Raw genomic sequence first — 57,671 nt, 5'->3', positions numbered from 1 at the left:
GCAACAGTTCTTCATTATACAACCTGGATTATACGATCTGGTCCGCTCCTACTACCGGAACGCAGACATTAAAAGCATTCTCCCCGAATACGCTGGATGAGCGTTTCTATGTGTACAATACAGCTCAGAATGCCTATAGCAATTACACCAGTACTACCGGAATATTCGGCAGTAATCCGAATGCGGTTACATTTACAGCCGCAAAAGGCTATCTTATCCGCATGCCGGACGGACTTCCAGCCGGACAAACAACCACTTTTAACGGATTGTTTACCGGAACACCAAACAACGGGGCTGTTACCCTTCCTCTAAGCACTGGCGGAAACCGTTATAACGCTGTAGGAAACCCGTATCCGTCACCAATTAACATCTGGGATTTTATCGATGCCAATGCCGGAAACCTGGACAACGGTACGCTTTACTTCTGGAGAAAAACGAACAATCCTGCCGAAACTACTTATGCTACGATAACAAAACTGGCTTATAATGCCAATACCGCAGCGGGCGGAGATACCGGATCGGCTGTTTTTGCCGGCAATACTGCCCAGTGGACAATCAATACCGGACAGGGATTCTTTGTCAAAGCAGCACCGGCAGCTACCAGTCTTGTTTTTAACAATACGATGCGCCGGGCAGCAAACAACAACCAGTTCTTTAAAACTGCTGCGACTGCCTCTCCGGTTGAGCCGGAAATCTCCCGGTTTTCGTTAAACCTTTCGGACAATGCCAATGCTTTCGGCCAAACGGTTATCGGTTATACAAACGTTACGACCAATAATCTTGATTACGGCTGGGACGGATTGCTGTTAAACGATGGTGACCTTGCCATCTATACGAAAGCGGACAATACCAAATTAGCCATTCAGGCAAGAGCCGGATTCAGCGTACAGGATGTTGTTCCGGTAAGCTATAAGGCTGTCAATGGCGGAAACATAACATTGTCGTTAAACAATTTTGAAGGACTGTTCAGCAATCAGAATATTTACCTGAAAGATAAAACCCTAAATACAATCCACGATTTGAAGTCCGGCAGCTACGCGTTTACAACCGAAGCCGGAACTTTTGAAAACCGTTTTGAAATCGTTTATGAGAACAGCGTTTTAAGCACTCCCGATTTTGATGCAAACCAGGTGGTGGTGTACAAACAAAATCATGCTTTACACATCAATAGCGGTAACACGATATTGTCCGGTATTAAAATATTCGACATCAGCGGCCGACTGGTTTACGAGCAAAACAACGTAGATGCCACAGAAGCCGTTATCAGCAATCTTAACGTTAGTCAGCAGGTATTGATCGTACAGCTGGTTACAGCGGCAAATACTACCGTTAGCAAGAAAATAATTTATTAATTTTTGAATCCACTTATCATGACATCCAAACTAATAAAAATATACTTTTTTACGGTACTATTGCTAAGCGATTTTGTACTGTTTGCTCAGGACGACGAAGATCCCGGAAACGGATTTGACGACGGCGGTACCGTTGAAGATCCCATAGTCCCTATCAACACCCAAATGATCTGGCTGCTGTTAATGGGTATTGCCTTTGCTTTCTACTATTTCCGAAAGCTACAGCTTAAAAAATAATTGCTAAGATTATCATAATCCAAAACCCGGCTGTTTAGTCGGGTTTTGCTATATAAAAAAAGAATTAGGAATTACGATATATCAAATATTAGATTTATGAAGGTTGATATACGAAAGTCAAGAATTCAACTATTTGGTTGTTAGAAGACTTACATCGTACCTCATATATCTTATATCAAATATTACTATTATTATTAACATCTTGCTCTTTGCTAATTGCATATTTAAAGTTTAGTTTTTTCTTATACCTCATACATATTCTTCATTTTTATCTTATCCTGTTTACTTGCATACGGAATTCTCTTTTCTTTGTATTAATATCTACTTTAAGAGATTCTATTATGACAGACTACAGCGACCAGATACAGCGAATACAAACAAAACTTATTACGGCTCAAAAAACTGATACAAAATTACAAGTATTTGGTGCAGACAGTCATAAATACAAAATAAAAAAACCTGTAACGGAAGCAACAGTTTTAAAGTTTGAGCAACAGTTTACAATACAACTGCCGGAATGTTACCGTACATTCATAACTGAGGTCGGTAACTCCGGAGTCGGATATGCTAATGCGGCACCAGGACCTTATTATGGGATTTATCCGTTTGGAGAAAATGTGGATGAGCTAATCGAGGAAAAGCCCGAAAAGTATTTAAAGAACAACTGTCTTATTTATCCCAAAATAACTGACAATGACTGGTACGCACTTACCAAAAATATAGACGAAAATGACAGTATTAGTGATATAGATTATGAAATTGAACTCGGGAAAATATTCGGCGGTATCCTACCAATCGGTTCACAGGGCTGTACCTATATTCATGGTTTGGTACTTAATGGACAACATAAAGGTAGAATTATTAATCTCGATGCAAACAGGCAAAAGCCGTATTTTAGCTTTGAAGACAATTTTTTAGACTGGTATGAACGATGGCTTGACGAAGTCATTTCTGGTGAACTCATAGCCAATAGTCACTATTCTTTTGGTTTTTATAAAGGTGGCTCCGAGGAAGTACTCTGGAATGCTTACTTAAGTTCAGCTGACACAGAAGAAAAAAAAGATTGCTTACAGGGACTGCTTCAAAAAAATAGACTTCAGGATCAGACCCTAATGCAAATCGAAAATCATATAACGAGTAATCCCGAGCAAAAGACGGCATTCGTTCAACTGATTTGCAAATCGGATTATGAAAAAGCCAAACCACATCTGGAAACTCTTGTGACAACAGATCAACTATCAGTTTTTCAGTTTATCTTCTGGTATGCGAAAGATAAAAGTGAGGAATGGTTAAACGTTATTACAGCAACTATCGACACAATTCAGGATGAAGAAACTTTTCGCTTTTGTACCTATATCTTAACAGCCACAAATAACGATTACGGAAATCTTATTGTGCCTTTTACAAAAAATGAAAATGTAGCCATACGGATTCAGGCATATTATACCTTGGGACAACTAAAAAACAAAAAAGACTTTTTAAGTACTTTTACAGTAGGCTTATACGACAGTTCAAATCATGTTATTCGTACAACTTTACAGGCGTTATCGGGCGTTAAGGACGATAGCTTATTAGAGCATTTTCAAAATCTTGTTCAAAGATTTCCAAAAGAACAAGATTCTATTTTAGTAAACCTCAATCACCGACTTACAGAATATAACCATCCTAAACAACTTGTAATGCAAAACAATACGGTTTCCCTAACTGTTCCAGCAAAAAAGAAATGGTATGTATTTTGGAAAAAAGACCAGAGTTAATTGCTTTTTTAAAATTACGAATAAATAATTTATTAAAATAAAAATACTTTTTCTATCAATTATCACTAAAAATAAATTGAGCTTAAAATCTACAAGATTTATTAAGCACCTTTTTTCATTTTATATTAATTATTTGCTTTAGGCTGCATATACTAATCATTCTTTAATAATTGGATATTATCGAAAAATAGAAGACAAGCCTATTTTTAAGTTTTTTAAATATATCTATTAATTTATTCCGTTTTTACACTTAAAAAAATACGTATTTACACTTAAAAGGCACAATTTTAATAAATTTACTTCTAAAAAAATATCAAAATTTAGTTTATTTACATCTCAATAATATTTTCAAGCAAAAGTAAACTTAAGTATTACTGGTACCCCATAAAATTAAATATCTTCTTAAAAAGAATCGAATTTATGAAAAAAGCAAACTATAAACCTTTAATTTTCAGCGGTGTTTTTCTTTATTTAAACAATAAAAAGTTAGAAATTGAAAGTTTTAAAAAACATTTAGCTACTGGTTCATATTCCAATAATGATGATAATAAAGTTCAAATTTTCAATATTGAGTATGAAGATAATTATTTAAAAATGAATTTTGGTGAGGGAGCTGTTGGTCCTAGAAATCCAAATGTTTTTAATTTTAACACTAAAGAAGAAGAGCCAAATCCAAGACAGAAAAATCAAGTTGAACCAAAGCAAACTTTTGCAATTATAGATTTCAATACAAGTTTTTTATGGATTAGTAATTCAAAAAAGAGATCTGCTTTAATTGATTTATTTCGCATATATTTTAAAACAGCAGCAATCGTGATTAAAGAAATTTATGATGAAAAACAATTTTTAAAAATGTTAAAAAGACTTGATAATATAAAAATTTCTGCTGTCCCTAATTTGTTTAGTGATTCGGGGACTTTGAGTCAAAGTCTATCTGAAGAAATTAATGGATATGAAGCTAGTGTAGCTGCATTAAATTTATCGTATAATAATCGTATAACAACAGATTATTTAATCGAAAAGGTAAAATCAATTTTTGAACAACGAAATTCATTAAAAAGTATTGTAATTTCAGGAAAAGACGAAAACAATTTAGGAATGCTTTTTAATACTGAAGGCTTTTCAAGAAAAATTGATATTGAAGCAGAAGTAAATGATGATGAAATGTTTACAGATGAAGACGTTTACAAAAAACTAATAAAAAAAATAAATAGTGAGAACTCTTAAATATATTTTTAGTATTATAATATCATTTATAATCATACTCTATTTATCTATTAAGATTAGTTTTAATAAGCAAGCCTTTGAAGTAATTGCTACATTTTTATCTATTACTACGGGCTTCACCATTACCTCTTTATCAATTATTGCAACATCTCCATTTTCAAAAAAACTATACGACCAAGAAAACAAAAAAGACAATTCAAAAACATTACTTCACGAATTAGTCAATAAATTTAAAGCTTCAATGATTTTATTTGTCATTACAATTGGATTAATTATATTTTTTAACCTATTCTCAAACGATTATGATAAAAAATCAATTGAATTATTTCAAAACTCTTTTATATTAATCGACTTTTTAAAAACCTCAATTTTATATTTCACAATTTTATCATTCAGATCTTTTATATTGCTATTTTCTACATTTTCAAAATTTGTTATTAAATCTGGTCAATCAATAAAATGATCGAATTATCTCTTTTTATTACGATTCATACCTCCCAAAAACATCTTTGGAATACAACTACTCTACAAGATAATCAAAAGAAATGGTATCGGATAAAACAGTTTCTCTTTTATCTTTAAACTTATATTGAATGTAGGCCCGAATTGTATTCTTCCCTTTTTTGACTGCCTGTTCTTCAACATCAAGGGTTACCGGTTCTATTTTGGTAACAGTGCGCTTTATCTTTGAATTGTCATAATCTAACAGCTCAAAATGGAACTTTCTTTCGGTATTGGGTATATTCGGAAACATAAACTGATATTTAACCGTATCACCAATTTTATACCTTTTTGGTTTTTTTTGTGCCCTGATTTTAAATTGATAAATCTCAAATAAAATCAAACCTTCACAATCATCCAATACGCCATCTTTGTCATATTTTGCAATGAAAATTGGTCTTTCAAAATCATCATAGAAAGCGTATTTTCTAATTTTACCATTCGGGTAATTCCAGGTTATTTCGCCTATATCTTTATCATTTTTAACAAAGTGAATCGACTCCACATTACCATTTTCAAAATAAAATTTGGTGGTACCGTAAATCTCATTATCAACGTATGTTCCGGTCTTTCTTATTCTGTTTTGATTATCATAAAATGTACATTTTCCATCAATAATAGTGTCTCCATTATCAAGCAGATATTCAGCTATTACATAACCGCTATTATCCGGGTAATAATGTTTCATTGTTTTCCTTGTCTGGTTATCCTGACAGGAAAATAGTAGTAATAAAATAAAAAAATTACCTGGTATATAGTTTTTAGCTTTTATCATTTTTTATCCGTTTTACTACTTTACCAATCAATCGGATTTCTATTAAAAAGGATGGACAATAATCCATCCTTTTTTATCATTGATCAGGAAAGTTAGTTAACCCTAATTTAAAAAAATGTTATTCTACATGATAATCAAAAGAGAGGGTATCGGATAAAACAGTTTCTCTTTTATCTTTAAACTTATATTGAATATAGGCACGAATTGTATTCTTTCCTTTTTTGACAGCCTGCTCTTCAACATCAAGGGTTACCGGTTCTATTTTGGTAACATCCCGTTTTATTTTTGAATTGTCATAATCTAACAGCTCAAAATGGAACTTTCTTTCGGTATTGGGTATATTCGGAAACATAAACTGGTATTTAACCGTATCACCAATTTTATACCTTTTTGGTTTTTTTTGCTTCCTAAGCATAAATTGATAAATTTCAAATAAAATCAGACCTTTGCAAGTCTCCATAGTACCTTCTTTATCATAATTTGCAATGAAGTTCAAATTTCCTAAAACATCGTAGAAGGAATATTTTCTAATTTTTCCATCAGGGTAATTCCAGGTTACTTCGCCTATATCTTTATTGTCCTTAATAAAATGAATAGACTCTACATTACCATTTTCATAATAAAATTTAGTGGTTCCATAAATCTCATTATCAACAAATGTCCCTGTCTTTCTTAACCTGTTCTGATTATCATAATATGAGTATTTTCCATCAGCAATGGTATCTCCGTTTTCAATCCTGTATTCAACTATCGAATAACCAGTATTATCTGAAAATTGGTATTTCATTGTTTTTTTCTGTTGATTATCATTACAGGAAAATAGTAGCAATAAAATAAAAAAATTACTGACGACTATATATATATTAGTTTTTATCATTTTATTTGTTTATTTCTATTTTTACAACTTTACCATTTAATGATTTTTCAGCTCTTAGCTCAGTATCATCCTTCCCACCAAAAAAATGAACGGTTGTAGTATCTGAATCATTTGATTGCGTATAAATTTCTTTTGCATTCTTTATATTATTCCCCAAAGTAAATCCATCCTTAGTTTTTCCTGCTACATCACCAAATGTTTTTATTTTACTATTTGTCATACTGCTGCTTAAACCCGAAGCAATATCAAACCCGGTAACATCAACCACTTCTGTTTCCCGATCACCCTTTCGTTTTTGTTCCTTATCGGAGTCAGCTCCGTTTTTCAAACTGCTTCTAAAATCATAACCGCCAAGATTCTTTTCCAGCTTTTCAAAACCGCTGACAATAGAACGCTTCATCGCTTTTAAATCACTTACTACTGTTTCTTTAATCGCTTTCCCCAAGCCTTTAAAGGGATTATGTTCATTCTCAACAGGCTGATTATCCTGCTGCACATATTTCTCATTCTCCACCGCCGTTGTCATCTGTATACGGTCATCATAAATATTAGAAGTACTAATCGCCTGCATCCCATCCGGATCAATAAAAAATACCGGATTGTTATATGCATAATTATACGGTGTCCATCGTTTGGATTGCTCCGCAAGCGGATCAATATTCAGCCACCTGCCCAATGCCGGATCATAATGCCGTGCACCATAATCATACAAATTCAATCCCAGTTCGTCCTGTAATTCCTTACCGTTAAACTTATATTTATACCAATTCGGTGCGGTGTTCCGGTTCTCTTCCACCAGTTCCGGTTGTGCTGCAGCTGACTTTCCAAACACAAATGCCGTGGTATTATAGGCTTTGTGTTCCAGTCCAAACGGATAATAATGGCTTTCCCTTAAAATCTGTAAGCCTTCCCTTTTGTGGTTATAGGCCCAGCTCAGCCGGATGTTACCTAAATGGTCCGTATAATTAAAAACATAGTTAAACGCTACCCCTTCGCTCACATTCACATAGCCTTCGGCATGCGGGAAAAACTTCAGTTCATTATCTTCATAATGAAAACCGCTGCGGTAATCCCTCACACGGGTATGACCGCCCTCCGTGATCCGTTTCTGTACCTTTTCGCCCAAAGCATTGTAAATATAGGCAATTTTGTTTCCGTTGGAAAACCGGATCTCTAACGGCAGGTTCAGATGGTTGTAGCTGATGTTTGTGATCTGTTTGTTCCGGTCCTGTATCAGGTTACCATTGGCATCATAAGCATAGTCGTTTGCCGTACTGCCGGAAGCATTATCCTTAAAACCTTCGGGGTTATTAGTGGCATCGTCCACCCGCTGCAGCTGGTTACCGGTATAGCTATAATTCAGATCGTCTATATCCATTGTAAAAACAGGGTCATCTAAGTTACCGCTACGTTTCAGGCTGGTAATATTGCCGTTTTTATCATACTCTACCGTTTCGTTATAAGCATTGGTAACCGGGCTGAGCGTTTCCGGTTTCTGGTAACAAGCCTTGTTCAGCCGGTTTAGCGGATCGTAGGTATAACCGTATTTCCGGAGTGTGTTGTCGCTTTGGCTTTTCCAGAAAGTTTCCGATATATTGCCGTTATATAACGGCTGTACCGCTGCATTCGGGTTGTTTTCGGCATATTCGACCTGACCGTTACGGCTTTCGGTAACCTGATTGTAATTGATCTTAAAGCCAAACAGGTCGCCTTCTCCCAATTGAAAACCGGGACTATCCTGCGGAGCATGGTTGTTTATGTCCGTCAGCCAGCCGCGAATGTTATAGCGGTAATCAATTGTCTGCAGTCCGACAGTACCGGTAAGATCGGCGCCTCCTACTTTTTTGGTTATGACTTTGCCTAATTCCTCATAGGTATTATGGGCAATCAGCTGTGGCGGTTCATTATTGATCTGGTGTGTATGGGTCAGCGGACGGTCCTGATCGGTATAGGTATAGGTGTCAGTGAGGTGCAGTACATTTGTATTACTATTCTTCCGGTGGCTGGTTTTGGTGTACAATATCCTGCCCATAAAGTCGATTTTACTGTCCTGCCGGGTGTAGCCTCCTAAAGGATAGGCCGTCCGGGTACGCACCGGACGGTATTTTTGATCGTATGCGATATCGGACTGTTCATGATCCGTTTCCTGGAGCTGTGTCAGGATACGGATCCAGCTGCCGGTTTTCATGCCTACAACCGAGGCAGCGACTGTTTGCCCTTCAAGCTGAGCTGGTGGTGCGGATGCTTCCGGATAATCATAATCGTCATAGTAGTGAACGGTAAGCAGTTTGAGACCGTTAGCAGGAACTGCTGTATTGGTATAGGCGATCGCAATACCGTCAATCGCGGTGGTTGTGCCGCTCCGGGTACGTTGTTCGGATTGGTTAGTTGTAGCGGCAGTATATTGTGCCTGCAGCTGACTTCGGCTCAGGCTGTTGCCAAGCCAGCCGGTATAAACTTCCCGGTGTTGACCGTCATATTTGGTGATCAGCCAGCCGGATTGCTGCCCGTCAAAAGGTGAAAATGCCGGTCCGGTAGCGGTTAATCGGTCCAGTTGGTCATATACGAGATATTCCCATTGTTTGCCAGGCAGTTTCTTTTCTACTAAGCGGTTCCGGGAGTCGTAACGGTACTGATAACACAGAGCATCTAACTGACTGAGCGGGGTAGCGGCAAGTGGCGGAAGGACATAGCTCAGGTTATCGTACAGGTCATAAACATAATAAATATCGTGTGCTCCGTTGTTATAGGTGCGTTTCAGGATCAGTTTCCCCTGTTTGTCTGTAAAGGTTTCAGTAGTGTGGTTAGTTCCGGATGTCCAGTTTTCGTCTTTGATGACGGTTTTATAAAGTTGGTTCGGGCTGTAATATCCTTTATCCTGTAATTGAGCCGTGTAGATGTTCTGGCTTTCATTCCGGTGGGTTGCAGCAAAGTAGTTTTTAACTTCACCGGCTACATTGGTATCATATTGCCATTTCAGGCTGTGGTCGGTATCAGCGGTAGAATCAGGCTGCCAGTCGGTACCCGGAGCACCTTGTTTGAGCAGCCGTCCGAGGGGTGAGGCTTCCCGTAGTTTTTCAGAAAAAGGCGACTGATGCTGGTAAGGAGCGTAGAGCAGGGTCGCGTCTCGGGCATTGGGCTGGTAGCTTTTGTTGGCGGTTGCTGCCGGATAGGATAAATAATCTTTGATCTGCCGGCCATTTTCATATTCATAATGGGTAATAATGTCTTTACCCGAGGCCGATTGTTTGTTTAGAACCCGTTGGATGGGTCGTCCCAGTCCGTCATAGTAAATAACGATGGTTTGCGGACGACCGCTATTCGTTTCCCTGTAGGTCGTTTTGGAAGTGTAGTTTTCCGTGGTGGTCTGCGCGTGTAGATTGACACAAAACAAACCGATAAACAGTAGTTTCCGATTCATAATTACGTGGTTTTTGATTTATAGTTAACATGGCGGGGAGATTTTAATGAATACTAAAATAGAAAATTGTTTTTAAAACACAAACTTTTTTCTAAAAAAATAATAAAAGTTAGGAATTATGATAATCTGCTGCTACAATACAAAACTTGCCTTTTGCTCTTTGACTAATTATCAATTTACGAGGTGTGAAGTTTGATTTACGAAAATCTAAAATTCAACAATTTAGTTGTTTGGAAGTCCTACCTCATACTTCAACTATCTCATATCAAATATTAGATATATGAGGTTTGATTTACGATGCCGCACCTCACTTCATACTTCAAGTATCATCCTTCCTACCTCACATATCTAACTTCTTGCCTTTTATTTCTTGCCCTTTGCCCTTTGCCTTTTGCCCTTTACCTCCTTCATTCCCCAAAAACAATTACACCAAAACCGACTATTCTTTCAATTTCCTGATTATTTTAGTAAAAAAAGTAGTAACGGTCAAAATTTAGGATTTGGTTCTGCTGTTGTTTCTAATATTGTCTTCGATTTGGATATCACTGAATCAGATTTTATTAATAACTTAAACCTTATACTATGAAAACAAAGTATTTAAATCAGGCGGAACTGGACAATCATGCGAATCAGTTAAATCCGGACCATTGGGAATATTGGCATTCCAGAGAAGAAAATTAATTCCGGCAGCATAGCAATGAACCTGGTTTCATTGCTATGTGCTTAAAAACACTAAAAATGAGAGCCTTTTTTAAAATAGCAGAGCAAGAACTTATGCATCAGGACGGCGCACTTGCCACGGAATTATTTGAAGCCTTTTACAGTCACCACTACGGGAGTCTGGAGAAAGCGCAGGAAGTATTTTCAGCATTACAGGCATCGGCCGGTTCGGAAGCTGAATTTCAGGAAAAACTGAATGAAAAAATTGCCGGGGATTTACCGGTTAAAGAGATGCAGGCTCTAAATGAGTTGATGCTGCAGGTAACAGGTTTTAATTCGTTAGTAAATCTGGATATTGAAAACTGGGTTATCAGCAATAATATCACTCAGGAAAAATTTGACCGGATCGTAGCATTCTTGAAAATTTTTGAACAGGTCATATTACGAAAATTCAACCAGGACAAAGAAGCTTTAAAAGCTTATCTAAAATATACCTTCGCTTCCAAAATCATGTTTTCAATTAAGGAAACCCGCGAGGAATTGATGTTTAAAAACCAAAAGACATTTAAAAAATGGCTGAATCATTTTTATCCCGGTAAATTTGATAACCGCCGCTATATTAATATCCTGGAGTATGCAGACATTATGCAAAAATTTATTTTACATCCGGATGAAACATCTTTTGATTTTGAAAACAAACTACCGGACTATCAAAAACGCCTTAACGAAGGACTGATTTTTCCAAAATCACGCCTGAAAAAATTCACCCGGCACGATTACAAACTACTACAGGCAGAATTCGCCGACAATGAAGAAATCTTAAAATTAGCCCTACCCAAAAATGCTGACTTTTTCCCTTATTCCATTGCGCAGAATATTATCAAACACTTGGTTTAAGCGATAGAATGAAGAATTAGGAATTACGAAATTTGATATATGAAAATCAAGAATTCAACTATTTAGTTATTAGAAGACCTGAATCATACTTCGTACTTCATATATCGTGTATCAAATATTAGATTTACGAAGTTTGATATACGAAGGTCACAAATTCAACGATTCAGTTGTTTGGAAGTCCTACATCGTACTTCGTACCTCATATATCAAATATCTTACTTCTTGCTTTTTACCTATTGCTCTTTGCCTTTTGCCTCTTCACAATATAAAGTTCAATTTACGATATTCATAAATCAAACTTCTCGCCCCATATATCCCAAAACCTAACATTTGTCATATTTTATCTGATTGACAGTCTGTTATTTTGTTATCCAATTTAAAACAGACGATCGTTTATGTATTACTGGAAAAAATTAACGGCTGTAGAGCGCCAGCAGCGAATTCAGAAAGCGCTATCCGAGAATGTAAATTTCGCAACAGATACCTCCCTGGGCTATCCGGCATCCAAACTGGACGGAAAAGTATTTTATGATGATGCCCCGTTTTTAAAGGATGCTCCTACGCTACAGGCGTTTGTTGCCAATCCGAATCACATTGGCTGCCATACCTACGGAACTTCCGAAAAAGCATTTAAAGGCACTCAGGAAATGGAACGGGAAGTGCTGAATGTTATTGCGGTAGATATCTTTAAAGCGGCTCCGGACAGTTTTGACGGTTATATCGCTCCCGGCGGCACCGAAGCCAATATTCAGGCAATGTGGATTTACCGCAACTATTTTATGCAGGAACTCGGTGCTCAGGCACATGAAATTGCCATACTGGCTTCCGAAGACACCCATTATTCCATCCCGAAAGGATCCAACTTACTGCTAATCGACTGGTTAAAAGTACCGGTTGGTTTTGAAAACCGTACGGTCGATGCCGCTGCATTGGACGACCTGATCGATATCGCTAAAAATAACGGAAAAAAATATTTTATAGTTGTCGTGAATATGGGAACCACCATGTTCGGTTCTGTGGACAATCCGGAAACTTATATCTCCGTTTTAGAACGCCACAGGGTTCCATTCAGGCTTCATATTGACGGGGCTTACGGTGGTTTTGTATACCCGTTTAGCAATCCGGGCAGCACACTCGACTTTAGCCATCCGAAAGTTAGTTCCATCACTATTGATGCCCATAAAATGCTGCAGGCGCCATACGGAACAGGTATTTTTATCTGCCGTAAAGGCCTTATCGGTCAGGTGCTCACCAGAGAAGCAGAATATGTGGAAGGTATGGACTTAACCCTTTGCGGAAGCCGTTCCGGTTCCAATGCCATAGCCGTATGGATGATTTTATTCACCTATGGTGCACATGGCTGGCATGAAAAAGTGAGTATCTTACAAATGCGTACCGCCTGGCTGTGTAAAGAACTGGATACACTGGGCATACCGTATTTCCGGGAACCGTTTATGAATATCGTGACCATACAGGCCGCTTATCTGCCGGAAGCAGTTGCCACCCGTTTTAGTCTTGTTCCGCAAAAACACGATACCTCAAACAAATGGTATAAGGTAGTCGTAATGGACCATGTTACTATTGAACAGCTAAGCGAACTGGTAGTCTGCCTGCAAAAAGAATATGCCACTTTCCTTTAAACTGCTTTAAACGATAGACCAATACTAAAAAAGCCCGTAAACATAATGCTTACGGGCTTTTTTTATATTAATAACAGTCCATCAGCAACTGGTTGTGGGACTGGTAATAGCTAACGCTTTTATTGTGGTATTGCTGACAGATATTTTCCAGCAATTCAAGGATATTCTGCTGCATCGACAGCGAACCGCAAAGCATGATAACACCGCCGTTCTTTAAGGTTGTGGCAACAAACTCTGCATCGCGGGCCAGCAGGTCTTTTACATACTGCTTCTCCCCTTCACGGGAATAGGCTATGTGCAGTTGCTGCAACTTCTGCTCCGCTATATTTTTTTCAATTCCCGATCGGTATAAGGCAAAGGACGTTTCCCCACGGAAACCACAGTACAAATGACAATCGGTATTATTGGTATTCTCATCGATCATGCCTAAAAACGGTGCAATACCCGTTCCGTTGGAGATCATAATAACGGTATTGGCTTTACGGGGAAAATGAAAATGTTCGTTACGCACAATACTCGCATTAAAAGTCGCTCCGGGTTCCAACTGGTATAAATAACCGGAACCCAAACCGTTTTGATGCAGCTTTACGCTCAATTGCACTTCGTTATTTACTTTCCCGATAGAGTATTGTCTTTCGCGGTGATCGTTTGCCGGATAAATAGCCAGTAAATCACCGGAAGTGAATTTTACTTTACGCTGAAAACGCAGTCGGATAAAAAAGGCACCGTCTGTATGGGTAACCGCTGTTTTGTCAATAACCGTAAGTTTCTCGGTACGCTTTGGTTTTGTCTGGAACTGCTTTGGTGACCATTCAAAAGGCATAGCCAATTTCTGTGCCCAGAGTGTCGCCCATTGGCGGAATTCCTCCGGCGATTTATCGTTAACCGTATGTATTTCCAGAAACGGTGCTGCCCATTTTTGTAAAGACAGGGCATTGTTTGCTTCAAAGGCAAACTGACAAAAATCCGGATAAGCATGCGAACCGAAACCAACTACCGAAAACTGTACCGGCTGCTGCTGTGGTTTGCTTTCCAGCAATTTTATAAACCGGGAAGCATTTGTAGGTGCATTCCCCAAGCCGTAAGTTGCGGTAATCACAATCAGGTGTTCCGCTTTTGGGAAAACCGTATAATTGTTCAGTTCCGTTATATGGGATTTCTTTCCGTTTTTAAGCAGCTGCTGGTGTATCGCATTTGCAAAACGGAATGTACTTCCGTTTTCTGATCCTACCAACAGGATGTATTCACTCTCTTCTTTTTTGTATTTGTTTTTCACGCGATTGCCACGGCGTTTTAACGTAATGACAAACCCGGAATAAATAAAGAAAAGAATGTTTGCCGCTGCAATTGCCAATACCACTGCCCAGATGCCACTGGCACGCCCGGTATGCAGCGTAAGGCTCAGATTGGTCAGTACGGTTGTCCGGGAATATGGAATCTCACTCAGTATATCGCCGGTAATCTGGTTGACCACAACTTCGCGGTCTTTTAGTTTCAGCGTATAATAATCCTCCGTATCTTCCGAAAAAGGAAACTCAATGTGCTCCACTTCCGAAAGCAGGGTATTTTTAAAAATGGAAAAATCAGCAAGCTTTTGCTCCGGTTCCGTTTTTATCGCATCAAAATCAATCTCATGACTGATCTTTTGCTCCGGAAACAGTTCAAAGCGAACCAGCGACAAATAGGTTCCTGTAAGCGTAATAATCAGTATCGGGATCAGGGACAAACGCCCCAGCACCACGTGGTAATACTGTGCAAAATCTTCTCTGATAATTTTGGTAAAGAACCGTTTAAGCCCACGCTGGCGCTGTATAACCAGTACGGTACCCGAAGTAGCGATCAGCAGCAGCAAAAAGGCGGTTATACCAATAATAATTCTTCCGGTTTCATGCAGAAAAAGGGAACGGTGTAAAGTCGTTACCCATTGGAAAAAAGCATTTTTTTCGGCTACTTTTCCAATGGCCTTTCCGGTTTTCGGGTCAACGTATATTTCGGCATTTTTACCGTTATCATCTATCACTTTGGCAATGACAAACTGATTCGCATCCACCGTTACATCGGTTATCTCTGAATGGGATTTTTTTAAAGCGGGTAACATTTCGGCAACCGTGATCTGGTTGAAATCCGTAGCGCGATAAGGCTGTATTTTTTGGGAAACCGGCTCGAATGCCAGTATGATTCCGGTAACGGAAGCCAGTAGTATAAAGAGAAAAGAAGATACAGCCAGGGTTAAGTGGCTGTATCTCCAGATTGAAATGGTCATATTTCTTTTGATTAATTCGGACTAAGACGTACGTAACGGATATAGCCGGTACCGTCATTTTTGCCGGAAACATTTTCCGTGGTAAGCGGGAATTCGATGTCTTTCACTTTGTATTCCTGGTTCTCTACAGCCGTTTCAAATCGCAAGCTGTAACCGGAATTGATTTTGGAATCTTCCAGTTCCAGTACCGTTACGCTGCGTTCTCCTCCGGAAAGGGAAGCACCTGTAATAGCACTGATGTTACTCGGTTTTTTAGAGTGGAATTTATACCATTCTTTAATATCCTTATACCATTTTTTATCGGATCCCATCACATAAAGTGTTTTTTCATAGGCACCTTTCGGGTCAATCAGCGACACAACAATATAGGCACCTTCACCCGGATAGTTGGTCATCTGAACCATACATTTGTATTTTGTAGAACCGCCTTTCTGCGCCATCATGTTCATTCCGGAGCAAAGTGTCAGCGCCAGTACCAATACTATTTTATAAAGGTTTTTCATTTTTTTATTTTAAAAAGTCAATTGCAATCTTGTTTTTTGTAAGCGCTTCATTTTCGGAAGCTAAATCATAAGCCGTTTCTTTAAACTCGGTAACCGCATCTTTTTTAGCACCCAAAGCCATCAGGTGTTTTAAAATAGCAGCATCCTGAGCCGTCATGGCTGCCTTGTGCAAAGCGGTCATTCCTTCTTTATTTTTAGCATTAACGTCCACTTTGTAACGCTCTACTAATTTAATTAAAGATAAATCATTTTTAGCTACAGCCAGATGGTATAATGTATTTCCGTTCTTTTGCGGTGTCGCTACCTTAAATCCTTTTTCTTCCAGTGCTTTCAGTTTTGCTTCAAAAGCTTCTGCTTTTTGCGGATTGTACGACTGGATCAAATAGTAAGCCAGGTTGTCACCGTTAGCATCGGCAACGTTTACATCGGCACCTTTCTGAATTAACAAACGTACCACTTCCGGTGTGTTGCTGCGAACGGCTAAAGCCAAAGCAGATATTCCTTTTTTATTAACCTGGTTGATATTTTTTACGGACGCTGCCAATAGATTAATTACCGCTACATCACTGTTTGCCATAGCTGCATTCATAAAGGCTGTTGTTCCGTCATGGTCTGCCTGGTTGATATCAACACCTTTTTCAATAAAATATTTGATGATGTCCTCCTGTTTGTCTTTACGAACAATAGCATGCAACGCGTTTTGTCCGTTTTTCGAAACAGCCGTAGGTTTGATTTTTAAGCTTTCCAGATACTGGTATAATTCCAGTGTATTGGCAGTGCTTCTCGTACCCTGGCTGGCAAAGATCATGGCATTATCGTTAAAAGTAACCCCTTTTTCAAGTAAGCGTTTTAAAGTTGTGATGTTTCCGGTTCTCGCCGCATAGTTAAAAGCTGTATTCCCGTTTGCATCGGTACTTTTAATATCCAGTCCTTTTCCGATAAAGTAGTTAATCAACGTAAAATCTTTATCGTGTGGTGCGATCAGCAATAAAGCATTCGCGCCATCATGGTCCAGATCCTTTTTAAGATTCGCTCCGTTTTTAAGTGCCAGGTCGTATACTTTGGTATTGGACTGACCGTTTGCTGCTGCAAAATTCAGGTATGTATACCCGTGATCGTCCAGTACATTGGTTTTGGCACCTCTGGCTAAAAGGTATTCCATTAAATCCGTATTCCCTCTGTAAGCCGCCCAGAAAATATAGGTACGACCGTCATGCGTCAGCTTGTTAACATCATTTCCTTTTTGTTCCAACAGGAATTTTACGGCATCGTTTGCAGTATCTTCAACTATTGCAAAAACAACCGGATCGAAAGCATTGGCATTAAGCTGTGAAGGGTTGCTCCCTTTTGCTATTTCCGCTTTTATCTGCGTTACATCCGGATTTTTCTTCCAGTACGATCTTTCCAGGAAAACATTATTCTGGGCCTGTAAGGTGAATGATGCGAACGTTATCGAAGCGATAAAGAGCTGTTTCATTGTTATATTCATGACTATTTGATTTAGCATATTTATGGATTACGCCGATTAAAAGCAAAGTAAAATCGTACGGTCGGGCAAAATTAATAAGAATGATTCTAAATAAAAAACTAAATCCCAAATAAATGTTGCGATTTAACGTTCCGGTGGTTCTTCGCAAAACATTGTTGTTTTCACGGCATTCCATAAAAAAAGTGCCTACCTGGTTACAGATAGGCACTTTACATTTACAAAGTTATGTCAGACCTGATAAATGTTCCTTTATTTCCCTGCTAATTTACTATTGAGCAGCAATTTGATCATTTGATTAAATTTTTGAAGGCTTTCTTCCGAGAAGGCTCCGTCGCCATCGTATATTGCCTTACGAATTAACGGAACGCTGTACGGCAGCGTCCAGGCGCGCAGTGATTTCGCCACCGCGTCCATATTGTTGATGCCCTGCACCGCATGACCACCTTCTGCCCAGCAAACCAAACCGATGGTTTTATCGGTTAAATACGGACTGTGCTCTTTGGCACTTACTTCCAGCCAGTCAAGACAGTTTTTCATTACTCCGGTCATGCCGCCATGATACAGCGGTGTCAGCCAGATATGCACATCGGCATTGCGAAACGTATTGGCCATTAGTTCCACCGACTTCGGTACGCCGCTGATCGTAACATCAAAAAGCGGAATTCCGGAATCGGGTAAATTAAACACCGTTACTCCGGCTCCGTTAGCTTCGAAACTTTCTTTAAAATAATCCGCTATTTTATGTGAGGTGGCAGTGGTTCTGCGTTCCAATGCGCCGTTAAATATCAATACATTCATTTGTTTTTACTTTTAATTAATATTTCCGGATCATTTTCGGTAATCCGGGTTCTCCGTACATAAGGCTGGCAACCTTACCGGCTAATACATTCGTTGCTGTGATATAAAGCGCTTCCGGTATGTGTTCGCTTGCCCTGAAAGTCACCTTTTCTCCTTCATATCCGGTTAAATCGGCCTGCAACAGCCTGTTTTCCCATAGTTTTATATAATGTTCCTTTTCCGAACCAAATATTACCGAAAAGGCATACGGCTTAAGCCTTGCCGCAACAAGCATATATACCCATTGCGGTACTATGGCATCAACAGAACAGTAAACCGAAACCGCTTTTCCCTGATATGCTTCCCAATCGATTGCTTCCATCGCAATGCGGAATTCTTTTTCGATCAGCGCCAGCTCCTGAAACAGATAGTTTTTGATATCAAAATCAGCAAACACCACATCCGGCTGGTACTGCAATAAATCCAATCGCAGAATACCCGATGCCGTTACTTTATTTACAATTGTTTTATCCGACATGATTTGCGCACATTTAAAGTACTAATTTTTTGTTTGTGATACAAAATTATTAATTTTGCCTAATAAACCAAATAATCACTTTGTTTATTATGGAAATAAAATTGCCGGATAATGAAAAAGCCTTGTGGATCCTGAAAACTCAGGGCTCCCTTCCTTTGAATATAGTAGCAAAAGAACTGAATGTCACCACGGAAGGTGCCCGTTTTCAAATGCTGCGATTAGCCGGTGAAGGTTTGGTTGCCGCCACTACCGAATCGAAAGGAAGAGGCAGGCCGCAGCAAATCTGGGCGTTAACCGCTTCCGGTCACGGGCGTTTTCCGGACAGGCATGCCGAACTAACGGTAAAATTAATTCAGAAAACAAAGGAAATACTTGGTGAAAGTGCCCTCGATGCCGTTATTGAAGCCTATAGCAAAGAAAGCCGCAGCAAATACCTGCATGCCGTGGAAGGTATAAACGAACTGGAAGACCGGATCAGGATACTGGCACAGATTCGCAACAGCGAAGGTTATATGGCCGGTTACACACAGGAGGAAGACGGTTTTATACTATTCGAAAACCATTGCCCCATTTGCGCTGCCGCCACAATATGCCAGGGATTCTGCAAATCGGAACTGGAAACCTTCCGGGCCATACTTGGCGATACCGTAACCGTTACCCGTATCGATCACGTATTAACCGGTGCCCAGCGGTGTGCGTATAAAATCACCCTATAAATACTTCCGGTTCCCCTTAACAAAGCGTTTTTAAGGCAACTGCCTGCAATATGATTCCCTGCACTTTAGCGCCACTGTTTTTTTAATACTTTGGTTTACAATTTATTAGTCTTTTTAGCTTACCTTTAATACTAATTAATATTTAGTGACCATGTATTCAGCAGAAATAATCCCGGTTCAAAAGGTACTCACCTTATATTTTGAAGGTATATTTGATGGTGATGTGCAAAAACTGAAAGCAATATTTCACCCCAATGCCATGCTGTTTGGTGACATTGAAGGTCACGTGTTCTATAAATCCTTAGACGATTATTTGGTAACCGTTAAAAACAGAAGAAGTCCGAGCGAATTAGAAGAAAAATTCGAAATGGAAATCATTGGTATAGAAATCATCGGCAATAATGCCATTGCAAAGCTCCATGTCCCGATGCTGGGATACAATTATTACGATTTTCTGTCGCTCTCCAAGATCAACAACGAATGGTTAATAGTCAACAAATTATACACTCATGTAAAACAGTGACAAACGTTTTAAACAATCATAAAAAACCTGCCCGATTATCGGAGCAGGTTTTTTATTGTAAAATGATTTCGAATTATTTAATGATCAATTTCTGAACAGTAGCTGCATTTCCGGTTGTAATACCAATAAAATACAGTCCTTTTTCCAATCCGGAAATATCCCGCTTTGACCTCCCAGAATAACCGGGGTCTGTACCGTTAAATCGAAAACTTCACTGTTACAGGCCGATAAATCAGGCCGCTGATGGGCTACCTGCGAAAAAGCGGACATAAAAGAACAGCATACAAATACCAAGAAAAGTAGTTTCTATTTCATAAACCACTGATTAAAAGCACGATAAATACAATTATTTTACAATTATCAAAGAAGTTATTTACATCCCAATATCATAATCGCAGTCTTTTAACAATTACCCCGTTCCCAATCTTTAAAACAGTACTAAAACAATAAAATCGTATCTTTGCCGAAAATACAGACTTTATGACCACTTTTGAGCAATTCAATCTTCCAAAATCCCTGCAAAAAGCTATAGACGATTTAGGGTTAACAACACCTACTCCTATTCAGGAAAAATCTTTCCCGGTGATTATGTCAGGACGTGATATGATGGGAATTGCCCAAACCGGTACCGGTAAAACGTTTGCCTATTTACTTCCGATCTTAAAACAATGGAAGTTTTCGCCAACGCATACCCCTAAAGTAGTCATCATTGTTCCTACCCGTGAATTAGTGGTTCAGGTAGCCGAAGAAGTCGAAAAACTAACCCGATACATGTCGGTTCGGGTTTTGGGTGTTTACGGAGGTGTAAACATCAACACCCAGAAAAAAGCCGTTTATGAAGGAATTGATTTCCTGGTAGCCACTCCGGGACGTTTAATGGATCTGGCTTTAGACAATGTGGTTCGTTTTGACGAAATGCAAAAACTGGTTATTGATGAATTTGATGAGATCCTGAATTTAGGATTCCGCTTCCAGATTACATCCATCCTGGCGATGATGAAACCCAAACGTCAGAATATCCTGTTCTCGGCAACCATGACCGAAGAAGTGGATGAGCTTTTGGACGATTATTTTGATTTCCCGGAAGAAGTATCGCTGGCACAATCCGGAACACCTCTGGAAAAGATTAAACAATTAGCTTACCATGTGCCGAACTTCCTGACGAAAGTTAACCTTTTAAAGCATTTACTAACTGCCGATGAAAGCCTGGAACGCATCCTGGTTTTTGTGAATAATAAAAGAGTAGCCGATATTTTAATGGAACATCTGGAAGAAGATTTCCCGGAACAATTTGGCGTTATTCACTCCAATAAATCCCAGAACTATCGTTTGAACACGATGGCAAAATTCCAGGAAGGCGAATTACGCGGTATTGTCACTACCGATATTATGGCGCGTGGATTGGATATTTCCGATATTACCCACGTGATCAACATGCAGTTTTCGGAAGTTCCCGAACAATATATCCACAGAATCGGTCGTACCGGACGTGCAGACAAAGATGGTATTGCCATTAGCATCATCGCGCCGAAAGAAGAAGAATTCCAGGTGGAAGCCGAATTATTAATGGAGCAGGAACTGGAAATGTTACCGATTCCGGAAGGCGTTAAAATTGAAGAGAAAAAACTGGAATTTGAAAAAGAGCAGCAAAAAGTTAAATTCCTGATGAAAAAGGTGAAGCTTGACGGTGGCGGTGCTTTTCATGAAAAAACAGATAAAAACAAAAAAGTAAATCTTGGTGGTCCCGGAAAACGTACTCCGCGAAAAACCAAACCAAGAAACCGCGGGGTGGAAAAAACCAGAGCGGCCAAAAAGAAAAAGAAATAAGCTATCTGTATAGCTTATTTTTTTAAAATTTAATAACGAAAACTTAAATCAGCCTTTAACTACTGTCGAAAACTAAAAAGTAATTACTATTTTTGACAAACATTAAAATAAAATGCAATTCAAACATCCTGAAATTCTGTATTTCCTCTTTCTATTGGTAATACCAATTCTGGTTCATTTGTTTCAATTGCGTCGTTTTAAGAAAGAATACTTCACAAACGTACGTTTCCTAAAAGAACTCAGCATACAAACCCGTAAAAGCTCCCAACTGAAAAAGTGGCTTTTATTGTGTACCCGTTTGTTACTGCTCGCCTGTCTGGTACTGGCTTTCGCTCAGCCTTATTTTGATGCCAAAGACGCTAAAAATACCGGAAATGAAATGATTATCATACTCGATAATTCTTTTTCCATGCAGGCAAAAGGAAACCGGGGTGAACTCTTAAAAAGAGCCGTTCAGGATCTTTTGGAAAACACATCCGACAACCAGCGTTTTTCGCTCGTTACCAATACCGAAGCTTTCTGGGATACCGATATTAAATCCATCCAGAAAGAACTGCAGACATTACCGTACAGTTCCACACCGTTCCAGCTGGACTTTTTACTAAGTAAAGTAGCCGCTAAAAAACACAATGTTCCGAAAGACATTGTGGTAATCACCGATGCTATTGCTCAGGATGCAAAAAGTGCAGACAAACTGGACGATAAAACACCCGCCTATTTTATCATTCCAAAAGCGGAAAACAAAACCAACGTTAGTATTGATAAGGTTTCAATCAGCCAGCATCTGGATAACTTTTATGAAATTAAAGTAGACGTAACCGCTTACGGTGACTATGAAAACGAATTGCCGATGGCTGTTTATAACGGAAAAAACCTGACGGCTAAAACGGTTGTAAAATTCGATACTGCTCAAAAATCGGTTCACTTTACACTGCCTAAAAAGGATTTTCACGGGTATGTCGCCATTGAAGACAACAGTCTGAACTATGACAATACCTATTATTTCAGCATTTCCAAACCGGAAAAATCGAATGTGATCGCTATAGGCGAAAATGCTAAAAATGCATTCCTGTCCCGAATTTATACTGCAGATGAGTTTAATTACAAAAGCGAGGAACTGAACAGTGTAGATTACAACGCACTGGACAAACAGGATGCCATTATCCTGAACGAACTAAAAGACATTCCGCAGTCGTTACAAACCACCTTAAAAGCTTTTTACGATAAAGGCGGTAATATTGTCCTGATTCCTGCTGCTGACGGTTCGGCACAAAACCTGACCACTTTCTTAGGGAATTTCGGAGGACTAAAAATGAATCCGCTGCAAACGGCCGAAAAACAAATTACCAAAATCGCTTTCAGCCATCCGCTATACCAAACTGTTTTTGAAAAGAAAACCGATAATTTCCAATACCCGAAAGTTAACAGCTCTTTCGGACTGGGCGGAAATCCGGCAGCGATACTCAGCTATGATGACCAGACACCGTTCCTGGGTTCGCAGACCAACAAAATCGGAACCCTGTACCTGTTTAGCGCTCCTATCAACAAAACAAACAGTAATTTCCAGAATTCCCCGCTGATTGTGCCTACTTTTTACAATATGGCACAAAACAATCAGAAATCCGGTATCACGGAATTTACCATCGGCGACAATAAAAGCATGATCCTGGATGTTTTATTATCCAAGGACGAAGTGGTAACCGTACAGAATGAAACTTCGGATTTTATCCCGATGCAGCAAATCCTGAACAATAAAATAAAACTGTCCTTTGGCGACTATCCGGAACAATCCGGCAATTACAGCCTGACCAAAAACAAAACAGTTTTAAAAAATATCAGCTTTAATCATGCCCGTACCGAAAGTGATCTGAGCTTACAAAACGACAACTTATTCGATAAATATACCAAAGTGGATTCTATTGCTACTGTTTTTAACGATATCCATTCGACAAGAACAGCCAGCGAAGCCTGGAAGTATTTTATCATCGCAACACTACTATTTTTATTATTAGAACTACTGATCCAAAAATTCGTAAAATGAATGTAATTCTTAAACACGCAACAATTATCGATACCGAAAGTCCCTTTCACAATCAGACGGCGGACATTAAAATTATTGACGGAATTATAAAAACGATCGGACAGAATCTGTCCAATGAAGAAAACGCAACGATAATCGAACGGGATAATCTTCATGTTTCCCAAGGCTGGTTTGACAGCTCTGTTTCCCTGGGAGAACCGGGTTATGAAGAAAGAGAAACCATTGCCAACGGACTTCAGGTTGCCGCAAAAAGCGGATTTACCAATATTGCCTTACAACCGAACGCCGCTCCTGTTATCGATAACCAGACAGAAGTGAGCTTCGTACTTCATAAATCCGGAAAAGCAGCTACACAGCTGCATCCGATTGGTGCGTTAACCAAAAACAGCGAAGGTAAAGACCTGGCGGAACTGTTTGACATGACCAATGCCGGAGCCGTTGCTTTTGGCGATTATAACAAAAGTCTTGACAATGCCAACCTGTTAAAGATAGGCTTGCAATATGTACAGGATTTCGACGGACTGGTGATTACCTATTGTCAGGATGAAAAAATAAAAGGGAACGGTGTTGTTCACGAAGGGATTGCCAGTACCAAACTGGGATTAAAAGGAATTCCGGGACTTGCCGAAGAAATTCAGATTGCCCGCAACCTGTTTCTTTTGGAATATACCGGAGGGAAACTGCATATCCCGACAATATCTACGGCAAAATCCGTAACTTTAATCAGAGAAGCAAAAGCCAAAGGATTAAACGTTACCTGCAGCGTAGCGGTACACCATCTGGTTTTAACCGATGAAACGTTGAACAATTTCGATACCCGCTATAAAGTAACGCCGCCTTTGCGTGATGAGAACGAAAGAAAAGCGCTTATCGCCGGTGTACTGGACGGAACAATCGACATGATAACAACCGATCACAATCCGCTCGATATCGAACATAAAAAAATGGAATTTGACAATGCCAAAAACGGAACCATCGGACTGGAAAGTGCTTTTGGAGCCTTACTAACCGTATTGCCGGCGGATGTTATCGTCGCAAAACTGACAGCCGGAAAAAGCATTTTCAAGATCGAAAAACAAGCGATTAAAGAAGGCAACAAAGCTTCAATAAGTTTGTTTAACACCGAAGGCAACTGGAAATTTTCGAAAGAAGACATTCTTTCCAAATCAAAAAATTCCGCATTCTTAGGTCAGCCTATGAAAGGAAAAGCCTATGGTATTTACAATCAGGGAATTTTAATTTTAAACGAATAAGCTATGAACAATACTGTCGAACAAGGTAAAACAACCGCGATTATTGGCTATATCACAATAATCGGAACCATTATTGCCATTTTTATGAATATGGAAACGAAAAACCCGTTTGCCGGTTTTCACATCCGCCAGGCCTTTGGAATTCATCTTTCATTTTATGTTTTGGCTTATTTTGTGGGTTATGCCGACAGTTGGATGGTTTCTTCTGCTTTCTTCATTTTCTTCTTTGTACTATGGGCTTACGGATTGGTTGGCGCTTTACAGAACGAAATGAAAACAATCCCTATTCTTGGGGAATATTTCCAAAAATGGTTTAAAAATTTAGCATAAAATGAATTTATCCTTATTTCATCTCGTTAGAGAACCCAAAATAAAATCAGATAAAAATCCGTTGCTGCTGCTGCTTCATGGTTATGGCAGTAATGAAGAGGATCTGTTCTCTTTTGCATCCGAATTGCCGGAAGAATATTTCGTGGTTTCCGCCCGTGCACCACACCCGATGCCTCCTTATGGCAACGCCTGGTACAGCATTCATTTTGATGCGGATGCAAACAAGTTTTCAGACGATGAAGAAGCGGTGGAATCCCGCGAGCTGATCGTTACCTTTATTGATGAATTACTGGAAAATTACCCGATAGATAAAGATAAGATTACGTTAATCGGTTTTAGCCAGGGCGCTATTTTAAGTTATGCAGCAGCCTTGTCCAACCCGGAAAAGATACAGCGCGTAGTGGCTTTGAGCGGTTATGTGAATCCGGATATTATTGCTCCCGATTTTCAGACTAAAGCGATCTCCAGGCTGAAATTCTTTATTTCACACGGAACAGTCGATCAGGTTATTCCTGTGGACTGGGCCCGGAAAGCTCCGGAGTTCTTAAAAGCACTCGGACTGGATGTTGTTTATAAAGAATATCCTGTGGGACATGGTGTTGCACCGCAGAATTTTTACGATTTCAAAACCTGGTTACAACAATAATAAAAAAGCCCTGAAAATTTCAGGGCTTTTTTATTGCGTATTTGTTATTGCTCCGGATTATCACTTCCGGTTACCGCTTTTTCTTCTGTCAATGCGCCTTTGTATTTCATCACACCGTTTACTTTCAGCGATAAGCCGCCATCGGTTTCCAGTGTCCACTCGCCGCCATGATACGGTTTACCTTCTTTCTCTCTGGTCATAATAACCGATTCCTTTTTTTCCGGTAAGAACAATTCGGCTCTGTCCCCGTCTTTTTCAAAAGTTACAAAACTGCTGATGATCGGTTCTTCAATTTCTTCTTCGGTATCCACCGGGGTTTCTTTTACCGGATTCATGCGAAATCCTTCTTCAAAGACACGGATACAGTCTTTTTTAAGAATGGACCATCTGTAACCGGCAGACCCCACACATCCGTGTTCGTCTTTATCGGTTCCTAATACCATTTGTTTGGGGTTTACAACCACCTCATCTTCGCTGTCATGCTTTTTCATAATGAGATCACACGAAACGAAAAAGAAACTGAATGCAATTAATGGGATTATCTTTTTCATTTATAATTTTTTTTCGTCCTGCAAATAGTTGGGTCAACTGCTTTAAACCGCCTCTCCTTTCAAAGTTGCGAAAGCAGAAACAATGCAGTTATAAAAATATAAAATAATTGTTTTATTTTACCGTATTCGAAAACAAAATTGCATCGATTCTTTCAAAATCTGTAGGCTTGTCTTCGTTGTGAAAATACTTTAACAGTACTTCTCCCCGCACCGCACCGCTATAAAAGTCGGCTATAATCCAACGGTGATTCAGGATTTTTATTTTACTGATGATAAACTTTTTTCCATCAATCGGTTCATACGGAATCATGGCATTTCCGGTTTTGGCATCGTTTAAAGTAACCAGATCCTCTTTTACCTTAGCGGCTACTTTCATCACATCATAACGGGAAAAATACTCCTGTGCATCATCGTCATATTCCAATGAGAAATAATCACTGTCGTTTTTTTCAACAAGAATCGTATTAATGGAATCGCGTACTTTATCGATTCTTAACTTGGCAGTATCCAGTTCTTTCTGTTGCGTTTTCAATATCTTATTGGAATTCATGTATTGAAAAACATTAAACAATAAGGATAAAATAAAGAGATAGAGTATTGCTTTTTTCATAGTATTAAATTGTAATTTCTAAATTATCGTAAGCCAAAAATACGTTTTTCGGCAGTTTTTCCTGCACTTCTCCGTGAAATCCCATATGATGGCTGATGTGGGTCAGATAGGCACGTTCCGGCTGAATATGGCTGATAAACGCCAAAGCTTCTTCCAGATTAAAATGGGAAATGTGCGGTTCCACCCGTAGGGCATTCACCACAAGCACCTTTACTCCTTTGAGTTTTTCCACTTCTGCAGCGTCAATGGTTTTCACATCGGTCAGATAGGCAAAATCGTCTATGCGGTAACCAAATACCTGCAAGTCGCCATGCCATACATTTATCGGGATCACCGTTTTACCGCCCAAAACAAAAGCCGCATCGTTTTTCACTTCGCTAACAGCCACAGAAGGCGCGCCGGGATAGCGGTTCTCGGTCTCGAAAATATAGTCAAATCGTCTTTTAAGGCTTGCTATCACCCGTTCGTGTGCATATACAGGCATGGGACCCTGCCGGAAATTATAAGGCCGGATATCGTCCAGACCGGCTGTATGATCGGCGTGTTCATGCGTAAACAGTATCCCGTCCAGCTTAGCACATTTAGCCGTGAGCATCTGCTGCCTGAAATCCGGTCCACAATCAATTACAACATTATGATCTTCCCAACGCATTAAAACGGATACCCGCAATCGTTTATCTCTCGGATCATCACTCAGACAAACGGGATGATCGCTTCCGATAATAGGGATTCCCTGTGAAGTTCCTGTTCCCAAAAAATATACTTTCAAAGTGGTCTTCTTTTTTACAAAAATAAGAATCTGTCTCCTAAATCCCTATACAATAAAGCTAATAAAAACGAACAAATAATAGTTTAGAAACGATTTGAATACCATTTAACCACTGACGCTCTTTCCCGTTTCCGCAAAAGCCTTAATTCCTTATGACCGGGAAATTACCGGACAACGGAAACCGGCAGATAAAACACGTTACAAACTCCCCGATCCCTTTTTCAAAGAACCAATGTTAGCCTGAGCCACTTTTTAGCATTGCTTTCCATCAATAGTCATCAGCTTTTTTAAGACCTCTTCCCAATATCAGACACCGTTTTTTACACCTGAATCGAAAAAAAACAAAAACAGACACTGTAATTTATCTCTTTACAAAATAAGTGCAAATCGCACCAGTTATAAAATTAAAAAACCACAAACAAACCTAACAAAAAATACAAATATATCACTCAAAACCATTGTTTTACACTCTTTCATAACAGATAATCTGTCATAGATTGCAGTACCTGATTTACAATACGGAAGCTGCACTTTCTTTATTTTTAAACATAATTTAAACATTATCAAAACATTAAAAACAAACCACATTACTTGCATATCAATTGTTTTTTAATAATTTCGCAAAGCTGAGAAAAAATAATACTAACCTTTAACCAATGTCAATGAAAAAAGTTTTACTAGGACTAATTGCGATCACACTACTTACTTTGGGTAGCTGTGACAAAAAAGATTGGAATGAAGATCAAAACAGCCAATCCAAAACAAACACCACATTAAGTCAGCGGCTTCCGGATGGCTCAACACAGCTTGAGAATCCATATTCCGTAACAAACATGCTCAGAGCATACGCCGATCTGTTAACAGAAGGAGATATTGACCGTGCAAAAGAAATGTCCGGCATTACAACCACTCACTATTACGTAAAATTCATGCCGCAAAATGAGGACATGATAGATCTGTTAAAGCAGGACAGTACTATTGTCATGTACACTTTCCCGCTTGATGTTGCTTTCCCGGAAGGATACGATTTAGATTCTTACCGCGATGAAGGCGTTGCAGAGGACCAGCCGGGTTATCGCTATGCTTCCATTCCGGTGAACAAACCGATGCCGGAAGTGGAACACCAGATCCTGGATGAGCTTTTTATCCCGGATGAAGAAAAAATTGCCGATATCAAAGAAGGAAATCCGCCAACACCGGTAGTATTACACGGAATAACACCCGAAGAACTTGTGGAACGTTCTTTAGTATTAACCGGTAACGATCATGAAGAAGAAAATATCGGAGTTGCTGCACGAAGCAGCTGGAGACCGGCAGGACGAATCACGATGTATGACGACAAATTAGGAACCATTGGTGTTGAAGGACTAAAAGTATGCGCCAGAAGATGGTTCACTACACATACCGGTTTTGTAGACGCAAACGGTTACTACAGCTGCGACGGAACATTCAAACGTCCGGCAAATTACAGCTACGACTACGAAAGATATGATTTCCAGATCCGTAAAGGATGGTTGTTTTCTACAGCTAAATTAGACGGCCCTAAAAAAACCGGAAACTGGGATGTTCACCACGTAGCAACCAGCATTCACAGCTACTATTCAACGATATTCCGCGCTGCTCATCATTACTACTACAAAAACATTTTAGGCTTAAGAAGACCGCCGCAAAACGGTTTCTGGAAAACACAGCTAAAAATCAAAGCGGTAAATGAAACCAACAGCGATTATGACGGAAACGCATCACCGGCAAGACGATTTTTAGGACTGGGCAGCCATATCCATATCTTTAATCCTCAAAATCCAAGATACCGTACTTACGCAACAACCATACACGAACTGGGGCACGCTTCGCACTGGAGCATGAGCAGCGGCAGCAACTTTAAAAATTCGGATAAGATTGTTGTGGAAACATGGGCACGAGGGGTTGAATGGAGCCTTACCCGAATGGTGTACACCGATTATGAATCATCCTACAACAGATTACGTTATACCGGAATGGTACAGGATGCCATTGACGGATTCAAAACAAGAAGCTGCACCTGGTATTTTACCGATGCAAACCCCTGGAATGTTTTACCAAAATCGTATCAGGACAAAGTTTCCGGATATACCATCAGACAAATTGAAGATGCTTTGCAAAACCAGAAAACCTGGGATGCCTGGAAAAACAGTATCATAACGAAATTTAACAATCCAACAGAAAGCAATCTTGAAGCTACTTTTAGTTTCTGGAACATGCAATAACAATACCGTTCCCTCCTGTTTTAAAAATCCGGGAGAACCCTAAAGTAAGAAAATGAGAAACCGGTCAGTTATATCACTTTTACTGTTGTTGATTATCATGTTTTCAGTGATCTTTTGCAGTAAAATAGTAGACGAAACTTTTATTGAGAAATACACATATATCAACAAAAGCGGACATGATATCACGATAAAAAGTTATAAATCGGCCAAAGAATACACCTTTCCGTTAGCAAAGGAAAATTCTCTGACGCAGCAAATAAATCTTATGTTCGGAAGTGCCAGCGATATCATTAGTTTATCCGATTCCGTGACAATAATCTTTGACAACAAAAAGATTCAGCACTTCACCACAAATACCACGAGCATACGAAATTTTCTGAATCCTAAAAATTTCATTTTATTACTGGAAACAAAAAACAGCAGGGAATACAAATTTATCTTTATCGAAGAAGATTACAATAATGCTGTTGATTTACAGCAGCATAACAAATAACACTTTCAATGCCGGTTTTAAACCGGCATTATTTTTTACAGCTCTCTATCAAACAATTAAAGCACAACCGCCCTGCTTCAATTGGCATTTTTTGCTTTTTACTTTATTAAAATAGAATCATTCTCTTTTATTAGACTGCCTATTTTGCTAACTTTGCAACATTATGGCACTTATGAAAAACTCAGATAACGAAATTACTTTAAAAGGAGACCGGGAGATTGAACACATCCCCGCTCTAAAAGAAAAAGCTCTCCGCATTAACCTCAACAAAAACATTTACGGAACCTTTGCTGAAATTGGCGCCGGACAGGAAACAGTAAGGCATTTTTTCAGAGCCGGTGGTTCTTCCGGAACAATTGCAAAAGCAATGTCGGCTTATGACAAGGATTTTAGTGATGCTATTTACGGAGTGGAAGATGACGGCCGCTATGTTACTGAAAGCAGGTTAAAAAAAATGCTTTCTCACGAGATAAGACTTGTAGAAGAACGCTTAAAAAGAGACAAACATCCCAGCAAAATGTTCTTCAGTTATGCAAATACTGTAGCAACAATTGATTTTGCCAAACAATACAAAGGACACGGATGGGTTGGTATTAAATACCAGCTGGACCCGGAAGAAGATTATAACGAAATCATACTGCACATCCGTTTTAAGGAAACAGATCCGAGACTGCAACAGGAAACCCTGGGTATTTTAGGTGTTAACCTTATTTACGGAGCGTATTACAAACACAATGATCCTAAAAAATTATTGCGTTACCTGTACGATCACCTGGACAAAGACCAGCTGGAAATTGACACCATCAATTTCTCCGGTCCGCGTTTTAAAGATGTCGACAACCGTTTAATGAGCTTACAATTAGTGAAAAACGGAATGACCGATGCGGTGATGTTTGGTCCAGACGGAAACAACATCCTGCCGGCTTCGATACTTTACCGTAAAAACATCCTGGCTCTGCGCGGAAGTTTCCGCCCGGTAACCAAAGTAAATATGGACATGTACCAGAAGTCCTATGAAATGTTCTTGGAAGAGAAAAAAGTAGACAAAGAAAATGCGATGGTTATTTTCGAAATCACTTTATCCAACCTGTTATCCGAAGGAGAAATTGACGAACGTGACTTTATGGACCGTGCCGAACTGCTTTGTTCATTGGGACAAACAGTTATGATCTCCAATTTCCAGGAATATTATAAAGTAGTGGAATATTTCTCTGAGTATTCCAAAGCAAGAATGGGACTGGCTATGGGTGTGAGCAACCTGATCGATATTTTTGATGAGAAATATTACCGTCATTTAAGCGGTGGTATACTGGAAGCCTTCGGTAAATTATTCTACCGCGACTTAAAAGTATTCCTGTATCCTATGGAAGATGAAGACGGAAACATTGTTACCTCTCAAAACCTGAAAGTACATCCGCGTATGAAAGAACTGTACAAGTTCTTTGCCTATAACGGAAAAGTGGTGGACATCACTGATTTTGATAAAGAACACTTAAAGATCTTCTCCCGTGAAGTTTTAAAAATGATTCATGACGGGCAGCAGGGATGGGAAGAAATGCTTCCGGAAGGTATCGCCGAACTGATTAAAGTGAATCACTTGTTTGGCTGCGGCGAACAAAAACAACTGGAAGAAGAAACCTCCAATTAAGATAAATACCTATAAAAAAAGCCGGAAATTCCGGCTTTTTTTATGTCTTATTTTAAGATCTGACTGGCATGTGCTTTGGTTTTTACTTCCGAAATCACCTCGTCAATAATTCCGTTTTCATCAATTACAAAAGTGGTACGGTGAATCCCGTCATACTCTCTACCCATAAACTTTTTAGGTCCCCACACGCCAAAAGCCTGAATAACCGATTTGTCTTCATCTGCCAGTAACGGAAAAGGAAAGCTATATTTTTCTTTGAATTTACCCTGCGCTTTGGCACTATCAGCACTCACACCCAGCAATTCATAATTGTTTGCCCGAAAACGCTCAAAATTATCTCTCAGATCACAGGCTTCGGCCGTACATCCCGGAGTATTTGCTTTCGGATAAAAGAACACTACTAACTTTTTTCCTTTATAGTCTGCCAGAGTATGTGTTTTTCCATCCTGATCAACTCCCGAAAAATTAGGAGCCTTATCGCCTTTTTTTAATGTTGTCATCGCCGTATATTTGTTTTTATAAAAGTAGGCAAAAATGACCAAAGAAGATAAAATCACATTTGTTATAAATACGTTAAATGAAATATATCCCGAAATCCCGGTTCCGTTAGATCATAAAGATCCCTACACCTTGTTAATAGCGGTTTTGCTTTCGGCACAATGTACCGATGTACGGGTAAACCAGATCACACCTTTATTGTTTGCCAAGGCCGACAATCCTTATGATATGGTAAAAATGAGTGTGGAAGAAATCAAGGAGATCATCAGACCATGCGGATTATCACCCATGAAATCAAAAGGGATACACGGTTTGTCGCAGATCCTGATTGACAAGCACAACGGCGAAGTACCGCAGGATTTTGCCGCGCTGGAAGAGCTGCCTGCCGTTGGACACAAAACAGCCAGTGTGGTTATGTCGCAGGCATTTGGCGTTCCGGCTTTCCCGGTAGACACCCACATTCACCGACTGATGTACCGCTGGAATTTATCGAACGGAAAAAATGTACAGCAAACCGAAAAGGATGCCAAACGCATTTTCCCGCGTGAATTATGGAACGACCTGCATTTACAGATCATCTGGTACGGTAGGGAATATTCTCCGGCAAGAGGATGGAGCCTGGAAAAAGATATTATCACCCAGACCATCGGAAGGAAATCGGTTATAGACGAGTATTATAAAAAGAGTCCGAAAACCGCTAAATAAAAAACATCCCGATACTATGTACCGGGATGTTCCTTAATTAGCAAGATTTTCAAACGTCAAATCACCTACTTTAACAATACTCAATGCTTTAGAATAACTGAGTAAAAAACTTATAGTTTCTTTTTTAGGTAACATAGTTTGACTTGCTTTTTTTTTCTTAGAGTAAAGTTTTGCCATATTAGTGCTTTAATTATACTAATATAACGCATCTTTATATATAATATTGTTTAGTTCGTTAAAATAATTTGATTTTTCTCGATCACTTTTCTCAGGTTCATCAACGCATAACGCATTCTTCCCAAAGCTGTATTGATGCTCACTCCGGTTAAATCGGCGATTTCCTTAAAGCTAAGGTCCTGATACATACGCATTACCAGTACTTCTTTCTGATCCTCAGGAAGTTCCTCGATTAAACGCTGTAAATCCACTTCTACCTGCTCACTGATAATCCGGTTTTCCACATTCGGACTGTTGTCGGTCATGATAGAAAAAATAGAAAACTCTTCCGTTTCTCTGTGATAAGGCATTTTTTTCGATTTTCTGAAATAATCGACAATCAAATTATGTGAAATACGCATCACCCAGGGTAAAAACTTACCTTCTTCGTTATAGTTTTTTGTTTTTAATGTTTTTATTACCTTAATAAAGGTATCCTGAAATATATCCTCCGTAATTTCACGATCCATTACTTTAGAATAAATAAAACCATAAATTTTTGATTGATGTCTCTCAATTAGTGTAGCCAAAGCAGTTTCATCTCCACCTACATAATTTTTCACCAAGACAGCGTCTGGAAGTACAACATTAGCCATAACAATACCTTTTAGTTTTTGGTTTGGATTTTCGAAAAAATGTTTTCTAAAAAGTATTTTTATCCTATAGGCAAATGTTAAATTAGATTTAATGTTAAGCCAAATATAACATAATATTTTGTTACATAGCAACACAATTTTAAAAATTAACATATTTTCATACAATAATTTCCTGTTTTTAGTATCAAAAATGCAGGCCGAATCCCGCGAAACCGGCTCTTTAAAAAGGAATAACTTTTTTATCAGAATCTTTAGCAATAAGAAAAATAAAAAATTTCTTTTTGACTATCTTTGCATTCCATTGATTTTTTGCTATGAAAACGGATATCACAACACTCGAGCCCAAAAAGAATATTATCATAAAAGGGGCTCAACTACACAATTTAAAGAACATCGATGTCGCTATTCCGCGAAATAAATTAGTGGTTGTGACTGGTCTTTCGGGATCGGGAAAATCGAGCCTGGCTTTCGATACGTTATATGCCGAAGGACAGCGCCGTTATGTGGAAAGTTTGTCCTCCTATGCCCGACAGTTTTTAGGCAGGCTGGACAAGCCGAAAGTAGAATATATCAAAGGTATTGCTCCGGCTATTGCCATAGAACAGAAAGTAAATACCACCAATGCCCGCTCTACCGTGGGAACTTCTACCGAAATTTACGATTACCTGAAATTACTATATGCCCGGATCGGGAAAACCATTTCTCCGGTTTCCGGCCGTGAAGTAAAAAAAGATACCGTAACGGATGTAATTGACCAGGTTCAGCAATTTGAACCGGACAGCAAATGGTTGCTGCTCGCGCCTATTCACCTGGAAGACGGCAGAAAACTGGAAGACAAACTAAAGGTGCTGCTGCAACAGGGTTTTGCCCGTGTTTTAGTCGACAACCAAATGGTGCGTCTGGATGAGATCGAACAGCATACGCTGGACAATAAAGATGTTTTATTAATCATTGACAGGATTGTTGTAAAGGAAGATGAAGAATTTTACAACCGCCTTGCCGATGCCGCCCAGACTGCTTTTTATGAAGGTAAAGGGGAATGTTATTTGCAGGAAGTAAATAGCGAGAAACGCATCGTGTTCAGCAACAGCTTCGAAATGGACGGGATTACCTTCCTGGAGCCGAATGTTCATTTGTTCAGCTTTAACAATCCTTACGGAGCCTGCCCGAAATGTGAAGGTTACGGAAACGTAATCGGTATTGATGAAGAGCTGGTTATTCCCAACACAGCCCTGTCTGTATATGAAAATGCCGTTTATCCGTGGCGTGGTGAAAGCATGAGCTGGTACCGCGATCAATTGGTGAACAGTGCTTATAAATTTGATTTCCCGATACACAAACCTTTCTTTGAATTAACAGATGCTCAAAAAGCACTGATCTGGAAAGGGAATAAATTCTTTACCGGACTGGATGATTTTTTCCAGGAACTGGAAGAGAAAAATTATAAAATCCAGAACCGCGTGATGCTGTCGCGTTACCGCGGAAAAACGAAATGTAATGTTTGTAAAGGAAAGCGTCTGCGCCCGGAAGCAAATTATGTTTTTGTGGGCGGGAAAACCATTTCCGACCTGGTTGATCTGCCAATTAAAAACCTGATCGATTTTTTTAAAGCGCTTACCTTATCTGAATATGATGAAAAAGTAGCCAAACGTCTTTTGATCGAGATCAACAATCGTTTGCGCTTTCTGGATGAAGTAGGATTAAGCTATTTAACGTTAAACCGTAATTCGGCAACACTTTCCGGAGGAGAATCGCAGCGTATCAATCTGGCCACTTCTTTGGGAAGCAGCCTTGTAGGATCCATGTATATTCTGGATGAACCGAGTATCGGTTTGCACCCCAAAGACACCGAACGCCTGATAACCGTATTGGAAAACCTGCGCAATTTAGGGAATACCGTAATTGTTGTGGAACACGATGAGGATATCATGAAAGCTGCCGATATGATCATTGATATCGGACCGGAAGCCGGAACTTTGGGTGGTGATCTTGTTGCTCAGGGAACTTATGAGGAGATCCTGAAAGCAGATTCACTTACCGCCAAATACCTGAACGGTACCATGGAAATTGAAGTTCCTAAAAAAAGAAGGAAGTTCAAAAATCATATTGACATTATCGGTGCCCGTGAAAACAATTTAAAAAACATCAACGTTACTTTCCCTCTGGAATGCCTTACGGTTATTACCGGAGTTTCCGGAAGCGGAAAAAGTACTTTGGTAAAAAAAATACTGTTTCCTGCCATGCAGAAACAGCTGGAAGGCGTTGGCGAAAAAGCCGGGCAATTCACCGAAATGAAAGGCAGTTATTCCCATATCAAGCATATTGAATATGTGGACCAGAACCCGATTGGCCGTAGTTCGCGTTCCAATCCGGTGACCTATATCAAGGCGTATGACGATATCCGTGATTTGTTCTCCAAACAGCATCTTTCTAAAATGAGAGGCTACCAGCCGAAACATTTCTCTTTTAATGTCGATGGCGGACGTTGCGAAACCTGTAAAGGAGAAGGCTCCGTTACGATCGAAATGCAGTTCATGGCCGATGTTCACCTGGAATGTGAAACCTGCAACGGAAAACGTTTTAAAAAGGAAATACAGGAAGTTAATTTCGAGAATAAAAATATCGACGATGTGCTGACCCTGACCATTGACGATGCGATTGCTTTTTTCAATTTGCACGGTCAGACCAAAATTACCCAGAAATTACAGCCGTTACAGGATGTTGGTTTGGGATATGTACAATTGGGACAATCCTCTTCTACCCTGTCCGGTGGTGAAGCACAACGTATAAAACTGGCTTCTTTCCTGGTAAAAGGCGTTACAAAAGACAAGGCATTGTTTGTTTTTGATGAACCAACAACCGGTCTGCATTTTCACGATATTAAAAAGTTACTGGCTTCTTTCGAGGCATTAATCGAAAAAGGGCATTCCATTATTGTTATCGAACACAATCTGGATTTAATTAAATGTGCCGATTATATTATTGATATCGGCCCAGAAGGCGGTGAAAACGGCGGCCAGTTAATGGCTTTCGGTACACCGGAGGAAGTTTCCAAAAACAAAGCTTCCATTACCGGAAAATATTTAAAAGACAAGCTATAATAAAAAAGCCCTTCCTGATATCGGGAAGGGCTTTTTGTTTAATCGAATATGTGTTTTTCCAGTGTTTTCCACTTTTCCTTAATGTTTATTCTCGGTTTGCGGCAAAGGTATAACGGAATGTTGTTTTCTTCTGCACAATTTGAGATACCAAACTGTAGCAATCCTGCTATACAACGAGTTGTTACTCTATTATAATTTTCTTTGAGATCCGGTGCCCTTCTGCTTCCAGCACCCCCATATAGATTCCTTTGCTCAATGTACCTACATTTACTGTTTCCAGCAATTTTGCATCGTTTACTTTATGATTTAAAACCTGCTTTCCGTTGATGTCCAAAATCGAAAAAGTATAATGACTTGCTTCTAATTTCCCTTTGTTAATGGTTAGCAGATCTTTTACCGGATTTGGAAAGAAACTCACATTAAAAGTATTGTCAAAATCCTCTCTGCTCAGGATGGCTGACGTGGTTGCTTTGGCAAAATGCAGGGTTGCTCCGGTAGCAGCTTTGGCTACATTAAATACATATACCGGATCCATATTAACGAGTAAGTCATTTACGGTATGGGCAAAAGTGGTTTCGTTTGTTTCAAAAAAACCGGTAATTACCTCGCCATTCGACTGGAAAGGCATATAATCGGAGGCATAGGCATAGGATAATTTTGTCTGTAACGGCGAATACAGCTGCACGCACTGGATCAGTTCGTTGGTAATGGTATTTGAGGCAGCGTTATTTGCTGTCGGGCTGGACGTGTCGCGTTCGCAGGTAATTGTATTGTTCACCTTTCCGGCTACTCCACCCACTTCGTCGATATTGAATACCATTTTAATATTCATTTTCGGAGTCGTTCCGTTCACAACCGTACTCACATAGTGCTGGCTTCCTCTCAGGCCGTCTTCTTCCCCGCTGAAGTTGATGAATTTAATGGAGTATTCTGTGGGGATATTTTCCAGTAAACGGGCAATTTCAAGGATACTTACCGTTCCGCTGCCGTTGTCGTTCGTTCCGGTTCCGGTGATCGTATCATAATGTCCGCAAACAATCACATAGGTATTCGGATAAAGCGTTCCGATCTTGGTTACGATCAGGTTTTTACAGGTCGCTCCCGAATAGGTAAATGTGTCTTCCGTGAGCTGGCTGGCGGTATAACCATAGCTCAGGTATTTGTTTTTCAGCCATTCCAGCGTGTTAGCCTGCGCAGCAGTTCCCCTGTATTTGACGCCCAGGTTTTCAAACTCGGTCAGATTCGTTAAAATCCCCGATTGGGAACTCTGGTTCACAATATTCGCATAAGCCTGTACAAATGTCTGGGCCTGGGTTGTATGCCCGTACATTGCTGCGAATAGTGATACCACTAAACTTTTCGTTAAGATTTTCATTTTTTAGTTAGTTATTTTTAGTATTGTTGGGTTATTCCGATAAATCGGCAAACGAATATACTACTTTTTAATCCTTTCACCCATTTGTTCTTTTAAATTATTTGGGCAAATCATTTTCTTACGTCATTTTTAACATACCCGAAAGCCACTGTTATCCAGACAGATAGTTATTATTTTAATTCTTATAGGGCACACCGCCGTCCTCTGTAATTTTTTTTGGCACGCAAATTGGAATTACCTAAACAACGAACATCTTTTTAAAAACAGATTTCGTGAAGTGGAACCGAAAAACGTATAGAGTAGGAAACTATTAAATTATTGTATTATGAAAAAATTTACACTTTTAGTAGCCAGTATGTTCCTGGTAGGAAGTATGGCTAATGCGTCAGAAAACCCTGTTTTTTCTGACAACAATGGTAACGGACCGCGTTATGGCATTGACTATCGAAATGCGGAACCGATTATGTTTATGGAAAGAGGCATAGCATTTTATATATTCCCGAACGGTGAATTTGATTTCAACACCCAGCCTGCTGAAACCGTGGTGTACACCCGAACAAGACGTGGCGGTGTCAATGCAACCTACGGCGCTCCGGCAACCCGTGGTAATGTCCGCGGTTACTATACGCCCAACTATGGTGTTCGTATCGAGCACGATAATTTCGGAAGAGTGAAACGCGTAGGTAATGTTTTTATCAACTACGATAGCGCTAACCGCGTTAAAAGAGTGGGAACAGTATATATGAGCTATAACAGTTTTGCCTTGTCACAGGTAGGTGGCTTGCGTATTTTTTACAACCGCAGAGGGCAGATTATCGACATGAGCGGTTTTGTGAACAATGCGTCTCAAAATTATACTTATGCTCCTTATAGCAATGGCGGTTATCCGGTTTATGACAATGATGATTATGACGATAACAACTACGGCTCAGGTACCGCCAGCAATGACGATGATTACTATTATTATAAAGCCGATGGTACCAAAGCGAAGATGAGCAATGAAGACATCAAAACGATAAAAGACAGTAAAAAATAATTTTAAGTGTAGTTAGTTTAAAATTTTGGTTGGTTAGTTTGAAGAAACCCGCAAGACAATCCGTTGTTGAGCGGGTTTTCTTATTTGATGAGTTTTGCCATTTTCAAGGCTTTGAGCAGTACCATATTGATATCCTCGGAAATCTTAAAGAAATAGTTCAGATACAGGTAAACGATGGTGATCAGGACTGATTTCATTCCGATACTGATAACCGGGTGAAACGGAAAATCCCAATAGTAAAAGGCAAAAAAGCAAAACAATGATATTCCGAAAGAATATAAGGTGTTTCTGGAAAACGGAAACAGTTTCATCCGCATGACCACAAAAAGGAGCTTTGCCAGGCTGTATAATGTTATCGAAATCAAGGTGGCTATGGCCGCACCTTCAATACCCATTCTCGGGATAAAAAACATGTTAAGGCTAATGGTCAGAAACACCAGCAGCAGTCCTAAAAACAGAACGGCACGATAGTATTTGGAGTTAAAAATGATTGCATTGTTATTTCCCAGCAGCAAATCAAAATATTTGGAAAGTCCGATCACAAAAACAACAAAAATTCCGCCGCGGTAATTTTGGGGAAGCATGGTGTACAGTTCATTTATATTAACCAGTATTCCCAAAAAGACCAATCCGCCAACTACCTGTAACGATATGGATGTTTTTTTATACAGGTCGTTCAGTTCGTCATGTTTGTTTTCCGTCATCAGCTTTGCTGTAATCGGATAAGTGATCTGGTGCATTGCCCGGCTGGGAACCGATATTACCGTAGCAATAAAGATGGCTACCGAATAATAGGCTATGTTTTCGATCGCGATATACTGCCCGATCATGTTTTTGTCTATATCCAGAAGCATGTTCGCGATACTGCCCGATAGAATAATAAAGGAGGAATAGACCAATACGGCTCTGCTATTGGCCGGAAGCCGGAACCGGAAAACAATGGGCTTTACTTTAAAGGCATAAAACAGCATCAATAGCATGGTCGCTAAATAGATGCCCATCAGTGCATTGATAAACATCAGCGGACTGATCCATTTAAAGTAAACGGCAAACAGGAAAACCGTGATGAGAATACGCAGGGCGATTTCTTTGATAAAGCTTCCGAAAACAGATTGCATGTGTACTTTTACCCAGGCATAAAATATTTCAAAATAGCCCATACACAAACCGATCACCGGAATCTGCCATACATAATCGAAGATAATCGGGTTTTTGCGGGACAGGAACGATGCTACAGCCGAATATCCGAAGGTTCCGAAAAGAAACATCGGGATAATGAGCAGGAAAGGGAGAAACAACACAAAGGTCAGGAATTCTTCTTTTTCTTTTTCGGTCTTATAATGGGTAAAGTATTTAATCAGGGTATTGTGCACACCAAAAGCCATCAACGGCATGATGATGTTTGCCGAAGAAAGCAGATAGCCCGTTAGTCCGTAATAGGTTTCTCCCAAAAATTTAGGATACATAAAAAGCGTATTGGCAGCCCCTATTACAAATCCGATATAGGTTATCACCGTGTTTTTTATGGATTGATTAATGACAATTCCCATGCTATTTCAATAAATCGGCTAATTGTTTCGTCAGGTTTTTACGGCTGTATTGCTGCAGTCCTACCGGATATACTTTCAGGTTTTGCTCCAGGTAGGCTTTATAGTATTTTAAAAGCGTTTCTTTGACCAGGTCTTTTTCTTCATACAGGGCAAAAACACCGGTATTGGTTTGTTTCAGTATGCCTGCAAAATCCGCTTCTTCCGGTCCGATAGCGAGTATTGGTCTTTCGGAAACCATATATTCAAACAGTTTTCCTGGTATGATGCTTTTGGTTTCTTCCGAATCAATTTCGATCAGTAACAGCACCTGCGATTTGCGCTGGTGCTGTACCGCTTCCTGATGGGAAACGTAGCCCAGGTTGTTTACATACGGAGCCAGTTTAAACTCGTCTATCGTTTCCATGATTTCCTGACTGGTTGCCCCGATCAGTTTCAGCTGAAAGTGCTCCTTAAATCCTGGTTCTTCTTTTACCAGTTCGCTCAAGGCTTTCCAGAGTATTCTCGGGTTGCGCTCCGATAAAAAGGAACCGATATGGGCTAAGGTGAATTTTTCATCCAAAGGTTCTTTGACAACCTTTTCCACATCATAGCCGTTGGTAATAACATGAATTGGTTTGCTCGTAATGGCTTCAAATTCTTTTTTAGTGGTCTGGCTGGTTACCAAAAGGAAATCGGCCTCCTGCATTACTTCCCGTTCCAGGTCTTTGTGCTTTTTAGCGGCATAGCCGGATAATTTTAGCGCTTTATGATAGCCAATAGTGGTCCAGGGATCCCTGAAATCGGCTACCCATTTGATGTGTTGCTTTTTTTTCAGTGCGAGCCCGATAAGGTGCAGGCTGTGCGGCGGTCCGGTAGTGATTACCGTATCAATTCCGTTTTCTTTAATGTATTCCGACAAATAGGCAACCGACGGTTTTACCCATAATACACGGGCATCGGGTATGAACAGGTTACCTCTTGTCCACAGCATTAAACGTTCTAAGAACGACTGCTTTTTTTTATTCGGGATAATCCCGGAACTGATTTTCCTGGTTTTATTTTTTGAAAAAACCGAGGCCCATGCATAGGGCTCGGTAATTTTCTTTTTAAGTATCGTGATGCTGGCCGGAACTTCTTCTTCCAGTTGCCGGTCCAATAACGGGTAGGTTGGATTTTCCGGAATATAAACCACCGGTTCCATTCCGAAGTCCGGTAAGTACTTTACAAACTTCAGCCAGCGCTGTACACCGGGTCCTCCGGCCGGCGGCCAATAATAGGTTATGATCAGTACTTTTTTCATTATCAGTTATGCTGCGTTTTCTTTTTCCTTTTTAGCATCAAAATAAATTCCGGCAATAATCAGTATCAGCATTGCAATAAAGCTGAATAAGGAAATCTGGCTTCCTTTTTTAACCACTCCCGGTTCGAATTTAAATTCAATGGTGTGTTTTCCAGCCGGAACTTCCATCGCTCTCAATACATAGTTCACAGCAAAATGCGGTACTTCCTTACCGTCTATAACCGCTTTCCAGCCTTTCGGATAATATACTTCCGAGAAAACAGCCAATCCTTCATTCGGGTTATCCGAGGTGTATTTCAGGTAATTCGGTTTGTACTCCTTTAAGGTAATCACGGCCGAAGAGTCTTTTACAAAAGTGCTTCCTTTTACCGCATTGGCAAATTCTTTCTGGTTTAGAACCGCTATTTTTTTAGTGTCCAGTTTGTCCAGCGCTTTCATTTCCTGATCCGGTGTGTTTACTTTTTTCACCTCACTCACAAACCACGCATTTCCGTTTGCTTCCGCATTTTTCAACGGGATGTCTTTTCCTTCGTTATCTTTCTGGATGATGTATTTTACATTCAGCATGTTCAATACACCAATATTGTTTTTCGCGATCTGGTAGTCAAACAGCTGCTGCATTTTTCTTGGTTTTGCCGCATGGTAACCACCGATAGATTTGTGGAAATAGGACGCTCTTGCACTCGACATGTTACCGTCTACTTCAAATACCCTGTAGTGTGTTGTATCCTGTAATATCTGTGCATCGGCCGGTGTTTCTTCAAAAGGAACATCTGCCTGACGTGCTGTAACAAAGCTGTCGCTGTTTACATAGTTTTTATCAACAAAGAACAAATCGCCCACCATTAATACACCTACCAGTACAACAGCCGTAACCTGTGACAGTTTGTTTTTTGTAAACAGCCATAATACTGCCGCTGCCAACAGGATCAATGTTCCGGAACGCAATAAATCGGAAACATACATCGCAGCACGCTGCTCTTTTAATGCCTGGATAAATGGTGCGCCCATTTCTCCGTAAGCCTGTAAATAGTAACTGTCGTTTCCTCCGGTAAAGCTGAACATTCCTTTGGACAATAGTAAGATTACCACTACTCCCAAAGCTGCTGCTCCGGATTTCCACAAAGCATTCCAGCGTTCTTTCTCCTCGGCTTTAAAAAAGGATTGTAAGCCCAATACGGCTAAAACCGGCATACACAGTTCCAGAATTACCTGGATGGATGATATGGCTCGGAATTTATTGTACATCGGTACATAGTCGATAAAGAAATTCGTCAGTGCCGGTAAATGTTTTCCCCATGACAGGAATAACGATAACAAGGCACCGGCAAGAAACGCATATTTGATTTTTCTTTTGTCGATAAACAGCGCTAAGATAAACAGGAAGAAAACCACCGCACCAATATAAGCCGGAGCGGCAACTATAGGCATATCGCCCCAATAGGTCGGTACGCTTGATGCAAAATCTTTTGCCTGTTCCGGTGAAGCACCCTGATTGGAAACCATTTCATACATTGGCGAATCCACACCTACGTTTTCATGGTTGGAACCTCCGAATAAACGAGGGGCAATCAGGTTAAAGCTTTCGGCAATACCATAACTATATTCGGTGATATACTCATAGGACATCGCGTTATTGCTTTCTTTTTTAGAGCCGTCCGGATTGAATGTCAGTTCACTGTCGCTTCGGGTACTGTATTTGGCATATTCGGAAGTTGCCATCAGGTTGGTTGCATTGACACCGATACTCAAAATACCGGCTACAGCAAAAATTCCGATAACAATTCCTAAGTTTTTAAAGTCTTTGTTTTTGATATACTGAATGGTAAAACAGATGCCTATTACCAACAGGAATAATAGCAGATAGTACGTCATCTGGAAGTGATTTGCATTGATTTCCAATGCTGCTGCCACCATAGTGAGCAGTCCTCCCAGCAGGTATCTTTTCCGGAAAACCAGGATCACTCCGGCAACCACCATTGGCATATAGGCTATTGCATGGGCTTTTGCATTGTGTCCCACTCCTAAAATAATAATCAGATAGGTCGAGAATCCAAAGGCCAGAGCGCCAAAAAAGGCTTTGAGCGAATCTACCCTGAACACGCGGAGTAAAATATAGAATCCTACAAAATACAGGAATAAATAATCTGCCGGACGCGGTAAAAAGCGGATAACAGAATCCAGTTGTTTGATAAAATTATTAGGATAATTGGCGCCTAACTGATAAGTTGGCATCCCTCCAAAAGCACTGTCTGTCCAATAAGGCTCATCGCCTGTTGTTTTTCTGAAGTCGTTCTGTTCTTTTGCCATCCCGATATATTGAGCAATATCGGACTGGAATACTTTTTTACCCTGTAGTACAGGATGGAAATACAATAAAGAGATCAGTACAAAGCCAAAAATTGCCAGTACATGTGGGTAAAATTTAGAAAGGTTTTTCATAAAAAGAATTTAGCCTAATAATAGTAGGCTAAAATAGAAATAAATGTCTTGTAAAAAAAGAAAAAGAGCAGGTTTCAAACACTACTCTATCTCTTCAAAATCGATATACTCGCCTACTTTTTTCTTCTCTCTGGGTTTATCGGAAGAAAAGTTAGCCTGAGTATTTTGCTGTTGCGATTGCTGTGTATTTTGCTGATTGTAGTATTGTTGCTGTTGCTGGAAGTTTTGCTCTGCTTTTTTCACAACCTGTTGCAAAAAATAAGGTGCCAATAACTTCATTACAAATTTTAGCGCATAAAAAATAACGATAATCCATAACAATGTTCGCACAAAACCGCTAAATGATGCCGTATCCATAATATATAAATTTTGTCAAATTTAATAAATCATTCGTTTAAAAATAAATTCTATTTCTTAAAATAATAATAAAATAACTACATTTGAATTACGTTTATATCCTATTGAAACGCAACTTACCCATGATAAAGCACTTTAAATTAAAAATTGCAGGTCTTTTACTTTTTACCACCTCATTAAATTACGCCCAGTTTACAGATGAGATCAACTCGAACCGCCCCGGAAAATCACACGGTGCTTTCTCGGTAGGTAAAACCGTAATTCAGGCAGAAGCCGGCACATATTATATTAATGACAAGCACAAATATCTGGGATATAAGTCTTCGGGTTTTGGCGGGGAATTAAGTCTTCGATACGGGGCTTTCTTAGAGCAGCTGGAGTTTATTGCGGATATCCAATACCAGTTTGACAGTTATAAAACCGATTATTACGATACGAACCGAAACGGTATCAGACAGGCCACCATAGGGGCCAAATACCTGGTGTATGATCCTTTTAAAAATCACGAAGAAAAAGTAAACATTTACAGCTGGAAAGCAAACCACCGTTTTAAATGGCGTCAGTTTGTACCGGCAGTCGGGGTTTATGTAGGTGCTAATTTTGGTGCTTCCAATATTTACAGGTATCCGGACGAGCCTTCTTTCAGTCCGAAAGCCATGTTGATCACCCAGAATCATTTCGGGGCACAATGGGTATTGGTGGGTAACTTTATCGCCGATAAATTCACTTCCGATTATTCCAGCTACGGTTACGTTTTAACGCTAACAAGAGGTATCAACGAGAAATGGTCGGCTTTTATAGAAAACCAGGGTTACCAGAGTGATTATTATTCCGATGTGATCTTCAGAGGCGGTGCAGCTTACCTGCTTCGCAAAAACCTTCAGATCGATGCTTCAATAGGAGCGAATATTAAAGATACGCCATCCTTAGTTATTGGCGGAATCGGTTTTTCATGGCGTTTTGACAAAAACTACAAGCCAATCGAAATTAAGAGCGGTAAAGAAGAAAAAGGCAAAAAGGACGGTAAAAAAGAAGAGAAGAAAAAACGTGTTGATGAGATAGAAACGCAATAGTATTTAAAATGATTCACATACAAGAAGCAATCACTAAAAAGGAAATGACAGACTTTGTTACATTTCCTTTTCAGTTATATAAGAATAACGCTTACTGGGTTCCGCCTTTAATAAAAGACGAACTCAAGAGTTTTAATAAGTCTAACGACATCTTTAAAAGTGTGACGGCACACTTTTTCCTGGCCTATAAAGATCAAAAAGTTGTGGGGCGTATTGCCGCAATTATCAACTGGACGGAGGTTAAGGAACTGCACAAGGCCAAAGTGCGCTTTGGCTGGTTTGATGTTATTGATGATCTTGCCGTTTCCAAAGCCTTATTAGACAAGGTGACCGAACTGGGCAAAACGAACAATATGGAGTATATTGAAGGGCCGGTTGGTTTTTCGAATATGGACAAAGCCGGTATGCTCACGGAAGGTTTCGACCAGATCGCAACGATGATCGGATTATACAACCACGCTTATTATCCGGAGCATCTGGAACAACTGGGCTTTACCAAAGAAGCGGAATGGCTGGAATTTAAGATCGATGCCACCCAGGTGGATTTAGGCAAAGTAGAACCGTTATCACGTATTATCGAACAGCGTTATGAGGTAAAGAGTCTGAATTTTAAAACAACCAAAGACATCCTTCCTTATGTGGACGAAATGTTTGGTTTACTGAATAAGACCTATGCCGAATTACAGAGTTTTGTGCCTATTGAGCAGTTCCAGATTGATCATTACAAAGAAAAATACATTTCCTTTATCCACCCGGATTTTATTACCTGTGTAACGGATAAAAACGGTAAAATGATCGCTTTCGGAATTACCATGCCATCTTTTTCAAAGGCTTTCCAGAAAGCAAACGGGAAATTATTCCCTTTTGGCTTCCTGCACCTGCTTAGGGCGATGAAAAAGAACGATCATGCCGAATTTTATCTTATTGGCGTTGATCCGGAATACCAGAACAAAGGGGTTACTGCTTTAATCATGAAACGCATGTACCAGGTGTTTAACGAAAGAGGCATTAAATCGGTCGAAACAAACCCGCAGCTGGAAGAAAACAAAAAGATCCAGCAACTATGGAAAAACTTTAATCCGGTTATCCACAAACGCCGCAAAACGTTTAGAAAGGATTTATAATAAAAAAAAGCCCTGAATTAACATTCAGGGCTTTTTCATTTCTATTTCTGAGAGTATCCGATTAGTTTAATTTATTAAACGTATCGGTATAAGTTCCTGTAATCGTTACATTGTTTCCTTTTGTTACCGATCCGTGGATAGTGATTGAAGAACCAGATCCTACGAATTCCAATGTCGCTCCGCTGTTCAATACCAGGTTACCATAGATCACTACACTACCTTCGATTTTCAATTTAGCATTGCTGTTTACATTCAATGAGTTGTACGGGTTGTGTACCTGTCCCTGCGCCAAAGAACCTTTCATATAGAATGTTCCGCCACTGTTTACATTTAATCCCTGTGAAACTGCTAAAGATCCGCAGAAAGTAAGGTTAGCGTTTACGTTAACACCCTGTACAGAAGCCGAACCTTTATACTGTAAGTTCTGACCTGAGTTTACGTTTAACCATTGGTCACCAGGATAGTTAGGGAAGTTTGTACAGTCAACAGTATTGTTAGGCGTTGCTAACATTTTGATGATTTTCAATCCACCGTTTCCGTTTGCTACGAAAATATAGTCACCGGCACTTTTCACATAGTTAGAAGAACCGTTTAGCGGCAATGAACCTAAAAGGCTTAAAGTTCCTGCAGTGTTGTAGATATATAATCCTGCTGCACCGTTAGCAACAAATGCTTTATTATTGTTAACTGATACTGCATTGGTAACGATATCCTGTACCTCAACTCCGGCTACATTTGTAGGGATTGCGATAGTTTGTAATTTGTTTCCTGTAGCATAGTTATAAACACCTAATCCGTTATATCCTTCCGATACTAAAACTCTGCTGTTATCAGCAAAACCGATAGTTCTTTTAGCATCTGAAACATCCTGAGAAGTGGTGAATGCGTTTTGTAAAGCAAATGAATTGGCATCATATACTTTTACACCCTGAGTTCCGCTTAGAACTACAATTTTGTTGTCTACACTTCCTAAAGCTCTTAAATCGGCAACCGGAATAGCTGCTTCAAAAGTATTTCCGGATCTGTTGTAACGTACCAATTCTCCGTTATAACCGGAAACTGCATAATATTTAGAGCTGTTTGCAAAAATATCAGTAGCTACATTTCCAAGAATGGTATTTGGTGTATAGTTTGTTGTTAACAAACCGTTTTGCAATGGCATTTTAGCAGCAAAAGCAGGGCTTGTTAATGCCGGATTTGAATCAATGCTGGTTGCTCCTGCAATGAATAATTCTCCGTTGTTATAAGAAACCGCGCTGATATCGCTGTTCGGGAAAATCGCCTGAACTACTAACTGCGGGTTATTAGGATTTGAAATATTGATTACGTCAATCGCTCCCAAATAGGTTTCCCCTTCGGTATTGTATGACACATAAGCATATTGATTGGCCACATCCACATGTGTCGCTCTCAACGTGTGCCCGTTATAGGTTGGCGCATTAATTTCGGCAACTAATGTTAGCGGGAAATCACTGGCAGCTCCTGTCATTTTTCCAGAAGTAGCACCTACCATGTCCAAAACTCCTGAATTTGAAAAGTTAATTCTTTGATTTAAAGCATTGATGTCTGAGTTTAAAATAACTTTATCAGCATCTCCGTTTGAATTTGATCCGTTAGTATCATCTGACTGACAACCAATTACGGTTGCAAAAAGCGCTAATGCGGCAATTCCTGTTAATCTGTTTAATTTCATTTTCATTTTATTTGTGGCAAAAATACTCCTTTTATATGTTAAGCTATGTTAAAAAAAGCAGTTATTCACCGTATAAAAACGCAAAACACCGAAGAAGATCTCCGGTGTTTATTCTTACTTTTATATTTCAGGTATTATTCAGCGCTTACGTCTACAGTAGTTTCCTGAGCTATTTTTTTATAGGTTCCGTTAACCAATTTCTCGCGAATTGCCTCGAAAGCCGCTAAAGTTTCGTCGATATCCGTTAAGGTATGCGAAGCGGTAGGAATCATTCGCAACAGGATAATTCCTTTTGGAATAACCGGATAAACCACGATGGACAGGAAGATTCCGTAATTTTCACGTAAATCGTTCACCATCACCATTGCTTCCGGAATACTTCCTTCCAGGTAAACCGGTGTTACACAGGTATTGGTATCGCCAATATTGAAACCTCTCGATTTTAATCCGTTTTGTAACGCATCTACATTTTCCCAAAGTTTTGCTTTCAGTTCCGGCATGGAACGCAACATTTCCAAACGTTTTAACGCTCCGATAGTCATGATCATCGGTAACGATTTTGCAAACATCTGAGAACGTAAGTTGTATTTCAGGTAATCGATAATGTCTTTATCTGCCGCCACAAAAGCACCAATGCTCGCCATTGATTTTGCAAATGTGGAGAAGTACACATCAATACCATCCTGACAACCCTGCTCCTCACCTGCTCCGGCACCGGTTTTACCAAGTGTTCCGAAACCGTGTGCATCGTCAACCAGCAAACGGAAATTGTATTTTTCTTTTAAAGCAATGATTTCCTTTAGTTTCCCCTGTTGTCCGCGCATTCCAAAAACACCTTCGGTAATTACCAGGATTCCTCCTCCGTTTTCCGTTGCCATTTTTGTAGCACGTCCCAAGTTTTTCTCCAGGCTTTCTACATCATTGTGTTTGTACGTGAACCGTTTTCCCATGTGTAAACGAACCCCGTCAATAATACAGGCGTGGGAATCCACATCGTAAACAATCACGTCATTTTTAGTTACCAGAGCATCAATAATAGATACCATTCCCTGATAACCGAAGTTCAATAAATAAGCTGCTTCTTTTTGTACAAATTCTGCTAATTCATTTTGAAGCTGTTCGTGAATCGTGGTGTGTCCGCTCATCATTCGGGCACCCATCGGGTAAGCCGCTCCATACTCTAATGCTGCCTGTGCATCTACTTTTCGAACTTCAGGATGGTTTGCCAATCCTAAATAGTCGTTGATACTCCAGTTTAAAATTTCTCTTCCGTGAAACTGCATTCTAGGTCCCAGTTGTCCTTCCAGTTTCGGAAATACATAATATCCCTCTGCCTGTGAAGCCCATTTTCCTAAAGGACCTTTATTACTTTGAATTCTTTCGAATAAATCTTTTACCATACTATTCAATATTAAGTATATTAAAAACGTGCCAAAAGTAACTATTTATTATATGCCATCATAATAATTTCAGCATAGTTTTCTGCCTATTTTATTGTGTGCTGTCACCACTATTTTTTAACCGCTGTTCTCTAAAAAGAAAACAGGGCCAAAATGTTCTGACCCTGTTTTTACAAGAATACTGCTGCTGTTCCCGAACGGTTCCTATTGGGTCAGGATATAATAATAGCCCCCTATTATTAATCCGAACGAAACAATCAGTCCGAGCATTCCCTTTCGTTTCTGTTGATTTTCTTTATTAATGATACCATTTATAAGGGTATGCCCGGATAAAACAAACAGGCATAAACCAATAAAGAAGGATAATAACTGATTGGTATACATTCTATCAGAATATTACATGTCAACAATAATAAATTCACTTCTTCTGTTTAACTGATGTTCTTCTTCCGAACACGATATCCCGTCTGCACATTTGTTCAGCAATTGTGTTTCGCCATAGCCTTTACCGGTTAATCGCGAAGCCTCGATACCCTGTTTCACCATCCATGCAATTGTTGATCTGGCTCTTCTATCGGATAAACGCTCATTATATTCATGAGTCTGACGGCTGTCGGTATGCGAACGGACATCTATTCTCATTTTCGGGTTTTCTTTCATGACTTCCACTATTTTAGCTAAGTCAACCGCTGCATCACGACGGATATTCCATTTGTCCAGATCAAAATAGATAATTCTGATTCCGAATGTTTTAGCCAGGTCATCACCTTTCTGAACCGGTTTAACGGTTTTATCCAAGGCTACCGGCAGGTTCGTACTTCCGGAAGTATTTGGAATAATAACGCTTAACTCCCTGGTGTTGTAACCCGGCAGTTCTGCTTTTACAAAGTATTTTCGCTGACAGTCCACAGTGCCAAAATTGTAATTTCCGGCCGCATCGGTAGTAACTGTTTTCACTACTTTAAAGTTTTCATCAAACAGGGTAACGGTCGCATTGCGCAATGGTGCTGCAGTATCCGTATCGGTAACGATACCGGCCAGCAGCTGTTCGCAGGCATATTGTAACGGCTGGTTTTCTGTAAACTTATAGATATCATCCGTTCCCTGTCCGCCTTCCCGGTTCGAACTCAGGAATCCTTTTTTAGTGGTGGTATTGATCAGGAAACTGAAATCGTCTTTCGGACTGTTTGCCGGTGCGCCAATATTCTGTACCGTTTTGAAAGTTCCTTCTTTTGATAATCTGGAAACAAAAATATCCAGACCTCCCAATCCCAAATGGCCGTCGGAAGCAAAATAAAGTTCGTTATCTGCCGATACGAACGGAAAGGTTTCTCTTCCCGGTGTATTGATTGTTGTGCCTAAATTTTCCGGTGTGCCAAAACTTCCGTCTTCTTTAATGGCTACTTTAAAAATATCCGATTGTCCCAGTGTTCCGGGCATATTGGACGCAAAATACAAGGTTTTATCATCCGGGCTTAATGCCGGATGTGCCGTACTGTAGCTGTTACTGTTAAAAGGCAGTTCGGTAACAGCTGTCCATTTACCGTCTTTTAAGGTTGCCCTATAAATTTTCAGCAACGTTGTTTTCTGACTGTCTTTTCCTTTTTTACCGTTATTATAGTTGTTACGGGTAAAGTACATCGTTTTGCCGTCTTTTGTAAATACCGGGGTCGCTTCGTGAAACCGGGTATTGATCTCTTTTGCAAATCGTTCCGGGTTGGTTACCGAACCGTCTTCGTTCAGCGTTACCGCATACAGATTGGTAAACGATTCTCCTGTCCAGGTATGTACCCGTTTGCTGAATACACCCGAAGTATCTCTTGCCGAAGTAAAGATCACTTTATTTTCAAAGAAAGAACTTCCGTAATCGGAATACTGAGTGTTGATTCCGGCATTATCAATAGTGTAACGCCCGGAATTCTGTTTAATAATTTCCAGGTAATCGGTCTGGTTTTTATATTCTTTACCTCTTACGTCGTTTGCATTTTTCTCATTGAATCTCGCCAGCATCTGATTGGCCTTTTCATATTCTCCTATGGATTTCAGCGACTGGGAATACCGGTAATAATATTCGGCATCGACCTCTTTCGACATCGCAAACAATTCGCCATACCATTTTGCAGCCGATTCCAGTTTTCCGTTGAAATAATAGGAATCTCCTAATTTTTGCAGTACTTCAACCGATTTGTATCCTTTGTCGGCTATTTTTTCATAGGTTTTAATGGCATCTACATAAGCGTAATTGTCATATTCTTTATTAGCGGAAACAATCTTTCCTTTTTGCGAATATACACTTGTAGAAAGCAGCAGCAGCAAACCTAATTGCAATACTATTTTTTTCATAATCATGTCTTTAATTAGAAGAATCTTGGTGTCAGTATTCTGTTACTTCTGTTAAACAATTCGAATCGCAGGAAAATCTCATGTGATCCTGAGTTATAGTCTGCCAGTTTTGTTGTTTCCATATCATAAGCATATCCTGCAAACAGTCCGTTTGTGATCTGGAATCCAACCATCGCACTGCAGGCTGCATCCCATCGGTAAGCTAATCCGGCAGTGAATTTGTCATACAACAGGAAATTAGCCGACAGGTCAACCTGTAATGGGGCACCTTTAACAATTTTTGTCAGTAATGCCGGTTTGAATTTTATATCCGGATTGATCTCAAACACATGACCGGCAATCACGTAATAATGCAGGTTTTCTTTTGCGGTTGATGCAGAACTTTTATCATAATGTTTGGTTTCCAGAAAATTAGGCACCGATACACCAACATAGGTTTTGTCAGAATGCAGGTAGATTCCGGCACCAAAATTCGGAGAGAATTTATTGTCAATATTGTTCTGAAACCTCGGATCGGAATGGTCATAAATATTCAGCTTGTTAAAGTCAACATTCAGCAAATGTGCCGTTGCTTTTAATCCGAAAGACAGTTTAAAAGTTTCCGATGTATTGATGGTATACGAGAAATCGGCTGAAATGGAATTTTCATCTGCCGGACCGATCCTGTCGTTTACAAATGACAATCCCAGCCCTAAGTTACTATTGTTAATTGGCGTGTTCAGCGATACGGCATTGGTTACCGGCGCACCTTCCAGTCCCACCCATTGCGTACGATGCAATCCGAAAATACTCATTACTCCCCTGGAGCCTGCATAGGCCGGATTGATATTAATCGTATTGTACATATACTGGGTATACTGGGCGTCCTGTTGGGCAAATCCGCTTATCCCGGTCAACAGTAAAACGAAAAGTATAAATTTTGTTCTCATTTTTTATTTGTTTTATAAACCCGGAGTACTTGCTTTCCCCCGGGATTCCATTTATCTTGTAATATACAGGTATCCGTTTTTGTTCTGAGACACACCATCTGCAGTGGTATACTGCAAAATGTAGAAATAGGTTCCGTCCGGTAATGGTTCTGATGCGTTTACAGTTGCTCTGCCATCGGAATATCCTTTGAATACTTTATCGGTATTGTTATATCCTTTTGTTTCAAAGACCTGAACGCCCCAACGGTTGAATATCTGAATTTCATTATTCGGATAACATTCGATACCCGCAATATAGAAAATATCGTTGCTACCGTCTCCGTTTGGAGATACTGCATTAAAGACATTGATCGCACATCCGTCAACTGTAATCACTGTCGGATTATCGCCAATCACATCATTGTCGTCCGAACTGTCGGTTACTGTTTGTCCCTGCGGTGCTGTTCCGGTAACAAAAGCCTGGTTGCTTACCGCACCGGCATTAATATCGGCCTGCGTAATTACATATACTGCTGTGAACGTTGTTGAGTCGCTTGCTCCAACAGCTAAACTGATAGGTCCGCCGGTCACTACCACTCCCGGTAAAGGATCGGTTATGGTAATATTGGTCAAACTTGTATTCCCGGTATTCGTTACTGTAAAGCTATACGTAATGGTTTCTCCGGCCTGAGCAATACCGTCATGATTGTTGTCGTTAAACACTCCGGTTTTGATTAAAGCAATACCCGGATTCTGGATTAACGGTGTAACGGTACATTTCGGACAACCTGGATCTACTAAAGGATCATTAGGGTTAATTGGTGTAGGATCTTCCGAATCGTCCATAACCGGATCGCCGTTTGGAGCCGTACCTTCCACTAATGCCATATTATAAACCGCTCCGTCATCGATATCTCCCTGTGTAATGGTATACAAGGCTGTGAATGTTGTTGCATCTGTCACACCCGGTGCCAGGCTGCTTAAAGGTCCGCCGGTAACTGTAACTGCCGGATCTGTTATGTCGATATTGGTAATCGTCACGTTTCCGGTATTCGATACTGTAAAGGTGTACAATACTGTATCGCCTGCGTTTACAAGTCCGTCGCCATTGGCATCCTGGTATGTTCCTTCTTTAAATAAAGTCAGCTCCGGATTTTGTGCTAATGGTGTTACCGTTGGCGTATCGTTTGTCGTTGAAGTACCCGAGGTATCCTGAACCGTACCACCTTGTGGCGTGGTTCCGGTTGCAATAGCCGTGTTACTGATTTGTCCGGCGTTAATATCCGTTTGTGTCAATACATAGGTAGCCGTTGCGGTACCTACTGCTCCCGGTGCTAAAGTAGCCGGTGTTACCACTGCATTTGTCAATCCGATCTGCGTATCGTTGATGACCAATCCGTTTACCGTTACGTTTCCGGTATTGGTTACCGTAAAGGTGTACGTGATCGTTTCACCAACCTGTGCAAATGTATCGGCATTCGTATCGTTAAATACTGCTGTTTTCACTAAAGCAATAGCCGGATTTTGTGCTAATGGTGTTACCGTTGGCGTATCGTTTGTAGTTGAAGTACCCGAGGTATCCTGAACTGTACCGCCTTGTGGCGTGGTTCCGGTTGCAATAGCCGTGTTGCTGATTTGTCCGGCATTGATGTCCGTTTGTGTCAGTACATAGGTAGCCGTTGCGGTACCAGTTGCTCCCGGTGCTAATGTAGCCGGTGTTACCGCTGCATTCGTCAGTCCGATTTGCGTATCGTTGATGACCAATCCATTTACCGTTACGTTTCCGGTATTGGTTACCGTGAACGTGTAGGTGATGGTTTCACCAACCTGTGCAAATGTATCGGCATTCGTATCGTTAAATACTGCTGTTTTTACTAAAGCGATAGCCGGATTTTGCGGTAATGGTGTTACCGTTGGCGTATCGTTTGTAGTTGAAGTACCAGAAGTATCCTGAACCGTACCACCTTGTGGCGTGCTACCGGTTGCAATAGCCGTATTACTGATTTGTCCGGCGTTAATATCCGTTTGTGTCAATACATAGGTAGCCGTTGCAGTACCAGTTGCTCCCGGTGCTAATGTAGCCGGTGTTACCGCTGCATTCGTCAGTCCGATTTGCGTATCGTTGATCACCAATCCGTTTACCGTTACGTTTCCGGTATTGGTTACCGTGAACGTGTAGGTGATCGTTTCACCAACCTGTGCAAACGTATCGGCATTCGTATCATTAAATACTGCTGTTTTTACTAAAGCGATAGCCGGATTTTGTGGTAATGGTGTTACCGTTGGCGTATCGTTTGTAGTTGAAGTACCAGAAGTATCCTGAACTGTACCGCCTTGTGGTGTATTACCGGTTGCAATAGCTGTATTACTGATCTGTCCGGCATTGATGTCCGTTTGTGTCAATACATAGGTAGCGGTTGCCGTTCCCGTAGCGCCCGGTGCTAATGTAGCCGGTGTTACCACTGCATTCGTCAATCCGATTTGTGTATCGTTGATCACCAATCCGTTTATCGTTACGTTTCCGGTATTGGTTACCGTGAACGTATACGTGATCGTTTCACCAACCTGTGCAAATGTATCGGCATTCGTATCGTTAAATACTGCTGTTTTCACTAAAGCAATAGCCGGATTTTGCGGTAATGGTGTTACCGTTGGCGTATCGTTTGTAGTTGAAGTACCCGAGGTATCCTGAACCGTACCGCCTTGTGGCGTGGTTCCTGTTGCAATGGCTGTATTGCTTATTTGTCCGGCATTGATATCCGTTTGTGTCAACACATACGTAGCGGTTGCCGTTCCGGTAGCGCCCGGTGCTAAAGTAGCTGGTGTTACCGCTGCATTCGTCAATCCAATCTGCGTATCGTTGATTACCAATCCGTTTATCGTTACGTTTCCGGTGTTCGTTACCGTAAAGGTGTACGTAATGGTTTCACCAACCTGTGCAAATGTATCAGCATTCGTATCGTTAAATACTGCTGTTTTTACTAAAGCGATAGCCGGATTTTGCGGTAACGGTGTTACTGTTGGCGTATCGTTTGTGGTTGAAGTACCCGAGGTATCCTGAACCGTACCGCCTTGTGGCGTGGTTCCGGTTGCAATAGCCGTGTTGCTGATTTGTCCGGCGTTAATATCCGTTTGGGTCAAGACATACGTAGCGGTTGCAGTACCAGTTGCTCCCGGTGCTAATGTAGCCGGTGTTACCGCTGTATTTGTCAATCCGATCTGCGTATCGTTGATGACCAATCCATTTACCGTTACGTTTCCGGTATTGGTTACCGTGAACGTGTACGTGATCGTTTCACCAACCTGGGCAAATGTATCGGCATTCGTATCGTTAAATACTGCTGTTTTTACTAAAGCGATAGCCGGATTTTGTGGTAATGGTGTTACCGTTGGCGTATCGTTTGTAGT

General features: G+C 40.1%; 46 protein-coding genes and 1 pseudogene (2 of these 47 only partly in view). 22 read left to right on the top strand and 25 right to left on the bottom strand.

The window, feature by feature from the left end; translation table 11 throughout:
- From HW120_RS10295 to HW120_RS10275, 5 genes are all read left to right on the top strand, one after another.
- On the top strand, positions 1 to 1,352 hold the end of the coding sequence (locus HW120_RS10295) for a beta strand repeat-containing protein (protein ID WP_177733824.1). It extends 1,531 nt beyond the left edge of the window; only the last 1,352 of its 2,883 coding nucleotides appear in the window; its start codon lies off the left edge, out of view; the stop codon is at positions 1,350 to 1,352.
- An 18-nt stretch (positions 1,353 to 1,370) separates the two neighbouring features.
- Positions 1,371 to 1,589, top strand: coding sequence for a hypothetical protein (locus HW120_RS10290; RefSeq protein ID WP_177733822.1), 219 nt, complete (start codon positions 1,371 to 1,373; stop codon positions 1,587 to 1,589).
- A gap of 341 nt (positions 1,590 to 1,930) precedes the next feature.
- Positions 1,931 to 3,346 carry an SMI1/KNR4 family protein gene (locus HW120_RS10285; RefSeq protein WP_177733820.1) on the top strand — a complete coding sequence of 472 codons (1,416 nt, stop codon included), beginning with the start codon at positions 1,931 to 1,933 and terminating at the stop codon, positions 3,344 to 3,346.
- 420 nt (positions 3,347 to 3,766) lie between these two features.
- On the top strand, positions 3,767 to 4,573 hold the full coding sequence (locus tag HW120_RS10280) for a hypothetical protein (protein ID WP_177733818.1): 807 nt from the start codon (positions 3,767 to 3,769) through the stop codon (positions 4,571 to 4,573).
- Positions 4,560 to 5,036, top strand: a complete 477-nt coding sequence (locus HW120_RS10275) for a hypothetical protein (RefSeq protein ID WP_177733816.1) — start codon at positions 4,560 to 4,562, stop codon at positions 5,034 to 5,036. Before HW120_RS10280 ends, HW120_RS10275 begins: the two co-directional genes overlap by 14 nt.
- A 57-nt stretch (positions 5,037 to 5,093) precedes the next feature.
- Here the strand turns inward: HW120_RS10275 and HW120_RS10270 are convergent, their stop codons facing one another.
- The 3 genes from HW120_RS10270 to HW120_RS17740 all read right to left on the bottom strand — a co-directional run bounded on the left by HW120_RS10270 (position 5,094) and on the right by HW120_RS17740 (position 10,147).
- Complete coding sequence (locus HW120_RS10270) at positions 5,094 to 5,762, bottom strand: toxin-antitoxin system YwqK family antitoxin (RefSeq protein ID WP_177733814.1); 669 nt, start codon at positions 5,760 to 5,762, stop codon at positions 5,094 to 5,096.
- A gap of 205 nt (positions 5,763 to 5,967) precedes the next feature.
- The gene (locus HW120_RS10265; RefSeq protein ID WP_177733813.1) at positions 5,968 to 6,636 is read right to left on the bottom strand and encodes a toxin-antitoxin system YwqK family antitoxin; all 669 of its coding nucleotides are present in this window, start codon (positions 6,634 to 6,636) and stop codon (positions 5,968 to 5,970) included.
- Positions 6,637 to 6,727: 91 nt separating this feature from the next.
- Entirely contained in the window at positions 6,728 to 10,147 is a 3,420-nt protein-coding gene (locus HW120_RS17740) for a DUF6443 domain-containing protein (RefSeq protein ID WP_177733812.1), read from the bottom strand.
- Between the two features lie 738 nt (positions 10,148 to 10,885).
- On the opposite strand from HW120_RS17740, the gene HW120_RS10255 reads away from it, so the two are divergent.
- Complete coding sequence (locus HW120_RS10255; RefSeq protein WP_177733811.1) at positions 10,886 to 11,704, top strand: hypothetical protein; 819 nt, start codon at positions 10,886 to 10,888, stop codon at positions 11,702 to 11,704.
- 395 nt (positions 11,705 to 12,099) lie between these two features.
- Positions 12,100 to 13,344: a pyridoxal phosphate-dependent decarboxylase family protein gene (locus HW120_RS10250; protein ID WP_177733810.1), complete on the top strand. Its 1,245-nt coding sequence runs from the start codon at positions 12,100 to 12,102 to the stop codon at positions 13,342 to 13,344.
- Between the two features lie 67 nt (positions 13,345 to 13,411).
- Here HW120_RS10250 and HW120_RS10245 read toward each other — a convergent pair whose 3' ends face one another.
- From HW120_RS10245 to HW120_RS10225, 5 genes are all read right to left on the bottom strand, one after another.
- Entirely contained in the window at positions 13,412 to 15,607 is a 2,196-nt protein-coding gene (locus tag HW120_RS10245) for a PepSY domain-containing protein (protein ID WP_177733809.1), read from the bottom strand.
- A gap of 11 nt (positions 15,608 to 15,618) precedes the next feature.
- Complete coding sequence (locus tag HW120_RS10240; RefSeq protein WP_177733808.1) at positions 15,619 to 16,110, bottom strand: DUF2271 domain-containing protein; 492 nt, start codon at positions 16,108 to 16,110, stop codon at positions 15,619 to 15,621.
- 4 nt (positions 16,111 to 16,114) lie between these two features.
- A complete protein-coding gene (locus HW120_RS10235) occupies positions 16,115 to 17,599 on the bottom strand; it encodes an ankyrin repeat domain-containing protein (RefSeq protein ID WP_246296974.1) in 1,485 nt (494 codons plus the stop codon).
- A 249-nt stretch (positions 17,600 to 17,848) separates the two neighbouring features.
- Positions 17,849 to 18,397, bottom strand: coding sequence for an NADPH-dependent FMN reductase (locus HW120_RS10230; RefSeq protein ID WP_177733807.1), 549 nt, complete (start codon positions 18,395 to 18,397; stop codon positions 17,849 to 17,851).
- A 16-nt stretch (positions 18,398 to 18,413) separates the two neighbouring features.
- On the bottom strand, positions 18,414 to 18,914 hold the full coding sequence (locus HW120_RS10225) for a DUF2480 family protein (protein ID WP_177733806.1): 501 nt from the start codon (positions 18,912 to 18,914) through the stop codon (positions 18,414 to 18,416).
- Positions 18,915 to 19,003: 89 nt separating this feature from the next.
- Between HW120_RS10225 and HW120_RS10220 the strand changes: the two genes are divergently transcribed.
- Both HW120_RS10220 and HW120_RS10215 read left to right on the top strand, forming a co-directional pair.
- Positions 19,004 to 19,630 carry a helix-turn-helix transcriptional regulator gene (locus tag HW120_RS10220; RefSeq protein WP_177733805.1) on the top strand — a complete coding sequence of 209 codons (627 nt, stop codon included), beginning with the start codon at positions 19,004 to 19,006 and terminating at the stop codon, positions 19,628 to 19,630.
- A 151-nt stretch (positions 19,631 to 19,781) separates the two neighbouring features.
- Complete coding sequence (locus tag HW120_RS10215; protein ID WP_177733804.1) at positions 19,782 to 20,153, top strand: nuclear transport factor 2 family protein; 372 nt, start codon at positions 19,782 to 19,784, stop codon at positions 20,151 to 20,153.
- Between the two features lie 73 nt (positions 20,154 to 20,226).
- Here the strand turns inward: HW120_RS10215 and HW120_RS17845 are convergent.
- Positions 20,227 to 20,313 (bottom strand): annotated as a pseudogene (locus HW120_RS17845) (T9SS type A sorting domain-containing protein); the annotation flags it as partial.
- Between the two features lie 320 nt (positions 20,314 to 20,633).
- On the opposite strand from HW120_RS17845, the gene HW120_RS10205 reads away from it, so the two are divergent.
- The 5 genes from HW120_RS10205 (at position 20,634) to HW120_RS10185 (ending at position 26,250) form a co-directional block, all read left to right on the top strand.
- Entirely contained in the window at positions 20,634 to 21,980 is a 1,347-nt protein-coding gene (locus tag HW120_RS10205) for a DEAD/DEAH box helicase (RefSeq protein ID WP_177733803.1), read from the top strand.
- A 112-nt stretch (positions 21,981 to 22,092) separates the two neighbouring features.
- Positions 22,093 to 24,021: a vWA domain-containing protein gene (locus HW120_RS10200; protein ID WP_177733802.1), complete on the top strand. Its 1,929-nt coding sequence runs from the start codon at positions 22,093 to 22,095 to the stop codon at positions 24,019 to 24,021.
- On the top strand, positions 24,018 to 25,274 hold the full coding sequence (locus HW120_RS10195; RefSeq protein WP_177733801.1) for a dihydroorotase: 1,257 nt from the start codon (positions 24,018 to 24,020) through the stop codon (positions 25,272 to 25,274). The genes HW120_RS10200 and HW120_RS10195 overlap by 4 nt, the downstream gene beginning before the upstream one ends.
- A 3-nt stretch (positions 25,275 to 25,277) precedes the next feature.
- Positions 25,278 to 25,604, top strand: a complete 327-nt coding sequence (locus tag HW120_RS10190; protein ID WP_177733800.1) for a hypothetical protein — start codon at positions 25,278 to 25,280, stop codon at positions 25,602 to 25,604.
- 1 nt (position 25,605) lies between these two features.
- On the top strand, positions 25,606 to 26,250 hold the full coding sequence (locus tag HW120_RS10185) for an alpha/beta hydrolase (RefSeq protein ID WP_177733799.1): 645 nt from the start codon (positions 25,606 to 25,608) through the stop codon (positions 26,248 to 26,250).
- 44 nt (positions 26,251 to 26,294) lie between these two features.
- Here the strand turns inward: HW120_RS10185 and HW120_RS10180 are convergent, their stop codons facing one another.
- From HW120_RS10180 to HW120_RS10170, 3 genes are all read right to left on the bottom strand, one after another.
- Positions 26,295 to 26,801 (bottom strand): hypothetical protein, encoded by a 507-nt coding sequence (locus HW120_RS10180; RefSeq protein ID WP_177733798.1) that lies wholly within the window; start codon positions 26,799 to 26,801, stop codon positions 26,295 to 26,297.
- Positions 26,802 to 26,913: 112 nt separating this feature from the next.
- The gene (locus HW120_RS10175; RefSeq protein ID WP_177733797.1) at positions 26,914 to 27,411 is read right to left on the bottom strand and encodes a hydrolase; all 498 of its coding nucleotides are present in this window, start codon (positions 27,409 to 27,411) and stop codon (positions 26,914 to 26,916) included.
- A gap of 4 nt (positions 27,412 to 27,415) precedes the next feature.
- Positions 27,416 to 28,180 carry an MBL fold metallo-hydrolase gene (locus tag HW120_RS10170; RefSeq protein ID WP_177733796.1) on the bottom strand — a complete coding sequence of 255 codons (765 nt, stop codon included), beginning with the start codon at positions 28,178 to 28,180 and terminating at the stop codon, positions 27,416 to 27,418.
- Between the two features lie 662 nt (positions 28,181 to 28,842).
- Between HW120_RS10170 and HW120_RS10165 the strand changes: the two genes are divergently transcribed.
- The 3 genes from HW120_RS10165 (at position 28,843) to HW120_RS10155 (ending at position 32,567) form a co-directional block, all read left to right on the top strand.
- Positions 28,843 to 30,426: a hypothetical protein gene (locus HW120_RS10165; protein WP_177733794.1), complete on the top strand. Its 1,584-nt coding sequence runs from the start codon at positions 28,843 to 28,845 to the stop codon at positions 30,424 to 30,426.
- Positions 30,427 to 30,478: 52 nt separating this feature from the next.
- Positions 30,479 to 30,919 (top strand): hypothetical protein, encoded by a 441-nt coding sequence (locus HW120_RS10160; RefSeq protein WP_177733792.1) that lies wholly within the window; start codon positions 30,479 to 30,481, stop codon positions 30,917 to 30,919.
- A gap of 172 nt (positions 30,920 to 31,091) precedes the next feature.
- Entirely contained in the window at positions 31,092 to 32,567 is a 1,476-nt protein-coding gene (locus tag HW120_RS10155) for a TonB-dependent receptor (protein ID WP_177733790.1), read from the top strand.
- 47 nt (positions 32,568 to 32,614) lie between these two features.
- Here the strand turns inward: HW120_RS10155 and bcp are convergent, their stop codons facing one another.
- Positions 32,615 to 33,067 (bottom strand): thioredoxin-dependent thiol peroxidase, encoded by a 453-nt coding sequence (gene bcp, locus HW120_RS10150; RefSeq protein WP_177733788.1) that lies wholly within the window; start codon positions 33,065 to 33,067, stop codon positions 32,615 to 32,617.
- 34 nt (positions 33,068 to 33,101) lie between these two features.
- Here bcp and HW120_RS10145 point away from each other — a divergent pair, with 34 nt between their 5' ends.
- Positions 33,102 to 33,770, top strand: coding sequence for an endonuclease III domain-containing protein (locus HW120_RS10145; RefSeq protein ID WP_177733786.1), 669 nt, complete (start codon positions 33,102 to 33,104; stop codon positions 33,768 to 33,770).
- Between the two features lie 33 nt (positions 33,771 to 33,803).
- Here HW120_RS10145 and HW120_RS10140 read toward each other — a convergent pair whose 3' ends face one another.
- On the bottom strand, positions 33,804 to 33,947 hold the full coding sequence (locus HW120_RS10140; RefSeq protein ID WP_177733784.1) for a hypothetical protein: 144 nt from the start codon (positions 33,945 to 33,947) through the stop codon (positions 33,804 to 33,806).
- A gap of 50 nt (positions 33,948 to 33,997) precedes the next feature.
- Positions 33,998 to 34,582, bottom strand: a complete 585-nt coding sequence (locus HW120_RS10135) for an RNA polymerase sigma factor (RefSeq protein ID WP_177733782.1) — start codon at positions 34,580 to 34,582, stop codon at positions 33,998 to 34,000.
- 314 nt (positions 34,583 to 34,896) lie between these two features.
- Here HW120_RS10135 and uvrA point away from each other — a divergent pair, with 314 nt between their 5' ends.
- Complete coding sequence (gene uvrA / locus HW120_RS10130; protein WP_177733780.1) at positions 34,897 to 37,683, top strand: excinuclease ABC subunit UvrA; 2,787 nt, start codon at positions 34,897 to 34,899, stop codon at positions 37,681 to 37,683.
- 181 nt (positions 37,684 to 37,864) lie between these two features.
- Here the strand turns inward: uvrA and HW120_RS10125 are convergent, their stop codons facing one another.
- The gene (locus tag HW120_RS10125; protein WP_177733778.1) at positions 37,865 to 39,058 is read right to left on the bottom strand and encodes a M28 family peptidase; all 1,194 of its coding nucleotides are present in this window, start codon (positions 39,056 to 39,058) and stop codon (positions 37,865 to 37,867) included.
- 325 nt (positions 39,059 to 39,383) lie between these two features.
- Between HW120_RS10125 and HW120_RS10120 the strand changes: the two genes are divergently transcribed.
- Positions 39,384 to 40,094 (top strand): hypothetical protein, encoded by a 711-nt coding sequence (locus HW120_RS10120; RefSeq protein WP_177733776.1) that lies wholly within the window; start codon positions 39,384 to 39,386, stop codon positions 40,092 to 40,094.
- 80 nt (positions 40,095 to 40,174) lie between these two features.
- Here the strand turns inward: HW120_RS10120 and HW120_RS10115 are convergent, their stop codons facing one another.
- From HW120_RS10115 to HW120_RS10100, 4 genes are all read right to left on the bottom strand, one after another.
- Complete coding sequence (locus HW120_RS10115; RefSeq protein ID WP_177733774.1) at positions 40,175 to 41,644, bottom strand: MATE family efflux transporter; 1,470 nt, start codon at positions 41,642 to 41,644, stop codon at positions 40,175 to 40,177.
- Position 41,645: 1 nt separating this feature from the next.
- Positions 41,646 to 42,923 (bottom strand): glycosyltransferase family 4 protein, encoded by a 1,278-nt coding sequence (locus tag HW120_RS10110; protein ID WP_394353020.1) that lies wholly within the window; start codon positions 42,921 to 42,923, stop codon positions 41,646 to 41,648.
- A gap of 6 nt (positions 42,924 to 42,929) precedes the next feature.
- Positions 42,930 to 45,365 (bottom strand): YfhO family protein, encoded by a 2,436-nt coding sequence (locus HW120_RS10105; protein WP_177733772.1) that lies wholly within the window; start codon positions 45,363 to 45,365, stop codon positions 42,930 to 42,932.
- Positions 45,366 to 45,446: 81 nt separating this feature from the next.
- Positions 45,447 to 45,722, bottom strand: coding sequence for a DUF4834 family protein (locus HW120_RS10100; RefSeq protein WP_177733771.1), 276 nt, complete (start codon positions 45,720 to 45,722; stop codon positions 45,447 to 45,449).
- Positions 45,723 to 45,844: 122 nt separating this feature from the next.
- Here HW120_RS10100 and HW120_RS10095 point away from each other — a divergent pair, with 122 nt between their 5' ends.
- On the top strand, positions 45,845 to 46,795 hold the full coding sequence (locus HW120_RS10095; protein WP_177733769.1) for a transporter: 951 nt from the start codon (positions 45,845 to 45,847) through the stop codon (positions 46,793 to 46,795).
- A gap of 8 nt (positions 46,796 to 46,803) precedes the next feature.
- Positions 46,804 to 47,919 (top strand): GNAT family N-acetyltransferase, encoded by a 1,116-nt coding sequence (locus HW120_RS10090; RefSeq protein ID WP_177733767.1) that lies wholly within the window; start codon positions 46,804 to 46,806, stop codon positions 47,917 to 47,919.
- Between the two features lie 61 nt (positions 47,920 to 47,980).
- On the opposite strand, the gene HW120_RS10085 is transcribed toward HW120_RS10090, so the two are convergent.
- The 5 genes from HW120_RS10085 to HW120_RS10065 form a co-directional block, all read right to left on the bottom strand.
- Entirely contained in the window at positions 47,981 to 49,612 is a 1,632-nt protein-coding gene (locus HW120_RS10085; protein WP_177733765.1) for an LVIVD repeat-containing protein, read from the bottom strand.
- Positions 49,613 to 49,746: 134 nt separating this feature from the next.
- A complete protein-coding gene (locus tag HW120_RS10080) occupies positions 49,747 to 51,012 on the bottom strand; it encodes an aminotransferase class I/II-fold pyridoxal phosphate-dependent enzyme (protein WP_177733763.1) in 1,266 nt (421 codons plus the stop codon).
- Positions 51,013 to 51,408: 396 nt separating this feature from the next.
- Positions 51,409 to 53,355, bottom strand: coding sequence for an OmpA family protein (locus HW120_RS10075; protein ID WP_177733761.1), 1,947 nt, complete (start codon positions 53,353 to 53,355; stop codon positions 51,409 to 51,411).
- Positions 53,356 to 53,369: 14 nt separating this feature from the next.
- Positions 53,370 to 54,284, bottom strand: coding sequence for a PorP/SprF family type IX secretion system membrane protein (locus tag HW120_RS10070; RefSeq protein WP_177733759.1), 915 nt, complete (start codon positions 54,282 to 54,284; stop codon positions 53,370 to 53,372).
- 51 nt (positions 54,285 to 54,335) lie between these two features.
- On the bottom strand, positions 54,336 to 57,671 hold the 3' end of the coding sequence (locus tag HW120_RS10065) for a DUF7507 domain-containing protein (RefSeq protein ID WP_177733757.1). 6,126 nt of this gene lie beyond the right edge of the window; only the last 3,336 of its 9,462 coding nucleotides appear in the window; its start codon lies off the right edge, out of view; the stop codon is at positions 54,336 to 54,338.

It is taken from the genome of Flavobacterium inviolabile (assembly GCF_013389455.1).
In the GTDB taxonomy this organism is placed as follows: Bacteria; Bacteroidota; Bacteroidia; order Flavobacteriales; family Flavobacteriaceae; genus Flavobacterium; species Flavobacterium inviolabile.
Note: the sequence above shows the minus strand (reverse complement) of the source record. Positions and strands in the feature narration are given on the sequence as shown.

What these genes read in the sequence shown, in the direction of transcription:
- HW120_RS10290 (WP_177733822.1), top strand. Translation starts at nt 1,371, where the DNA reads ATGACATCCAAACTAATAAAAATATACTTTTTTACGGTACTATTGCTA.
- HW120_RS10285 (WP_177733820.1), top strand. Translation starts at nt 1,931, where the DNA reads ATGACAGACTACAGCGACCAGATACAGCGAATACAAACAAAACTTATT.
- HW120_RS10280 (WP_177733818.1), top strand. Translation starts at nt 3,767, where the DNA reads ATGAAAAAAGCAAACTATAAACCTTTAATTTTCAGCGGTGTTTTTCTT.
- HW120_RS10270 (WP_177733814.1), bottom strand. Translation starts at nt 5,762, where the DNA reads ATGAAACATTATTACCCGGATAATAGCGGTTATGTAATAGCTGAATAT.
- HW120_RS10265 (WP_177733813.1), bottom strand. Translation starts at nt 6,636, where the DNA reads ATGAAATACCAATTTTCAGATAATACTGGTTATTCGATAGTTGAATAC.
- HW120_RS17740 (WP_177733812.1), bottom strand. Translation starts at nt 10,147, where the DNA reads ATGAATCGGAAACTACTGTTTATCGGTTTGTTTTGTGTCAATCTACAC.
- HW120_RS10255 (WP_177733811.1), top strand. Translation starts at nt 10,886, where the DNA reads ATGAGAGCCTTTTTTAAAATAGCAGAGCAAGAACTTATGCATCAGGAC.
- HW120_RS10250 (WP_177733810.1), top strand. Translation starts at nt 12,100, where the DNA reads ATGTATTACTGGAAAAAATTAACGGCTGTAGAGCGCCAGCAGCGAATT.
- HW120_RS10245 (WP_177733809.1), bottom strand. Translation starts at nt 15,607, where the DNA reads ATGACCATTTCAATCTGGAGATACAGCCACTTAACCCTGGCTGTATCT.
- HW120_RS10240 (WP_177733808.1), bottom strand. Translation starts at nt 16,110, where the DNA reads ATGAAAAACCTTTATAAAATAGTATTGGTACTGGCGCTGACACTTTGC.
- HW120_RS10235 (WP_246296974.1), bottom strand. Translation starts at nt 17,599, where the DNA reads ATGAATATAACAATGAAACAGCTCTTTATCGCTTCGATAACGTTCGCA.
- HW120_RS10230 (WP_177733807.1), bottom strand. Translation starts at nt 18,397, where the DNA reads ATGAATGTATTGATATTTAACGGCGCATTGGAACGCAGAACCACTGCC.
- HW120_RS10225 (WP_177733806.1), bottom strand. Translation starts at nt 18,914, where the DNA reads ATGTCGGATAAAACAATTGTAAATAAAGTAACGGCATCGGGTATTCTG.
- HW120_RS10220 (WP_177733805.1), top strand. Translation starts at nt 19,004, where the DNA reads ATGGAAATAAAATTGCCGGATAATGAAAAAGCCTTGTGGATCCTGAAA.
- HW120_RS10215 (WP_177733804.1), top strand. Translation starts at nt 19,782, where the DNA reads ATGTATTCAGCAGAAATAATCCCGGTTCAAAAGGTACTCACCTTATAT.
- HW120_RS10205 (WP_177733803.1), top strand. Translation starts at nt 20,634, where the DNA reads ATGACCACTTTTGAGCAATTCAATCTTCCAAAATCCCTGCAAAAAGCT.
- HW120_RS10200 (WP_177733802.1), top strand. Translation starts at nt 22,093, where the DNA reads ATGCAATTCAAACATCCTGAAATTCTGTATTTCCTCTTTCTATTGGTA.
- HW120_RS10195 (WP_177733801.1), top strand. Translation starts at nt 24,018, where the DNA reads ATGAATGTAATTCTTAAACACGCAACAATTATCGATACCGAAAGTCCC.
- HW120_RS10190 (WP_177733800.1), top strand. Translation starts at nt 25,278, where the DNA reads ATGAACAATACTGTCGAACAAGGTAAAACAACCGCGATTATTGGCTAT.
- HW120_RS10185 (WP_177733799.1), top strand. Translation starts at nt 25,606, where the DNA reads ATGAATTTATCCTTATTTCATCTCGTTAGAGAACCCAAAATAAAATCA.
- HW120_RS10180 (WP_177733798.1), bottom strand. Translation starts at nt 26,801, where the DNA reads ATGAAAAAGATAATCCCATTAATTGCATTCAGTTTCTTTTTCGTTTCG.
- HW120_RS10175 (WP_177733797.1), bottom strand. Translation starts at nt 27,411, where the DNA reads ATGAAAAAAGCAATACTCTATCTCTTTATTTTATCCTTATTGTTTAAT.
- HW120_RS10165 (WP_177733794.1), top strand. Translation starts at nt 28,843, where the DNA reads ATGAAAAAAGTTTTACTAGGACTAATTGCGATCACACTACTTACTTTG.
- HW120_RS10160 (WP_177733792.1), top strand. Translation starts at nt 30,479, where the DNA reads ATGAGAAACCGGTCAGTTATATCACTTTTACTGTTGTTGATTATCATG.
- HW120_RS10155 (WP_177733790.1), top strand. Translation starts at nt 31,092, where the DNA reads ATGAAAAACTCAGATAACGAAATTACTTTAAAAGGAGACCGGGAGATT.
- bcp (WP_177733788.1), bottom strand. Translation starts at nt 33,067, where the DNA reads ATGACAACATTAAAAAAAGGCGATAAGGCTCCTAATTTTTCGGGAGTT.
- HW120_RS10145 (WP_177733786.1), top strand. Translation starts at nt 33,102, where the DNA reads ATGACCAAAGAAGATAAAATCACATTTGTTATAAATACGTTAAATGAA.
- HW120_RS10140 (WP_177733784.1), bottom strand. Translation starts at nt 33,947, where the DNA reads ATGGCAAAACTTTACTCTAAGAAAAAAAAAGCAAGTCAAACTATGTTA.
- HW120_RS10135 (WP_177733782.1), bottom strand. Translation starts at nt 34,582, where the DNA reads ATGGCTAATGTTGTACTTCCAGACGCTGTCTTGGTGAAAAATTATGTA.
- uvrA (WP_177733780.1), top strand. Translation starts at nt 34,897, where the DNA reads ATGAAAACGGATATCACAACACTCGAGCCCAAAAAGAATATTATCATA.
- HW120_RS10125 (WP_177733778.1), bottom strand. Translation starts at nt 39,058, where the DNA reads ATGAAAATCTTAACGAAAAGTTTAGTGGTATCACTATTCGCAGCAATG.
- HW120_RS10120 (WP_177733776.1), top strand. Translation starts at nt 39,384, where the DNA reads ATGAAAAAATTTACACTTTTAGTAGCCAGTATGTTCCTGGTAGGAAGT.
- HW120_RS10115 (WP_177733774.1), bottom strand. Translation starts at nt 41,644, where the DNA reads ATGGGAATTGTCATTAATCAATCCATAAAAAACACGGTGATAACCTAT.
- HW120_RS10110 (WP_394353020.1), bottom strand. Translation starts at nt 42,923, where the DNA reads ATGAAAAAAGTACTGATCATAACCTATTATTGGCCGCCGGCCGGAGGA.
- HW120_RS10105 (WP_177733772.1), bottom strand. Translation starts at nt 45,365, where the DNA reads ATGAAAAACCTTTCTAAATTTTACCCACATGTACTGGCAATTTTTGGC.
- HW120_RS10100 (WP_177733771.1), bottom strand. Translation starts at nt 45,722, where the DNA reads ATGGATACGGCATCATTTAGCGGTTTTGTGCGAACATTGTTATGGATT.
- HW120_RS10095 (WP_177733769.1), top strand. Translation starts at nt 45,845, where the DNA reads ATGATAAAGCACTTTAAATTAAAAATTGCAGGTCTTTTACTTTTTACC.
- HW120_RS10090 (WP_177733767.1), top strand. Translation starts at nt 46,804, where the DNA reads ATGATTCACATACAAGAAGCAATCACTAAAAAGGAAATGACAGACTTT.
- HW120_RS10085 (WP_177733765.1), bottom strand. Translation starts at nt 49,612, where the DNA reads ATGAAATTAAACAGATTAACAGGAATTGCCGCATTAGCGCTTTTTGCA.
- HW120_RS10080 (WP_177733763.1), bottom strand. Translation starts at nt 51,012, where the DNA reads ATGGTAAAAGATTTATTCGAAAGAATTCAAAGTAATAAAGGTCCTTTA.
- HW120_RS10075 (WP_177733761.1), bottom strand. Translation starts at nt 53,355, where the DNA reads ATGAAAAAAATAGTATTGCAATTAGGTTTGCTGCTGCTGCTTTCTACA.
- HW120_RS10070 (WP_177733759.1), bottom strand. Translation starts at nt 54,284, where the DNA reads ATGAGAACAAAATTTATACTTTTCGTTTTACTGTTGACCGGGATAAGC.